This is a genomic window from Methanohalophilus sp. WG1-DM (assembly GCF_004104135.1).
Lineage (GTDB): Archaea > Halobacteriota > Methanosarcinia > Methanosarcinales > Methanosarcinaceae > Methanohalophilus > Methanohalophilus euhalobius.
On the sequence record NZ_RRBA01000009.1, the window covers coordinates 1 to 57671 of the forward strand.

A 57671-nucleotide genomic window follows, 5' to 3' on the forward strand; every position below is an offset into this window, starting at 1 on the left:
GGCGGCTTCGAATTTGTCACCGATGATCTTCATACCCACAGACAGACCATCATTGATGATCTCGAAAGGAGTTAAACCTGCATCCAGGGCTTCCTGGACAAGGGGGCCAATACCATTGATGTCCTGATTGACAATCGCATCTCTGAGTTTATCATACATTTCCTGTTTTCCCATTAAATCACCTTGTTTATATCTTGTAGATAACCGGCGTGTCCTTAAAGGAAACTATTTGCCAGCTAACGACTACTAAGAGTCTGATTATTTATTTTATATAAACGTTTTTAGCATCGAACATAACTATTTATACTTAAAAACGCAACCAAAAGGCATGGCAAAAAAAGAAATGTATCCTATTAAAGAAAAGATGAGCATGGAAAGCCTAGAAAAAAGGATAAGATACATAGAATATCTTACAAAAGTTTTGACCCGATTGTACTTCATAAGATATCGATACAAAGGTTTTTCAGTGGAAGAATCTGCAAAAAAAACAGGCGTCACAAAAAGGGTTGGTTATATATGGCAAAGAAGATGGAATCGGGATGGATATCCCGGATTATTTCCCAGATATGGAGGTGGCAGACCTTCAAAACTCAGTGAAGAACAGAAGTACGAACTGAAAAATATACTTCGGGAAAAAAAGAAATGGAAAACTTCTGATGTACAGGCAATTATAAAAGAAAAATTTAATGTGGATTATTCATCAAAACAAGTAAAAGTGATTATTGATTCTTTATCGTAATAGTATACGAAGTTACGTAATATACAGAATAACATTAATCAAAAAGTAGGATTTACTGACTAGGTCAAATTAAAGACATACTATAATAACCTATTAAAGTTCTCTAAATTGTACTTTATTCAATATGATAGCAATAAATAGGAAGAGGAAATTTTTAAAATAACTTTTTACCTATTCATAAGTCATATTCATGAAACATGGAAGATAGAACCGACAGCGTTTTGAATAGAGGCTGTAATGCAATCGGAGTTGCTTTTGATGAGGCACCGCAAGAATTACTAGAGGCCTTTGACAAAGCAATTCTTACTATCAGCAAAGGCATGGCAAATTACAAAACCCTTTCATAAAGGAAATGGGCTCCATTGTTTACCTGCTACAAACAAAATGCGAAAGTGTTGCACAGGACATGGATCTTGAGAAAGGTTATTCGGTTGCCAAAGGCATGAGGTGAAGTTATGTGTGAACTAAAAGCAATTCTGGAAACGGGAGAAGGAAATAGAGATATTATTATGGAGTCAACTACACGTGTAATTGTGGAAGGAGACGAAATTGAACTTACAGGCATATTCGGTGAAAGAGAAAATGTCCAGGGTTCGATAAAGGAAATCAATTTCTCAAAGGGAGAGCTTATAATACTCGGAAATGATTAATGATCAAAACCGGGGGAATAGGAGCAAATCCCTTTAACTATATATAGCCGACATTACAGGGAGGTACATAAAATGACAGTCAAAGTTGCAATAAACGGTTACGGAACCATCGGAAAGAGAGTTGCAGACGCTGTAAGCGTCCAGGAAGACATGGAAATTATTGGAGTGGCAAAGACCCGCCCTAATTTTGAAGCTTTTATGGCAAAGAAAAAGGGATATGATGTGTTTGCACCTGAAGATCGGATTAAGGGGATGGAAAAGGCAAACCTTGAAGTTGAAGGTTCCATTGATGATATGCTTGAAAGGGCAGATGTCATTGTAGACTGTACACCCGGTGGAATTGGTGAAAAGAACAAGCCAATTTACGAAAAAGCAGGTGTCAAAGCTATCTGGCAGGGTGGGGAAGACCACGAACTTGCAGGTTGTTCATTCAATGCACAGAGCAATTATGAAGAAGCACTAGGAAGGGATTTTGTACGGGTGGTATCCTGTAATACGACCGGCCTCTGCAGGGTCATCAAACCTCTTGATGACGAGTTTGGAGTAAACAAAGCAAGAGTGACCCTGATGAGAAGGGCTGCTGACCCGGCGGATATCAAGAAAGGACCGATCAATGCTATTGTCCCCAATCCCATAAAACTGCCGTCCCATCACGGGCCGGATGTCAAAACCGTCCTCCCCGACATCGATATCGCTACTACAGCTGTGAAACTTCCTACTACACTTATGCACCTGCACACTATCAACATGGAACTGAATAGCGAATGTACGGCGGAAGAAGTAGAAGCGTTACTGGCCAAACAATCCCGTGTGCGTTTTGTCGGACAGGGCATAACTTCCACGGCTGAGGTAATGGAAATGGCTCGTGATATGAACCGCCCAAGGTCTGACATGTGGGAAAACTGTGTATGGAACGAATCTATCACGATATATGAAGGAGAACTATACTTCTTCCAGGGAATCCACCAGGAATCAGATGTGATTCCCGAAAATGTCGATGCAATACGTGCTGTGATGGAAGTTGAAAAGGACGGAACAAAGTCCGTAGCAAAAACTAACAAAGCAATGGGTATCTAATACCCATCTTTTTTATGCAATCGATACAAAGTCTCCTTGAAGTTTGCAATCATGCTTCAAAAGAGGCTAACGAGTCTATAAAGGACCTTGTCGGAAAAAGAAAAGCATACAAATCCGTCTACATGGGAGCGGATGGAACTCGTACAAGGCTGATCGATGACAGGGCTGAAAAGGCAATTTTTGAAGTGTTGAAAAGTTATGGCAATTGCCGCATCCTCAGCGAAGAGTATGGGGAATACATTCCTGATAAAAAACCTGAAATCACTTTTGTAATCGACCCTCTTGACGGCACATATAATGCAGCCCACGGAATCCCGTTTTATTCAACTTCCATTGCTGTTGGCAATGCGGACCTTTCTTCAATCTACTTTGGATATGTTAAAAATCTCTGCACAGGTGATATCTACCATGCATATAAGGGTGAAGGAGCATATCTAAATGGCAATCCAATAAATACATCCAACAGAAAACTATTAAAAAATTTCAGTGTCAGTCTTTACGGTTACCGTAACAATGTAGAAAATACCCTGGAGCTTTCCAGAAAAGTAAGAAGGGTTCGAATACTGGGAAGTGTGGCTCTGGAACTCTGCTATGTTGCCTGCGGTAAACTTGATGCTTTTGTAGATATCAGGAATTCACTGAGACTGATTGATGTTGCTGCAGGAAAACTTATCCTTGAAGAAACAAATGGAAAGGTAACCAACGGAAAAGGTACAGAGTTACATCTTCAGGATAGTGTTGTAAACAGGCTTTCCATGATAGCATCAAACGGACATGCCCACAGGGACATACTCAATTTTGTGGGGAGAAAAGATGAAAGTAAATAAAATTGGTATAACCTCTAAATATGATAGTCCGCAAGCCCTGGAAATGGTTGAGACTATTGTGAAAAGGTTCACTTCACAAATTAAAATTTTTCTGGATGAGGGGTCCTTTGACATGCTTAATCTTCCTGAAACAGAACGAATGCCTGTGGAAAAAATGAAAGAAGCAGGTGCCAACCTGATGATTTCAATCGGAGGAGACGGAACTGTTCTGCGCAGCATATCCAGGATGGATGATCCACTACCACTTCTGGGAATTAACATGGGCATGCTGGGTTTCCTTGTGGATGTGATGCCTGAAGAGGCAATTCCTACAATCGAGAATGTGCTGGAAGGATTCGAATATACCGAACGTTGTCGTATTGCAGTCAATCTCAACGGTGAAGAGTTACCCTGTGCCACAAATGAAGTTGTACTGACCACAGCCAGACCTGCCAAGATACTAACATTCCGGGTAACGGTTGACGGATGTATGATAGAAGAGTTCAGATCTGACGGAGTAGTGATCGCAACCCCCACAGGATCCACAGCTTATGCTATGAGTGCCGGCGGACCTATTCTGGATCCCAGGGTCAATGCTACCCTCATAGTACCTCTTGCCCCATTCAAACTTTCAGCCCGCCCCTGGGTGGTACCTTCTGACAGACCCATAAAGGTCGAAATAACTATTCCGGAAAAGGAAGCTGCTGTTGTTATCGATGGACAGCATACTTACACAATGAAAAAAGATGATACCATTTGTCTTACAAAAGCAAAAAATCCTGCTCGTTTTGTAGTGACTGAACGTAGTGGATTCTATGAAAAAGTACAGTCAAAACTTCGATGATACAAACACATATCTTTAAATATAAAAGTAAAGATAGGACCGGATAGCGATAACATGGCTCCAAATAAAGAATATTCCAGAAATGAAATGATGGATTTTATTGATATCGAACCTCTGGATATAAAAATATGTGATGTGACCCTCAGGGACGGTGAACAAACTCCCGGTGTTGCATTTACCAAAGAAGAGAAAATGGACCTGGCAAGTGAACTGGATGCAATTGGTGTCGAGATTATTGAAGCCGGATTTCCTGTCGTTTCTTCTTCTGAAAAAGAAACCATGAAGGAAATTAGCAATATGGGGCTGAATGCAAAAACGTGTTGCCTGGCCCGGTCCATCATAGGGGATGTAGATGCTGCTATTGATTGTGATGCCGATATAGTGAGCATTTTCATAGCTCTTTCAGACCTTCACCTGAAACACAAATATCACCGCTCCTGCAGCGATGTACTGGGTTGCTCAATGGAAGCAGTAGAATATGCAAAAGACCATGGACTTAAAGTCAGGTTTGCCGCAGAGGATGCAACGCGTACACCCATACCCACCCTGCAACATGCATTCCAGGAAGCAGAAAAATACAATGTTGATTATGTGAGCATCGCTGATACTATAGGAATATTGAATCCTTCAACTACCAAATACATGGTTGAAAAGATAAAAGAAAAGGTACATACACCCATATGCATTCACTGTCACAATGATATCGGACTTGCCACTGCAAATACTTTAGCAGCAGCTGAGGCAGGAGCAAAGCAACTCCATACCACCGTAAATGGTATCGGAGAAAGAGCAGGAAACGCTCCTCTTGAAGAAGTACTTGTAGCCCTTCGTGTACAGTACGGAATCGAAAACTACGATACCACACATCTTAATGGTCTTGCAAGAAAAGTTGAAGATTATTCCGGTCTGACAACTCCCGTGAATAAGGCTATTGTGGGCAAACATGCCTTCACGCATGAATCCGGGATACACGTCATGGCAATTCTGGAAGAGCCGCGGACTTACGAACTCTTTTCCCCGGAAATGGTGGGTGGGATCCGAAACCTTGTAGTCGGTAAGCATACAGGACTGAAGGCCTTAAAAGGAATAATTAAGGACATGGGATATTCCCTTGAACACGAAGAATTATGTGCATTAATGGAGAAAATAAAGAATTGTACAGAAATCAAAGGTGGAATTACAAGGCCACATCTGGAAGAAATGATCGATGATATCAGATCCTGTAAAAGAGATGATGATATTTAAGACATCTCTTCTTCAGGTATCGAAACCCCTCCTGTATTCAAAATTACAACATAGTCAGAAGAATTCCTAAGGGCAGTTGAAAATCCAGGTTCTACACCAAAGATTATAGTTTCTTTGCCGTGTTCATTTGCTTTATTCAATAAGGGTTTAAAATCAGCATCTCTTGTCACAAGTGCAAGAGTATCGATATTGGGATTATGAACAAGATCCATTCCCTCAACAGCAAGCCTTACATCCACATCGCTTGAACAAATAACAGGTTCGAAACCATTGTTTTCCACGGCTTCTACAAGTTTATTAGAAGCGTACTGATTAAGGAAAACACGTCCTATCTTGACATTACCGTACTCTTTCAATACATCCCTTATTTCTTCTAAGTTTACATCAAATTCCTTTCTCAGAACATTGGGACCATCTACAAGAAGTCCAATACTCCGTCGCCCTATTTCCTTTTTAGTACTCAGATATTTGACTATAGAATTAAATCCGGTTTTTACATTCTGCATATTGCCTCTTATTGCAGGTATAAACATTATAACAATAAATATGTGCAACCACAGTATCAACAACAATTAACCATAATTACTATTAATGATTATAATAACAACTAAGGACCTGCAAACCTTATAATCTTTCAGCAAGCAACCATTCGTTTACATTCTTTTTGGAATATGAATCATCCACAAGTACGAAATAGTTTTTGTACCTCCTTCCTTCTTTCTTTCTCCTGTACATAATTTCTCCCCTGTATAAGAGAAATTTATTGAAAATATCCTCAAATTGCATTCTTTCGTCATTTGTCAACTCAATGATAGATTGACCATCACGGTACCAGTTATACACCCTTAAAACAAATACTTCTCTTATTCTTTTTAATCCTTCGGCCTGTTCAAAAGAGTCAAAGTATAAAGTCTTTCTAATTTCAGGTGACCAGGCTGCAATTTTTTTTTCCATGTCAATAAATTGCACGGGAATTTCTTCCCCTTCACGTGGCCTGGGATACAGTAAAGAAAGATGCCTTATAGAGCCCAATCTCACCACCGCCTGTATAAGGAACCCCGGGAAACCTTTAGGTTCTTCTTAAGTCTGCGCCCCACAATGATGCCGACAAAAACTCCGCTCAAGTGAGCTGCATGTGCTATCATATCGCCGGAAATATTCACGTACATGAAAGATAAGTCCACTATCACAAAGAGTATTAGAGCAGATTTGATAGTCATTGGGAAGAAAAAGACATATACGGGCAGATTTGGTTCAAGAATGGCAAGGGCTGCAAAAACACCCATTATTGCCCCACTGGCCCCGACCATCGGGTAACTGGTAGAGGTCGTTGCGATGAAACCTAAAGCTGCAACTATCCCGGAAATAAAATACAGGTAAATAAACATTGAATTGCCAATGCGCCTCTCCAGTATCCTGCCAAAGAAATAGAGAACAAGCATATTGAAGAACAGGTGACCAAGACTTGCATGGAGAAACATATGAGAAATCAAAGTCCAGGGCCTGGATAGAATATTACCCGGTTCAAGCTGGAATAAAGTGTAATATGGTTGGCCCAGCAGGAGCTCCAGGAAAAATGAAAATATACATATAATTATTATGGCCATTGAGGGGCTAGAATAAAAGGAGCGTTTAGTCCTGTTAAATGCACTCCCGGCCGCACCTTTTGCAGCATTTTTGGTAGCTTCTTTAAAAAAATCCTTCACAATTTGATCTGTACCGGAAGTACTGCGTCCTCTGGTACCACTACTTCCAGCTGCACTTTGTGCAGAGCTGAAACGAGTCCCATCGCCCAGGCCTTCACAGCCATGTCTTTCAGGAAGACGATGATCAGAACAAAATGTTTTCCCACAGTAGCGGCATGTATACATCACTGGCTCTTTCTTACCGCATATCCAGCATTGGTTATCCAAAATATCCTCCTACCTAAACACATATGCAAAAGTAAATAAATCTATTTCCATAATCAGAAAGCAGGTTGAATTAACAGCGCAAACAAATAAAAAGAATTATCTATTATAATCATGATAAATACCGGAAAGACTTATATACTGAATCTACATTAGTTATGACACAGTCCACTACTGTATAAACTATTAACTTTTTATCAAACTATAACACTCCCATCAAAGCTATACAATTTATAGCGATGGGACACCCAGGAGGACAATACATAGATGAGTGAACTTAAAACAGGGACATTCTCTGTCAGCGACCTGGAAAACGTCCAGATCAACATCGGAAGCATTGTAGGTGCTATCGAAAAAACCGCCGCTGAAGAAGGAGAAGTCGGCCTTACTGTAAAACCCAACATCTCCGGACTGAGGGATTGGGACTATAAACTTCTTGAAAGATACAACCCGGTCTATACACCTATGTGTGACCAGTGTTGTTATTGTACATTCGGTACCTGTGACCTTACCGGGAACAAGGAAGGAGCATGTGGTATCAACATGGAAGGCCATAATGCCAGAGAATTCATGCTGCGTGTGATTACAGGAGCATCAGCTCACTCCGGTCACGGAAGACACCTACTCCACCACCTGATAGACAAGTATGGAGCAGATTATCCGCTTAAAGTTGGACAAACAAATATAATTGCTCCCAATGTCCAGATGGTTACAGGCAAAAAACCTGAAACTCTCGGTGATCTGGAAGGCGCCCTGAGTTATGTGGAGGAACAACTGGTCCAGCTTCTTGCGTGTGTCCATGTAGGACAGGAAGGAGAGGCAATCGATTTCGAATCCAAGGCGATGCATGGTGGTATGCTCGATCATGTAGGAATGGAAGTTTCCGATATCGCACAGATTTCCTGTCTGGAAATGCCAAAAGCGGATGAAAACGCGCCCCTATCAGAAATTGGTATGGGAACAATTGACTCCGAAAAACCTGTCCTGCTGGTAATCGGTCATAACGTTGCCGGAGTAACCAACATTATAGACTATATGGAAGACCATGACCTGACCGACAAAATGGAGCTTTGTGGTCTGTGCTGTACCGCTCTGGACATGACAAGATACAGGACCGAGGGAGGAGACGTACCAAAGGCCAAGGTTGTCGGAACCCTTGCCAAAGAACTCAAGATGATACGTTCCGGTGTTCCTGACGTTATTGTTGTCGATGAACAGTGTGTACGCGCCGACGTGCTAAGGGAAGCACGGAAACTTATGATGCCTGTCATCACAACCAATGATAAAATCATGTATGGACTGCCTGACAGGTCCGAAGATGATATAGAGGATATCATCGATGATCTCAAATCCGGCAGGGATGATGGTGCCCTGATACTTGACTTTGAAAAACTCGGTGAAGTTGCCCCCAGACTTACACAGGAAATGTCAAAAATTCGCAAGGAAAAAGGTGTCGTATCCCTACCTACCGAAGAAGAGTTCAACGAACTTACCTCCAGATGTGTACATTGCCTTGCATGTGAACTCGAATGCCCAACTAACCTGCCAATCAGTGATGCCATGACCGCTGCTGAAGAAGGTGACCTCGGGCCATTCGAAATACTCCATGACAAATGTGTAGCCTGTGGCAGATGTGAACAGGCATGTCCAAAGGATATACCTGTCCTCAATGTAATTGAAAAGGCATCCCAGAGAGTAATCCGGGAGGAAAGGGGCAAAGTTCGTGTCGGACGTGGCCAGATAAGTGACCCTGAGATCCGTGAAGAAGGCGTCAATCTTGTTATGGGTACCACACCCGGTATCATAGCAATGGTCGGATGTTCAAACTATCCGGATGGAACAAAAGACCTGTATCGGATAGCCGATGAAATGTTGAGGCGTAACTATATTGTCCTGATGTCGGGATGTTCTGCAATGGATCTTGGCATGTACCAGAACGATGACGGAGAGACCCTTTACGAGAAATATCCGGCAAAGTTCCAGAAAGGAAATCTCATCAACGTGGGCTCATGTGTTTCCAATTCCCATATCACAGCTGCTACCATAAAAGTTGCCGCAATCTTTGCGCAACGTAACATTACAGGAAACTACGAAGAGATCGCCGATTATATCCTGAATCGTGTTGGAGCGGTTGGCGTAGCATGGGGAGCATATTCCCAGAAAGCATCTTCAATTGGAACCGGCTGCAACAGGCTTGGAATTCCTGTAATCCTTGGTCCTCACGGTTCAAAATACCGCAGAGCACTCATAGGCAAACCCTATGAAGAAGATAAATGGAAGGTCCTGGATGCAAGAAACGGGGAAACAATGGATATCCCGCCAGCTCCGGAGTTCTTGCTGACAACCGCAGAAACCATTGATGAAATGATGCCTATGCTTGCCAAGAACTGTATCCGTCCAAGTGACAACAACATGGGAAGAATGATCAAACTGACTCATTACATTGAGCTCAGTGAAAAATACCTGGGAATAATGCCTGATGACTGGTACAAGTATGTAAGGAATGAAACAGACTTGCCACTTGCAAGACGTGAAGAATTCCTCAAGAAACTTGAGCAGGAATACGGATGGGATATCGATTGGAATAAAAAGAAGATTGTATCCGGACCCACCAGTAAACTGGATGTATCGGCCCAACCCACCAATGTGGAAAGATTGTGCAAGGAGGCTTAAAAATGGCTGATGTTTCAAAAAACCTGAAGGTCTATACAACATATGGGCCTAAATCTGCTAGGGGTACAAAGCCAGCTATTGTAGCAAAAATGATCGAAAAAGCTAAAAGGCCTCTTTTCGTTGTTGGCTCGGAGGTCCTGGAGGAAAAACTCCTTGCCCGTGCACAAGCCATAGCAAAGAAGGGTATCCCTGTAGCTGCTACCGGGCATTCCATAAAAGGATTTATCGATGAAGAGGGAGTGGATGCAAAATATATCAACATTCATTTCCTTGGTACTTTTCTCTGTGACCCCAAATGGGCCGGATTGGATGATAACGGATGTTATGATCTGATAATCCTGCTTGGACATAAAAAATATTATATTAATCAGGTCCTTTCAGCACTGAAGAATTTTTCAGATCTGAATACAATTAATATAGGAAAACATTATACCCAAAATGCTACCTTGTCTTTTGGTAATGTTACACCTGAAGTACATCTGGAAGCACTGGACGAACTTATTGATAACCTTTGAATTTTAAAGAAGGAGGATATTAACAATGGCTGAAGATTTTCCTTTTGAAATTTCTCCAATGTTTGAAGGAGAAAGAATCAGAAAAAATGATATGTACGTGGAACTTTCAGGTCCCAAATCCATTGGTTTTGAACTTGTAAAGGCAGCTGAGATGGATGATGTGGTAGACGGCAAGTTTAACATGATCGGTCCGGACATCCAGGATATGGAAGAGGGAGGAAGATACCCTTTTGCCATGATATACAAGATTGCCGGGGAACTTGTTGAAGAAGACCTTGAATCCATTGTGGAAAGAAGAAACCACGATTTCCAGAATTATATACAGGGGCTTATGCACCTGAACCAGCGTTATGATGTGTGGGTTCGTTTAAGCAAAGAGGCTGTGGAAAAAGGTGTTACCTCCTTTGAATCTATTGCTCAGGCAATAATGATGCTTTTCAAGAACGAACTCCCGTTCATAGAGAAGGTGGAAGCTACCTATATCACGGACAAGGACGAGATTGAAAAACTCATGGACGAGGCAAAAGCCAAATACAAGGCCAGGGATGACAGGACCCGTAATCTTCACGATGAGGATGTTGATACGTTCTATGGATGTACTCTCTGTCAATCTTTTGCACCGTCCAATGTATGTGTAATAACCCCGGACAGGATATCCCTCTGTGGTGCTATCAACTGGTTTGACGGCAGGGCAGCCGCCAAGGTCGATCCTGAAGGGCCCCAATTCGCAATACCTAAAGGGGATGTAATAGATGAAGAATCCGGTGAGTATACCGGTGTAAACGAGACTGCAAAATCCCTGTCAAGCGGGGAATATGATCGTATAAAACTTCACTCATTCTTGGACCATCCACACACATCCTGCGGATGCTTTGAAGTTGTAGGTTTCTATATACCCGAGGTTGACGGTATCGGATGGGTAGACAGGGATTTTACAGGAGCTGCACCAAACGGACTCCCCTTCTCCACGATGGCCGGGCAGACAGGAGGAGGAAAACAGATCAGTGGATTTTTGGGAATTGGTATCAACTACTTCCGTTCTCCCAAGTTCATCCAAGCTGACGGTGGATGGGAACGTGTGGTCTGGATGCCAAAACATCTCAAAGACCGTGTATCTGACGATATACCGGATGACATTGCAGACAAGATTGCTACTGAAGAAGACGTATCAGATCTGGAAACACTCAGGAACTTCCTGGAAGAAAAGAACCATCCAATTGTCAATAGATGGGAAAAGGAAGAAGAGGAGGAGGCTACAGAGGAAGAAGAAACTCCACAACAAGCCGCTCCCGCCATGCAGATGCCTGCCTCAATGCCAATGAATATGCCAGCCATGCCAACTTCCGGAAGTGGTGGTGTAAAGATCATTCTCAAAAATGCAAAGGTATCTGTTGATAAGGTAATCATTAAGAAGAACGAGTAATAGAGAGGTTTCTCTGTGACAAAAATCATTGCGATTACAGGTAAAGGCGGCACCGGGAAGACGGCCATAACGACCCTTCTGCTGCGCCATCTGACAAAAAGTGATAAGGTTGTCCTGGCAATCGATGCTGATCCGGATACCAATCTCCCGGAAACCCTGGGATGTGAGGCAGACCGTACCATCGGTGACATCAAGGAATACATGATGAATGAACGAGACAACATGCCACCAGATATCAACAAGGAATCGATATTCGAATCCAGGATATACGAGACACTCAACGAGTTACCTGACTATGACCTGCTGGTTATGGGAAGGCCCGAAGGATCAGGTTGTTACTGCTATGTAAACAATCTGCTGCGGGGGATAATGGACCGCCTGACCGAAAACTATGACGTGGTTATCATGGATATGGAAGCAGGTCTTGAACACTTCAGCAGGAAGACTATCAGGAATATAGATGATCTCCTGGTGGTTACCGATGGTTCCCGCAGAGGAATGGGGACTGCCGAGAGAATCAGTGAACTTGTGCATGAGCTGGAAACAGATGTGCGCAATATCCATGTGGTCGCAAATAAAGTCACAGAAGACAATAAAGAACAGATCCAGAAAACTGCGAATGAACTTGGCCTGAAATTAATAGGCCTTGTTCCAACGGATGAAAGTATTGCAGAGAGAGATCTTGCAGGGGAAGCTCTCTATGACCTTCCCGAAGATTCGAAAGCCGTTATCGAAGTTGAAAGAATCGCAGTAAAACTTGGATTATAATAAATAATCAGATGGTGGAAGTGGAATGTCAGATAAACTCAAACTTTCAGACCTTAATAATATCTTAAAAGACCTCGATGTGGAATCCCTGGAAGGGGTTACTATTGAAGGTGACATAGAACTTGATATACAGGGAGGCGGGGGAATGAATCCGGCTATGGCTTATGCCCTTGGCCATGAAGCCGCCCAGATCTCCCTTCATGTGGCAAACATCGCCAGAATGCTGGGCTATCCTGTAGACCAACTCTTTGCACAGTGTCTTGGAGCCGGAGGAGAAGCTGCAGCATTACAGACAGAACCTGCAATAGAGGAACTGTTGCAGGCTAAATTCGATGTTGCCAGAAGTAGCGAATGGAATACACCTATCCAGGAAGTAACCCTCGGTGCAACTTCCGCAGACGGAGGAAGCCGTGACCACACAATAACCCTGGGTGGCGAAAAGGCAATGCCATTCTATTTTGATGCAGAAATGCCCAACCGTAATTATGTCACAATGGATGTCTTTGACATGCCTATCTCAATGGCAAAGGCTGTCAAATCCAATTACGAAGACGTTATGGGGGACCCTGCAGAATGGGCTAAAAAAGTTGTCAATGAGTATAATGCGGATATGGTTACAATTCACCTGATTTCTACAGATCCTTTAATCAATGATACTCCTGCAAAAGAAGCTGCAAAGGTAGTAGAGGATGTATTACAGGCAGTTGATGTGCCTATCGTAATCGGTGGTTCAGGAAATCCACAGAAAGACCCTGAAGTACTTGAAAAAGCCGCAGAGGTTGCCGAAGGAGAATGTGCCCTGCTTGCATCCGCAAGTCTAAACCTGGATTATGAAAGGGTTGCAAAGGCGGCAACGGATTACGGTCATGCAGTCCTTTCCTGGACCCAGCTTGAAATCAATGCTCAGAAAGAACTCAACCGTAAACTAATGAAGCAGTGTAATGTCCCACGTGAAAGCATTGTGATGGATCCAACAACAGCAGCCCTGGGATATGGTCTTGACTATGCTTACAGTAACATGGAAAGGGTACGATTATCCGCCCTTATGGGTGACGATGAACTTAACTTCCCGATATCCTCCGGTACCACAAATGCCTGGGGCGCACGTGAATCCTGGATGAAACAATCACCCCTTAAGGAAGATTCTGACTGGGGACCCAGGGAATACAGGGGACCCATCTGGGAGATCGTTACAGGACTGTCCCTTGCCCTTGCAGGCAATGACCTGTTCATGATGATGCACCCAACATCCGTACAGGTGCTCAAAGAGATTACACAGACTCTCTATGGCAATATTGAAGCAAAGAACCCGGACATCACCAACTGGATCACTGCGGAGGTATAATATGAAGATAAACAGCCCCCTTGATGCTTACAAATACCTGCCGGGAACAAACTGTGGCAGGTGTGGTGAAGATACATGTATGGCCTTTGCCTCACACCTTATCGACCGTTCCAAAAGTGGCGAAGACTGTCTGCCCATGGTAGAGGAAGACAAGTATGCAAAGAAACTCGAGGAACTGGAAAAACTGCTTGCCCCGGAAATCAGGGAAGTTACCATTGGCACTGGTGAAAAATCAGTCACCATTGGTGGAGATGATGTCCTTTTCCGTCATAAATTGACCTTCTTCAATAAGACAGCCTATGCATACGATATCACCGACACTATGGATGATAAGGAACTTGAGGAAAGAATCAATACTATCCAGACTTTCAAGAAATTCTATGTGGGAGAATTCCTCAACCTTGATATGGTAGCGGTACGGTGTGTATCCGGCAAACCCGAAACTTTTGCAGATACTGTGAAAAAGGTAATCGGACTTACAGAATTACCACTTGTACTCTGTTCTTTTGATCCGGCAGTATTAAAAGCCGCCCTGGAAGTAGCAGCAGACAAAAAGCCACTAATGTATGCAGCCAACCAGGAGAACTGGAAAGAAGTTGCCGGCCTTGCAAAGGAATACGAGGTGCCTGTAACCCTGTTCGCACCGAATGATCTGGACTTGCTCAAGTCAATGGCAAAGACATTTGCAGAAATGGGACGAGAGAACCTTGTGCTTGACCCGGGAACCTTCCCCACAGGCAAGGAAATGAAGACAACGTTCGAAAATTTCCTGAAGATCAGAAGAGCAGGTATAGATGGGGATGGCGAAGTTGCCTATCCCATAATGGCCGTTCCCCTGACTGCCTGGATGGCCTACGATGATGATGTCAGTGCATCCTACTGGGAAACTGTGGTAGCCTCCGTACTCACTGTTAAGTACGGCGACATCATGATCATGCACAGCATAGAGCCTTATGCATTGCTGCCTGAAGTGCACCTGAGAGATACCATTTATACGGATCCAAGAAAGCCTGTAACTGTTGATCCGGGTGTATGGGAAGTAGGTTCACCTACTGCTGATTCACCAGTTATAGTTACCACAAACTTTGCCCTCACCTACTATACAGTTGAGAGTGATATTTCTTCCAACAAGATAGACTGCTACATTGTGGTGGCAGACACCGAGGGTATCGGTGTGGAAGCCGCTGTTGCCGGTGGACAGCTGACCGCAGACAAGATCAAGAAGACTCTGGAAAATGCCAAGTTTGATCTTAAGGAAAAGACAAACTACAACACCGTCATCCTGCCCGGCCTGTCCGCACGTCTGCAGGGAGATGTCGAGGACAAGGTGGGTTCAAGGGTACTCATTGGACCGGCAGATTCCGGCAGGCTTCCAGGATGGCTGGAGAAAAACTGGCCACCACAGGATAAATAAACTAAAAAAGCATCCGTTAAATACGGGTGCTTCAATTCTTTTTTTGCACCAAATTTATTAGTGCTGAAGATAGATGTATCACCCATGAAAAGCAAAGTCTTTTTTGTAGACCTGAAAGTGCGCAGAGATTGTGAAAATACAATTCAGAAGATCAAAAGATTGTATGATACAGCAGGTTTTGACAGAATCATCGATGAAGGCGATTTCACTGCCATTAAAATGCATTTCGGGGAAAAGGGCAATGAAGGCTTCATAAGTCCGGTCAACGTCAGACAGGTTGTGGATAAGATCCATTCTTCGGGTGCAAAGGCCTATCTTACCGATACCAACACCCTGTACTCAGGATACCGCCACAATGCTGTAGACCACCTTACAACGGCAATTGAACATGGATTTGGCTATGAAGTCACCAGGGCACCACTGATAATTGCAGACGGGCTGTTGGGCAACGGGTTCCGACAGATACCAATAAAGGGGAGACATTTTGACAGTGTTAAAATCGCATCCGAACTGCTTGACTGCCAGAGTATGATCGTAATGTCCCATTTCAAGGGCCATGAGCTTGCAGGTTTTGGAGGGGCGATCAAAAACCTGGCAATGGGCGGAGGTTCAGTAGCCGGGAAAATGGAGCAGCATGGAGGGCTTCATCCGGAAATTGATGCAGAACGATGTAACGGATGCGCAACCTGTGTGGAAGTATGCCCCTGCGATGCAATGGAGATTAATAGCGACAATATATCCACTATCGATGACGACAAGTGTATAGGCTGTGGAGAATGTATGACAGTATGCCCGGTCGAGGCGATTGATTTCAATTATGCCGATATACCCGACTTCATGGAAATGATAACCGAATATGCCCTGGGCACCGTTGCCGGCAGGCAGGAAAAAATAGGCTACATGAATTTCCTTGTCCGCATCACACCCGACTGTGATTGCGTGCCCTGGAGCGATGTATCGCTGGTACCGGATATAGGCATCCTGGCATCCACAGATCCGGTGGCTATTGACCAGGCAAGCCTGGACCTCGTAAACGAACAACAGGGTTTTACTGCATCCAAACTTGAAGAAAATATTGAACCCGGCAAAGACAAGTTCAAAGGTGTCTGGAAAAACAGCGCAGGAGATATCCAGTTAAGTTACGGTGAAGAAATAGGCCTTGGAAACCGGGATTATGAGCTGATCAGGATTTGACTCAAAACTAATAGCAGAAGTTTGTAAGTCTTGATGATAATATTATTATTCTATGGATATCCTATAATGCAGCAAACAGCCTTATGAGTAAATTGCAGATTAATTGGTGAACATCACAGTTCCCAAAAACAAAATTCACTATCATTAAAAATATCAATAAAAATTCGGGACATATCTGATTGCCCGACAGATAACGGACGATACAAAATGAGTTACAAGATCGCAATAATGGGTGCTACCGGTGCGGTAGGCAGAGAAATTATCGAAGTATTGAGTAACAGGAAGTTCCCGGTAGAAGAATTGAAACTCTACGCATCACAGAGGAGCGCCGGCAAGGTAATGGAGACCCCTTTCGGAAAAATTACCATCGAAGATGCGGACACGGCAGATTACTCCGAACTTGACATTGCCTTTTTTGCAATAAGCGGCTCGTGGAGTAAGGCTAATGCCAAGAAAGCAACCGATGCAGGATGCTATGTGATTGATAACAGCAGTGCATACAGGTATGATGACAACGTGCCTCTTGTGGTTCCGGAAATCAATACTCATGCTATCGGGGATTCAAAGCTGATTGCAAACCCCAACTGTACAACCGCAATCGCAGCCATCCCCCTTTATGCCCTCCATAAAGAGTATGGTCTGGAGAAGGTCATTATCAGCACCTACCAGGCAACCAGCGGTGCAGGAGCCGCCGGGATGAATGAACTGATCAATGAGACAAGGAACTATCTTGAAGATAAAGAGGTATACCATCAGGCCTTTGTCCATCCTATTGTTTTCAACACTATCCCCCATATTGACAGTTTTCAGGAAAACGATTACACCCGTGAGGAGATGAAAGTCGTCTGGGAAACCCACAAGATATTTGAGGAACCCGATATCCCAATCAGCTGCACCTGTGTGAGAATCCCGACTCTCAGGGTTCACGGGGAAAGCATTGTTGTCGAAACTGAAAAACCAATTTCCCCGGATGAAGCCAAAAAACTGCTGGCATCGGTCGAAGGTGTTGAGTTGAAGGATGATATCGAGAACAATGTGTACCCGATGCCCCTGACAGCCACCCAGAAATACGATGTGGAAGTTGGCAGGATCAGGCAGAACATCGTGTTCGGAGACCACGGCCTGGAATTCTTTGTCTGCGGTGACCAGATCCTCAAGGGCGCCGCCCTTAATGCAGTACAGATTGCCGAAAAACTTTAAGTAGACTGATTTTGTGTAAAAGGAAACCTGAAAGGCCTTTTTTTTTACATATCAGCAGAAATTAAAAAAAGTGGATATCCTGTGATTTAAGGATATCCTTATCTGCTCTTTTTGTCTTCGTTTCCTTACATCTGTCTCCTTCTGAAACCAATATACATGGCACCAACTGCTGCGAGTACCAGCACGGTTCCAACAATATCAGCACTTGAGAAGGATGAGCCGCCGGAGTTATCGTTCCGCGGGTTTTCCTTGGTCATCTCATACCCTTCCACATAATCACTGCTGGATTCTGCTGACTCGGATGTTGGTTCCTGTGCGGATTCACCATAACCCCCATCCGAAGTGCTGGTGGTCTGGTTTGAGGCTGTACCCGTGGTTGAAGCATTCACAACCTTTGCACTGCCTACACCTCCACTGCTGCTGGAAGAACTTTCGGAATCAGACGGGTTTTCGGATGATCCGATTGCAGCTTCCAGTTGCTCCTTGTATTTGTCCATCGTTTCCTGATCAACAACATCAGCACCTGGGACAGACATAATTCCATCTACATAATCGTCCAGCAAAGGGTTTCCACAGGTATGATGACAGCATGCAGCACCATTTTCAGCAACTGATTCTACATACTCTCTAACAAGGGTTTCCTTTACTTCATCGGATGGTTCCCAGTAACCTTTCCTTACGGCTTCAATCATTCTTCCGGAAATCGATTGATAGGCTTCAGGGCTGTTTTGCTGGAACCATTGTTTCATTTCAGGGTCATTGACAAATGTCTCATAGGTTCGTTTCCAGTCACTATCACGTACAAGTTCTGGGTTTGTAACCTCCCAACCCCACATGTGACCTACAAATTTTGACATCATTCTGCTGCCAGAATATCCGGAAGTTTTCATTCCTTCAATCCATTCCTGATTGAAATACCTAGAGCGCATATTTTTATGCAGGTATTCATCCATGGGAACCATTCCACTTATGTCTCTGTTGCGGGTATCTGATACATACATATCAGGAGTGCTGCCTGAAACGTATCTGGTGGCTAAATTCAACCCACCGAAGTACTGGTAGAAGTCATCATTATCCAGTGTATCGTATAGGTTGGATGAGTCAGAGTGCACGGATGCATCCACATTCATCAAATTTCCTTTCAGCAATTCTGTGGATTTTTTACTCCATACATCATTTCCATAGGCGTAACCCATATTATTGATGTATAACTCAGCAATTTTTTTCTCATTTTCCCATGTACCACTTGCCTCAACAGCATTGGCGACTCCAATTTCATAGGTTCCTGCTTTTACAGCAAAACACCGCATTTTGGCGATTTTCTCAGCCTTTTCTTCACTGTATCCGTCATCGATTAATCTTTGTATTATATTCTGTGTGTTTTGTTTGACATGATTTGTGTAGTTAACAGAAGATGCGTTGTTTGCCATCTGTACAGCACTGTCGACCATTTTTATTTTTCCAGGGAAGGCATCACGCATTCCTGCAGTTGCGTATACAATATCTATCCGAGGTCTTCCTGGATCATCGCCATAACTTGGCCCTAGTTCATTTTCAGGTATTAGTTCAAGTCCATTGACATATCCGTTATCATCCCATGTGGGTTTTACACCAAGTAAATAGAGGATTTCAGCTTCCAGAGTACCGTGGTCTCGTATGAATTCTACACCAAACCTTGAGAATGAAACTTTTCTTGGATATTCACCGTGATTTTCGTAATAATCCTTGAGTAAATCCTGTGCGAGTTTTTTACCTAATTCCCATGTAGCTTCTGATGGATAGAGTTCTGGATTCACTCCATAGAAATTACGACCGGTTGGTACTGAATTTGTATTTTGTATCGGGTCTGTACCTGGACCGGGTGGTATATAACCTGCATTCAGCGCAGATAAGATATTGTCCATCTCCTGTGACGAATCAAGGAGATTTTGTTTATAATCAAGACCTTTTTCAAGCTCTGAAGTGATAGTAGCATTACTATTACTATATATCATATTCTGGGCTTCGGACGGGTCAGTATTGTTGGTAACCACTTCCCATACAAGTTTCCTTGGTCTTGTATCATTTAACGGTATCCCGAGTGGATATTTTGTCTTATTGGTATAAAACGCTCCTCTGAGATTTTCTTTGAAATCGTTACCCATCATCGCACTGACCATAGCAGTCAGCTCATCATTTTCTGGATCAGTACTGTTCTGTGGAGGGGTTTCTCCCAGAACATGCAGTCCATAGGGTATATTTTCTTCAGAGATTTCTTCCAGATACCCGTGTAATTCATTTCTTGCAAATGTGTAAAATGCAGAATCATTGTTACGGAAGTTTTCAAGGGTGCTTTTGTTTAAACCCAAATCCTCATCAAGGTCAAGTTCTATCATTTGATCTATAATCTTGTTCCTGTAACTGTCCTTGACTTCATCTGAAATTGTAGCAGGGCTGTAGTATGTCTGTAGATTCCTTGAAAGATTGTTCATTTTTCCATGAAGACCGCCGTGTTCCAAAGTCGGTGTGAGATGGTCAATGATAAGAGCGTTTCCTCGGTATTCGGCTGTTAACCCTTCACCGACATTTGCTACAATGTATGGATATATATTTGGTAAATCCTGAAGCATTAGGGGTGCCCAGTCGTCTTTACGGTCCATTCCATAGGCAGGTCCCGGCAACCATTCATGTGTGCCGTGGGTACCCATATGTATAATCGCATCAGCGTTCCATTCTTTATTCAACCATAGATAAAACGCAATGTACTGGTGTGTAGGTGGTGTACTGGTACTGTGATACATTGCCTCGTCATTCTGTGTGAACCCTCTGGGAGGTTGTGGCATCAGCCAAACATCACCAAATTGCACTGAAGGTATCACAATGTATTTACCAGTTCCATTTTCCCATATCATAGGGCTCTTATTAACGGGCACATCTTCCTTCCAGGGAGCACCCCATGATGATATCACTTCTTCCTGTTTGTCTTTAGGTACAGTGCTGTTGAACCACTGATGATAAGTTTCTATAGGAATGAGCTGGAGTCCCCATTCAGTACGGTTGTTCACCATTTCATCCAGAACACCTGGTGCCCATGACCCCGCGTTTATACCCTGTTTTTGAACTTTTTCCAGAAGCTCGGTGGAATTGTTGGGTACATTTTCTATATCATAACCGCTCTGGTTCATCCTGTTAAGAAGGTTAACCATACTTGACATGGTGTTAAGATAACTGGCACCTATGTTGTCTTTACCCGGTGGATAATTGTAATAGATAGCAGCGACTTTTTTATCCTGATTATCTTCAAGTTTCAAATCTGCCCATTTAATAGCCCGGTTGGATATCCAGTCGATTTGATGTGGTATAGGTTTATACATTTCTTTTCCATCTTCGTTAGTAATATACCCTATTTTTATATAATCAAAAATACCATCAAGACTGGGAAGAACGGTTTTGCGTGCAGAATCCTGATTGGTGAATCCACGGTTTGCATCTGCCGGGTCAGTAGAGTTTTTGGCTACTATTCCTTTGAGCACAGGTACATTGAGTCGTTTGAGTTCTTCGATACCTTTTTCTGGATTATTAACGTTTAATCTGAAAGATTTAAGCGATATTACACATTGTACTAGTGGATCTCCGCTTTCGTCACAGTAGTAATCAGTGATATTATTAAAAGTCCTGAACCCTGCAATCACATTACAACCTTTACTTTCAAGGTCATCAATTAAAGCGCTGATTGTACCTGTTTTCCCTTCTAAATAGGTTGACTTGTGCATCCACAGACCAATTGTGGGTTTACTTTTGTTGTAAACATGATGAGTCCCTGTATCATTTTTATACCATTTCAGATATTTAGATGTATTATTGAAACTATAAGTATCTGCATCAGGATGAAGAAGTCCTGATTCAGGAATAATAATCGGGTCTTCATAGGTCCAGTTTTGTGTTAGATTGGTTTTATTACCATGCTCTTTAGCCAGGTATATCAACAGGTTATCAGTATTTTTGAGAGGAATTCCAGATGTACCCTTGTTATTGAAATATTGAGTAAATTTGGCATATGCAGAAGTGTTGTTATTGGTTATGGGAGAATAATCAAAATAGTCAGGTGTACCATAGGATCCTGTGTCAAAGAATACTGTTCCATTGTCACTTAGCTGTTTGAGAGTTTCATTCCTCGAGTCAAATATACTACCTGTTAGCATATGAGTGAAGATAACATCCGAATTAGTCAAATTTGCCTCTAACAACTGGTCACTTGGACCCCAAGTAGAAGTATTATATGCCGGAATATTCTTGAAGTTTATACTTTCATTGTATGGATTGGTTTCATTAGCTACTGTTAAAGCGCTTGAACCAATACCAATATAGGTTATATTGACCTGACTTTCATTATTTTCCTCTGCCGATACCGCCGGCACTGCCACTGCCAGCAAAATCAATATACTTAAAACTAATATACTCATCTTTGCATGTTGCATATTATCGCCTCGATAGTATGCAGCACATCCCGACCCAAAAGCCCGCCAGCCGACAGGTCGGGATGGCACCACAATATTTTCAATTTAAATCTATCTACAATTCCCCTTTACATATAATCAATAAACTTGTTTTGATATAGCAAAAAAATAAAACGGGTCATCCTCCCGATTCGTTCTTTCCCTCGGGCACATAAACCACCCGGCCATCTGCCAGCTGGTAGGCCGTACCCAGCGCCTCACCTGTCCCGCCTCCGATCTGTTCGGTCATGTTCAGTACTTCGATTTCCTGTCCCTCTTTGGTAATAATCTGCATGTCTTCTTGCCCCGGATTCTTGACAATGGTTACATCATCCGTGGGAGACAGCAGTTCCGGCAGCTGGACGGACATCACCAGAGCCACCAGCAGGGCCACGGAGAAAACCATGGCTATATCGAATAGGTTGGCCACGCCTGTCAAGGGATTCTCTTCATCTCCTTCATAAAGCAAACCGCTTCGCCTGTATTTGCGTTTTCTCACGCTTCATCCTCCATACAATCCAGAAGATAGTTAATATCTGCCATATCCTGCCAGTACCAGCGTTTACGCACAAGGGTCAGGACATACCCGACGATTCCGGCAAACAGACCGAGTACCGTTGTCGCAAAAGCCACCATCAGATTATGTGCAAGTTGTAAGATGTTGCCTTCTGCAAGACCTATCAAAGCCGGACCGAGGGGGATAAGAGTCCCCATCAAACCCAACATCGGGGAAACAGTGGAAAGGATCTTGGTATACTCCAGATTTTTGGTCATCCTGACTTCATACTCCTCGGAAAGCCAGTCGATAGATGTGGCAGCACTGCTGCCAAGATGGGCAGCAGCATCCCGGGCAAATGACATTACAAGGGAATTTTGCTTTAGTTCTCCCAGATGTGAAGCAGCAGAATCAAAATCGGAGGATTTCACGGAATCCTGCACCCTTTTCCCCACATCCTCAAGCTGAGTGACATTGCGATGTCTCTTTGAATACTCGGAAATGAATTCGCCGATCAGGGCCAGAGATGATACAACTGCTAACAAAAGCAGTATAATAACAGGATACAATAGTGACGAAGAAACTGTATACATTATCTGGAATAAAGAAGAATCTATTGCCATTTTTTATTATCACTCCTTAAATTAATGCTGGGTTTTGATACGATTAAGTGCAAAACCCATCGAGATAAGAATTGCAAAGCCGATGAATGGAATAATATCAAAATCCGGACCGCTGAAATCAGGCAGACCCATCTGTTTTGCGTGCATGTAGGCAGGGGCAATTACTGCACCCATCAGATAGAACAGGCCCAAGAACGTCATGGCATTGCCAAGGGTTGTTGGATCCTTTTTAAGCCTCCTGACAACCAGGGAAGAAGAAATGATGGAAGCAAAAAAGATGACACCGACCCCAAGTCCCAGAAGCGCACTGCTGATCTCAACGGTATTGGAAAGCAGCATGATTGACATAAAAAGGGCAGCAAGGCATACCGGACAGGGCAGGGAGATTACAAGGAAAGTCTTATGGGATACATCCACCCCGCAATTCCATTTTTTGGATGTGTATATTCCCACGCCCAAAAGCAAGAGAGCCATTATCACATGCAAACCCATTCCCAATTGGGAAGCATTCAGCAGGTAGGATATATCGATATAATTCAGAATTACACCTATTATTACTGATAATACAAAATACATCCCTGCAATTGTTAACAGCTGTCTGCGATCAATAGTCGAACATCCACATCCCACTCCGGCCTTAACTGCAAACACAGCTATTGCCAGAAGGATCCCTACAACCGTTAAATATACTGCACTCATTGATATACAACCACCATTATCGGGAAGGTGAAATTTACTTCAAGTCTTTATTATGCCTTCTATGGGCCAATAATTAATTCACCTGACCTGTTTACAAATCAAATACACTTGCTATATCGAATATATCCATATCATATAAAGGAAAGTTTTAGAATAACATGTGTAACCCATTTGGGTAACATAGATTGGAAAAAGAAACTGGTCTTGAGGCAATTAATATAAAAATGGATTATCAAGGACGTATTGAAACAGAAATCCCAACAATATGTCCAAAAGACTAATATACAACACAATATCAAATGCAGCGTCTAATGAAAGAACTCATATGCCCTAAATGTGGCAATCCTACTCACAATCTTTATGAAAATGTGTGCAAGAACTGTTTTTTAAAGCAGTTTAAACTTGCCGAATTAGACCCGGTCATAAGCACCCAGATCTGTGCCAGATGTGGCTCCAAGTACGAAAGGGGGCAGTGGACAGATACAAAACACGATACAAATACAGTACTTGAGAAAGTTGAAAGCGAACTGTTGCTTCATGAAAATGCAGACATAATTGAACTTGGATTTGAACCTCAAAAACTGACTCCCTACCAGTATATTGTTAATATTTACATTCAGGCAGAAATCTACGGCATGCCTCTGGAAGAAAAACTTACAACTGAGGTCCGTGTCCAGCGCAGTGTCTGTGATGCATGCAGCAGGATAGCTGCCGGTTACTATGAAGGAATCATCCAGCTTAGGGCAAGTAACAGGAATCCTACAGATGAAGAAAAGAAAAAATGTGACCACCTGGTCCGCGATACCCTGAGCAGGATGGAGAAAAAAGGGGACAGACTGGCTTTTATTTCAAACATGTCTTCATCAAAGGAAGGGACAGATTACTATATTGGCTCATCCGGAGCCTGCAGGCAGATCTGTAAAATTATAACATCCAAACTTGGAGGAGAACATCAGGAATCCCCGTCCCTGTTCAGCCAGCGAGATGGTAAGGAGCTCTATCGAGTATCATATGCCGTACGCCTGCCAAAATATGTTCCCGGAAATATTCTCTATTTTAATAATCAGGTATTGCAAATAAAAAATTGTGATAAAAAAGCCAAATGTATAGACCTGCAAACCGGCAAGAAAGTTATTGCATCCATAGAAGATATCGAAAAGGCCGAATTCCTGGGTGTATACAATGATTCAATACTGGCTGTGCTGGTGGCAATTGAAGACAATGCCATAATGGTCCTTGATCCCACAAACTACCAGACAGTGACCCTCAAAAAACCCTTTTTCCTGACTGCCAGAGAGGGAGAGGAAATTCCGGTACTTAAAACCGAATATGGAATAATACCCATCCCCGAAGAGATAGAAGCATGAAAAATATCCTGATAATCGGGTACAGCAGCAGGAATATTGCCTGTTCTGCCATGGATGCAGGATATAATGTATATGCAATTGATGCTTTTTGTGACCGGGATCTGGAATATAATACCTGCAAATGCCATGCTTTGATGGAAGAAGACATCCATAAAGTGGATCGGGAAGAAATTGTCCGGATAATGGATAATTTCGAAACGGATTTTGACGGAGTAGTCCTGGGTTCGGGGTTTGAAAATCTTGAGAGGGAAATCTTTGACTGCCCAGTCCTGAATAATTCTGTGAGACAAATGAGAACTGTATCGGATAAAAAATGTTTTGCAGAAGAATTACAAAAACTTGGGATCCCCCATCCTGAAACCCACGTAGCTACTAATCCGCCTCAAATAAACACCCCTATGATACTCAAACCAGCAATCGGGGGCGGAGGAATTTTCAATAAAATAGTAACCAGTGCAGATGAACTGGAATATCAGATTGACAATATATGCAAAGCCGGAAATTTCAAACCGGATGAACTTATTCTGCAGGAAGTCATACCCGGCACTGCAGCAAGTGTTTCCATGATAAGTGATGGAAAACAGGCTACTACAATTGCTGTTAATGAGCAACTTATTGGAATTGCCTGGCTTACTAACATGCCGTTTGCCTATTGTGGAAATATCACTCCCATGCAGACAGCCCATGAAAAGGAAATGATTGAAATCTGCAAAAAATTATGTAAACACTTCGAACTGAAAGGCTCCAATGGAATGGATTTCATAATTACAGAGAAGGGGCCATTGATACTGGAAATAAATGCCAGGTTCCAGGGAAGCCTGGATAGTGTGGAAATTGCAACAGGAATCAATCTGTTTCAGGCTCATGTAGATGCATTTAAGGGGATGTTGCCAGAAAAACCGAAATACCAGCGGTGGGGTGGGAGAACTATACTGTATGCTTCTGAAAAACCGGTTACTGTCCGCAAACAAATATCTGAAGTCTTTGGAAGGGGGCGTTTTGCAGACATCCCGAAATCCGGATATGAGGCATTCCCGGATGAGCCGGTTGTTTCTATACTGGCAGAGGGTAATTCCAGAAGCGATGTAATTGGATATATGAAAGAACAGGCGAAAATGCTGCATAAGATAATGTAATGCAACCCCATAACTATAAATAGCATGAAAGGTAGAAAGCGTAAACTCTACTTATTACTAATTCCTTTCCATGAGGCGATCAATTGATAGATTTAAATGACCCTGTAGTACGAGGATACCTGATACAGCTGCTTGGAGAAGAAGGAATCACAATGATTGAGAATATGCCCGAAGGTGAAGTCACCGACGAGGAAATAGCAGAAGCTACGGGTGTGTTATTGAATATTGTTCGAAGAAACCTATTCATAATGAACGAGAATAAACTTGCTGTATGTCGCCGGGAAAGGGATTCAAGCAGCGGCTGGTTGACATACCTCTGGCAACTTGACATGGATGACATAGATACCCAGCTGACAAAAGAGAAGAAAAAACTCGTTAAGAACCTTCAGGCACGTCTGGATTTTGAAGAGGATAACGTATTTTATGTCTGCCCGGAAGGATGCATAAGGATTCTGTTCAACAATGCAGCTGAGTGCCATTTTCTTTGTCCGGTATGTGGTGAAGACCTGACCTTCCAGGAAAATACGGAAATGGTTGAGACACTAAAAGAAAGACTTACTGCCCTGCAGGAAAGTTGAGCAATGATCTCTTACAGGGATGCAATACTGCTACTCAAAAACGAAGGGTGTTCTGAAAAAGTAATCCAGCACTGCATTGAAGTATCAAGGGCATCCGAAGAGATTGCAGAAAGGCTTCAAAGAAGGGGCTACGATGTTGATATAGAACTCGTCAGAATCGGCGGGCTTTTACATGATATCGGAAGAGGTACCACACACGGCATTATGCATGCAGATGCTGGTAGCCGGCGTGCTACTGAACTGGGCCTTGACGAAAAACTAATAGATATTATAAGGAACCATATTGGTGCAGGTATCCCTAAAGATGAAGCAAAAGAAATGGGACTTCCACCACAGGATTATATGCCCCTCTCCATGGAAGAGAAAATAGTTGCTCATGCGGATAACCTTGTGAAAGGAACAAAACGCATATCCACAGAGGAGCGCATCAACCTTATGAAGAAAAAAGGTATCGGGAAAAAGGCCATCGAAAGAGTTCGTGCCCTTGCAGAAGAACTTGGAATTTGGCAACTTTAAATTTTATGGGATGCAGGAAAGCAATGATCTTATCTGGAAACTCTGCAACACTTTCTCCTGATCATAACTAAATCCATAAGAGAAGATATCTCTTTTGCCCTCTCAAACCTTTCACCTGGCATCTTTGCAAGCACAGTTTTTAGTTTAGCATTCCCAACATCAATACCCATACCCAGTATAAATTCAACGCCATATCTTGACGTAGTGTCACCAACAGAAAGAACACTATCCAGTGTATCATGATCCATAAGACATATAGATTTCAGTCCCACTTCAGAAGCTTCCTTAACCAGTCCGTCAGGTGAAAGTGTACCCCTCGGAATAGAAAGAATGTGTATGCATGTCAATAATCTTATTTTGCCCCTTATAGAATCAAATATACCCGGACCTCAGATAAACTCATAATCCATATATAATTTATGCCAGAATTGTATATATAAGACGTTTAATATATACTTAATATTCATTGGCTTTGTAGAAATACTCATGAGAATACAAATGTAACCACATAGTATAGATTTTCTACAAAGCCAATTTTTTAGAAACTCATAAATAGTGTTTAAACCGAATTATACTGCTGCATAAGGGAAATACAACGAAGGTATTTGATTATGGCAATGTCGAAAAAAGATATAGACAGAAAAAAAGGTGCAAAGAGAGAAAAACTGGCAAAACTGGAAGAATTAGCAGCCAGCGGCAACAAAGATGCCAAAAAGAAACTTGCCAAGGAAAAAAGGAAAGGAAAATAACTTCCTTTCACTTTTTTGACGTATGATTATTAATTTACAATCCATCCTTCAAAGAGTTTGCCGCCGTGCTTATACTCCCGAGCCCGGAAGTATATTGCGTTATACGTAGAGCTTATATGACTTCTTTTTTTGTTGCTCCTTTATTCATTGCCCCTATTACAAGGCCCTGTACCCCATTGATCGCACCGGCAGCGGCACCAAGGGACCTTGCAATGAGAAATTTGTATTTCATCGGGACGCTGCCATCTGAAAGTGCTGTCTGACGGGTGTTCTCCAGCAGAGCGAAGAATTCCGGGTCTGCACTTTTTTATTACTTCAAGTGGTTTTTCGGAAATTTTGTAGATATCTCCATAGTATTCACATGTAGTTTCACTTATGCTACCTGACTCATCCTTGCTGTTGGATTCGAATATTTTTACGTAAAGACTTCAGTATCACAATACCGGCATAGCTTTGAGTTTGCAGAAATCATTCACCTATAAGCTTTCGTGTAATCTCTGCCACATGCCGACCCTGGAAACGTGCAATTCCAAGCTCATTCTCGCTCGGATGCCTAGTATCAGGCCCGTTGCCCGCAATAGTTGAAGCTCCATAAGGACTGCCACCTGATATTTCATCAAGGGTTGTTTGTCTTACCTCTGAATAAGGAACACCCACAATCACCATCCCGTGATGCAGTAAAGTTGTGTGGAAGCTGAGTATGGTCGATTCCTGACCCCCATGCTGGGTAGCACTGGATGTGAAGACACTGCCAACTTTACCGATAAGTGCACCTTGCGCCCAGATACTGCCAGTGCTGTCAAGGAATGTTCGCATCTGGGCAGTCATCATCCCATAGCGAGTCGGAGTCCCGAAGATGATAGCATCAGCTTCCACAAGATTGTCTATACTTACAACAGGTATATGCCCGAAACTCTTTTTGGACACTAACGCCCCCATTTTCTCCAGAATCTCAGGACTAAGAGTCTCCGCTACCTGATAAATTCCGACTTCCGCACCTTCTACTTCCCGGGCACCCTCGGCAATTGCTTCCGCAATCCTGTAAACGTGCCCGTAGAGACTGTAAAATACAATGTTTATTTTCATTGTCCCCACTACCTTGGCTTCTATTTCCATAACAATATGTAACCTATGGTAGATTCATTTTAAATGACAAATAAGTTTTGGTTCTGTTAATATTTTCATAAGAGAACAAATGTAACCACTGATTTCACAGAGGAAATTTTAAGTGTTTTCTCCTTTCCTTATTCCATGAAGCCACAATTTTCCTGTATTTTGCCACAATCAGTCCTCCTATATACCAAACACTCAATACAATACAACAATGAATGAGGGGGTCTGTAGAAAACCTTCCCTTTAAATTCCACTAGTACATTATCATTTTTATAAGAAGTCCCCAATGTGATTGTGGCTATAAAAAGCACAATGGAGATGAATGTGTTTTGTTACAGATTGAGAACTGGAACTCCCATTAAATCTGTGACTTTATGGTATGCGGTCGAGAAATGAGAAATGAATTTGCTGAAGACATCTATCATTACAGAAAGCTGGTAGAGACGATGTTTTCTGTTTTAAAAAGGAGATATGGGGAAGAACTGAAGGCAACAAAATACAGAAATCAGGTGAAAGTGGTCAAGTTCAAATTATTAAGTTATAATAGAGACAGGACAACTTCTATTTCAGTAATTATTCAAATGAGGAATTATACTTTTTTAATATCTTCGACCATCAGGTCATAATCATCAAAGCCTTTTTCCACGACTACAATTACACAAATCAGGACACCCAGCACAGTAGTTACAAAAATCGCTACCATTATGGTTATCTGGTATTTGATAGCCAGTATGGGATCCACTCCCCCCAATATCTGACCGGTCATCATGCCCGGCAGGAATACTATACCCATAGTTGCCATGTTGGCAAGAGTTGGTTTGAGAGAAGATAGCATACTCCTTTGCATGTAGGGAAATAAGGCTTCTTTCTTGGATGCACCAACACAAAGCCTGTACAGGTAACGTTGTTCATTGTTCTTTACATCTTGATAAAAATCATTCAATGCAACAATATTTGCACGCAATGAGTTGCCCATAAGCATACCTGCAATGGGTATGAGATAGCGAGCCTCAAAGATATCATCAAGTTTTATGATAAAACCGGTAAAATAAAACAGAACCAGTATGTTTGCAATGGAAAAAAGGATTAGCATTGTGGGAAGAAAAGGTCCTGTCTTGAAATCCGTTCCTTCGAGTATGGTATATGTTGCAAAGAACAGCATTACAAATACCCATAAAACGTTAATAAGCGGGTTATTAATATCAAAAACTACGGTAAGCAGAAGCCCTGTCAGGAATAACTGGAAAGACATCCGCGATACGATAATGACACTTTTCTTTATGATACCCAATTTGAAATAATAACTTACCAGAAAAGGAAGAATAAGCAACAAGGCGCAGAATATGAATCCGGAGGGTCCAATATTTTGAATTAAGTTAATTTCTGCCATCTATGCACCTCATTTGTTCGGAATATCCACAACACGCAAACCTTCTCTTTCCCACTGGGGATCGTGTGAAATGACAACTACTGTTAATGAAGGGTCATTGACAAAATAGTCAACTACCTTTGATTTTAATGAAGAATCGAGGGAAGAAGTCGGTTCATCAAGCAAAAATACATTTCTTTCCAGAAGTAGAGACAAAATGAGTATAATACGTTGTTTTTCCCCTCCAGAGAGAGATTTGAATTCTTTTTTGAGAATGGAATCATCAAGTTCAAACCATTCAAGCAATCTTTGGATTTTTTCAAAATCCAAAGTAAACCCAACGGCATTATAGGAGAATATAGTGTCAAAGAACTCGTTTACACTATCTCTTCCAACATCAACATCCTGGGGAACATAGGCTATTTTTGTACGCACAACAGAAACAGAATTACCATTAACCGGCAAATTATCAAAATAAACATTACCACCTGAAGGGTACATCAATCCCAGTAAACACAGGAAAAGGGTGGATTTACCGGTCCCGGATTTCCCCCGGATTAGAACTTTTTCACCTTCCTTTATTGTAAGATTGAAATTCTCCAGAACCCTCTGATGCGAATGAATAATGCTAAGGTCCCTGTATTCAATAATATTTTTATCCATATACACCAACAGATTCCCATATAGCAGAAAGTAGAAAAGTAAACACCATATTTATGGTTTGTTATACATAAAATATATACTCATAATTGGCATATACATAATCAACCTCAAATAATTAATTGATCCTGTATATGCTTATTCTTGAGCGTATTGAAAAGAACATACAACTTGCACATTACCAATTTTATCCAGTATGGCCTGTAGCCAATTCAAATTTCATGTAAAGGAAGTATCATATTAAAATAAATATTCCTTTGCCGAAAGGTGAACAGAAGCGGATAAAAATCTACTCCTGCCTCCCTGGCCTTTTGATATGCCCCGTAGAATTGTGGGTCCATTAGCCGGTTAGGGGAAAAATATTTTGCATCAGGCCTGAAAACCAGAAATAGAACCGCTGCATTGTCCCCGTTTTTCTTTGCCAGTATAAGTTCATCAAGGTGACGTTTGCCCCTTATTGTAGGAGCATCGGGAAAAAGGGCTACTTCATCCCTAACAAGGGTACACCCTTTAATCTCTACCCAGATACGTTTGTCCCCTTTGAAAACAAGAAAATCCAGTCTGCTGTCACCAAGTTTTTGCTCAGGCAAAATTGAATCCACCCGCCCCAGGGGACTAATGTCAGGACACGATAATACCCACTCAGCAATCTTGCGATGATATGCAGAATTTACAAGTATCCATTCAGCATCCTTTTTTGCAGCAATGAGGTCCCATTTTGTTTTACGATGGGGATTTGTCGCCTTTTTCAGTAGTAACCCGTTTCCCCTGTAAAGCAGATCAACCAGCCTTCCGGGGTCATGAACATGGACAGCCACATTTTGCTTACCAGATGACAGAATATCTACAATCGCAACAAATCGGTTGGGACGGCTAATGAAGACGGCTTCAGCATCCCATCCAATATGCATTACCCGTTTTTCTGATTCAGCCATATACATACCAATAATCTGACATCCTTTTAATCATGAGCCAGCAGTCCACCGAGAACTGCTCCAATAATACCAATTATGCCGGTATGCAACATAATCAGGACGAACATGCCTGCACCCAGTCCTGTAACAATTGCCATCAAACCCGGTATATTGTGAAAAAGGGAACCCACAAAGCCTGCCAGAATAAAACCGGGAATCACCATCAATATGAACATTAATGTGCCTACTAAGAAGCCATCCCATGCAGAACGCACCTCGGAATAGGCTCCTGCAAAGCCACCTATAAATGGAGAAAGCATGTTTACAAACGGAACTAAATAAAGTACAAATGTAACTATCAAGCCTATAACGGCACCTTTGATCAAACCCATTTTTCGCCTCCATCAATATAAGCCCATATCAACCATAATTAATTTAAATATTCCTATACAGAAGTCTCAAAGAGAGTGGATATGAACCAAAACGAACAATTTCAGGCCAATCTAGCAGATGCGAGAATCTTGTTCAGGGAAGAAGATGCAGTAATAAGAATAAAAGAACTTCCCACAATGATAATCGGGGATTTGCATGGAGACCTTGAAGCCCTGAACATGGTAATTTCAATTAAAGAAGAGTTAGAACCTGCAAATATAATATTCCTGGGAGATTATGTAGACCGGGGAAGAAATTCTGCAGAAGTCCTTTCAAGATTATTGAAATTAAAGATTGCCTCACCGAAAAATGTCTTCCTCCTGAGAGGGAATCATGAAACAAAGCAGATGAACGAGAAAAGGGGATTCTTTGATGAGCTGAAAGATAGTGAGCTGTTCAATTTTGCTAATATCGTGTTTGAAGAAATGCCTGTAGCAGCTGTAATAAATAAAAAAATATTCTGTGTCCACGGCGGTATCGAGGATATCAGAAAAACAACAACGATCACAAAACAAGATTCATTTAATTATCTCTGGAATGACCCCTCAGAGATACCGGGCCTGAACTTCTCCATAAGAGGAAGAAGCATACGGACCTTTGGCCCCGATATTGTGGAAGGATTCCTGCGCCTTAATGACCTCCAAATGATTATTCGTGCCCATAGTTCACTGGATACAGGATATAAATGGTGGTTTGGAAATAAATTGCTATCAATACATTCCACGCTGAATAAGCATGGGACACCCGTAAAGGGTGCTGTATGCCTTATAAAAAAGGATCAACTGGACATATACACATATGGAAAAACGGGAGATGGTGCAAGGATTATTGACAAAACCAGGCATGATCTTTGATTGTAAAATACCCTGGCATCCGAAAAAGTCCTAATTATATTAGACAGACATCCCAAATATGCAAAAAAGGAAATGGAATTATACAAAGTATTCGCCGTTAACATTTAAATAGTAGAACAACCCTCATTTTATAGTGGGACAGATTAGCAAGTCTGCCCGGCCCCCGCACAGTCCGGGAGCAAATATCATACAACCACCTTTGTTGATTCTGGCCGGCACGAAACCGGCCGGATCACAAGCTTTTTTGAACAAACAATATGTATTATTAATGAATAATATAGCCTGAATGAAAGACTTCAGACTCCATATTTATCATGCCCGTCAATGTGATCCCAAAAAGTGCACAGGCAAAAGACTCAAAAAATTTGATCTGGTCCGACTGCATGAAAAAATACATTCACTCCCAAAGGGATCCATCTTACTGGACCCACTGGCAGAAAAAGCCCTTTCGCCTGCAGACAGTGAGATTTCAAACATTATTGTCCTTGATTGTTCCTGGAATACCGTGGAAGAAAATTTTCCTAAACTGTTGCGCCGCAAGTTACAGCATCGTGCGCTGCCCTTTCTACTAGCTTCAAATCCGGTGAATTTTGGCAAACCTTTTAAGTTAAATTCTGTCGAAGCTTTTGCCGCAGCTTTGTATATTTTGGGAAATAAAGAGCAGGCAGAAAACATTCTGTCAAAGTTTAGATGGGGACATACTTTTCTGGAACTTAACAGACAACCTCTGGAAGATTATAGTAAAGCGAACAATAGTGAGGACATTATACAAATCCAAAATGAATACATCTGAGTAGGAGGTAAAATATGGAGATACAAATTGGAGTTATCGGGGCCGGGTCCTGCGACAGTGAAATCGACAGCCTTGCAGAAGAGGTGGGAAGAGAGATTGCAAAAAGGGGAGCATACCTTCTTTGTGGTGGCATGGAAGGTGTTATGGAAGCTGCCTGCAGGGGATGTAAAAAAGAAGGTGGCAAAACTGTTGGAATACTTCCCGGGTCTTCTGCAAAACAAGCAAACCCTTATGTTGACATCGCCATAGTAACGGACATGGGACACGCAAGAAATGCAATCATTGCGGCTTCATGCGATGCGGCTATAGCAGTTGGTGGGGAATATGGTACATTATCAGAGATTGCATTGTCTATTAAAAACGGCAAACCAGCCATCAGACTTTGTTCAAAGTGGGATATTGAAGGAACAATCCCTGCCCATTCGGCAAAAGAAGCGGTAGATATGGTATTCAAAAAAATAAATTGAGACTACATTATTGATATTTGCTGAAAGATACATTTATATGCAATGACTCTTTTGACAGAAATATTTATAGAAAATAGAAAAAACAACTTATAACGTGATCCTCAATGCATCTGATAATAGCCGAAAAACAAATTGCAGCAAGACGAATTGCATCTATTCTCAGTCCAAAAAAGCCGCAGAAAAAAAGGATTAGCGGTATTGACTCCTATGAGTTTGGGAACGATGAGAAAACCATAGTTATCGGGCTTAGCGGACATATAGTCCAGCTCGATTTCCCTCCCGCATACAATAACTGGCAGAAGGTTGAAGCAAAAGAACTCGTAGACGCCGAACTTATTATTACACCTACCCACGCAAAAATTGTGAGCGCCCTGAAAAAACTCGGTAAAAAGGCAACAAAGGTTACTATTGCCACTGACTACGACAGGGAAGGTGAACTTATTGGTGTTGAAGCTCTCAATATCGTAAAAGGAGTAAACGAAAACATCGAGTATGAAAGGGCAGTATACAGTGCAATCACACCTGCAGCTATCAAGGAAGCATTCGAAAACACTACAAAAATCGATTTCAATCTCGCAGATGCAGGACATTCCAGACAGGTAATTGATCTGGTATGGGGTGCCAGTCTCACACGTTTTATTTCCCTGGCCTCCAGAAGACTTGGAAAGCAATTCCTATCGGTCGGACGTGTACAATCACCAACCCTTGCCCTTATTGTGGACAGGGAAAAAGAGAGAGAGGTTTTTGTACCTGCGCCTTACTGGGAAATATATGTAGACCTGGTTAAAAACGGAGAAAATTTCAAGATCAGGCATAAGAAAACCCGCTTCTGGGAAAAGGAAGAAGCAGACAGGGTATTTGGAGTTATTGGTGATGAAGCACTGGTTTCCTCCCTGGAAACTTCCACTAAAGAAGACAAGACACCCATGCCGTTCAATACAACCGAATTCATAAGGGCTGCCAACTCGATTGGATTTACCCCGGCCAATGCCATGAGAATAGCAGAATCCCTCTATACCAACGGTTATATTTCATACCCCAGAACCGACAATACTGTCTATCCCTCAACAATTGACCTGAGAGAACAGATAGAAATGTTCTCTAAAGGCCATTTCAGTGAATATGCAAAAAAACTGTTGGCAAAAAAAGAGCTCAAACCCACAAAGGGAAAGAAAGAAACTACAGACCATCCGCCAATCTTTCCTGCATCAGTTGCGAAGAAATCCCAGCTTAAGGAAGATGAATGGAAAGTGTATGAACTTGTAGTCAGGCGGTTCTTTGCCACTTTTGCCGAAAATGCAGAATGGGAAACCATGAAGGTCAGTTTTGACATCAATGAAGAGGAATTCAGGGCAAATGGTTCCCGGCTTGTAAAGCCAGGATGGAGATGGTATTACCCATACAATGCTCCGGAAGATCGATTGTTCCCTGCTTTGGAAGAAGGGGAGATACTTCCTGTTAATGATAAAGAAATGCTTGATAAGGAAACGAACCCCCCGGGCAGATATGGTCAGGGAAGACTCATCAAAATGATGGAAGACATGGCGCTGGGAACAAAAGCCACACGTCATGAAATTATAAGCAAACTTTACTCAAGAGCATACGTGCATGGCAATCCCCTCCAGCCTACCCAGACTGCATATGCGGTGGTAGAAGGGCTGGAAAATTATGCCCCCACAATTACCAGACCAGACATGACCAGTACTCTCGAAGAAGACATGGACCGCATTGCAGAGGGTAATATATCTGAAGAAAAGGTACTGCAGCAATCCAGGGACATGCTGAAAGATGTCTTTAAGGAACTGGAAGAGAACCGTGAGAAAATATCCGAATCCCTCAGGGAAGGCCTGAGAAAAGATAAGATCATAGGCAAATGTCCGGATTGTGGTTGTGACCTGATCGTACGCCGCTCACGCCGGGGGTCAAGATTTATCGGATGCGAAGGATACCCTGACTGCACATTTTCCCTGCCCCTTCCAAAAAGCGGACATATACTTGTTACCGACAAGACATGTGACAAACACAGCCTGTACCACATAAAAGTAAAGGGGCAGAAGAAAAGAGCATGGGATCTGGGGTGTCCTTATTGTAACTACCTTGAATGGAAAGAAGAACAAAAGAAAGAAAAAGCTGCAACTCCGCGACCGGAAAAGATCAGTGATATTCCGGGTATCGGGAAAGTTACCGAAGAAAAACTAAATTCTGCAGGCATTTCAACTGTCGATGAACTTGAAAATTCAGATGCAAACGAAATTTCAAAAACTACAAATATACCTCTGGGTAAAATAATCCGATGGCAGGAAGCAGTTGCATATTAAGAGGGAGAAAACTATGCGTATTGATTTTAAAGGGGGTTGCAGGGAGGTAGGGCGATCTGCAATTCTGGTGAATGAAGAGATTCTGATAGATTACGGCATCAAGCCGGGAGACCGACCCGACTATCCAGTTGATGGTATTTTTCCGAAAAGCATTTTTGTTTCCCACGGCCATCTTGACCATTGCGGAGCGGTTCCCAACCTCATGGACCTGAGTCCAGAGGTGTACATGACACATATGACCTCCAGGTTTACTGAAATCCTGGGCAGGGACACACTCAAAATATCAGAAAGAAGAGGATTACCAGAACCGTATGATGAAGGAGATTTGCAGAAACTTTCCCAGATTACAAGAAGAAAGCACTTTGGAGAAGAGGTCAGGACAAACGACTATCTTGCCAGGATATATAGTGCAGGGCACATACCGGGTGCATCATCGATATACCTCGAGGACAATAAAGGGGAAAGCCTGCTTTATACCGGTGATATAAGTACCAGTGATTCCAGGCTTGTATCAAAAGCTGACACATTGCCTGATGTAGATGTATTGATTACAGAAAGCACATACTTTGGAGAAGACCACCCACCCCGAAAGGAAACCGAGAAAGCATTTATTGAGTCTGTTATTGATACAATTGATATCGGTGGTACGGTCATTATCCCTGCTTTTGCCATTGGACGGACACAGGAAATTATGATGTTACTCCATTCAGAAAAGATTCCCTGTTTTGTGGATGGCATGGGAGTGGCAATGACAGATGAGATGCTGAATCATCCAGAATACCTAAAATATCCAAAAAAACTGGAAAAGGCATTTGGTTTTGCTACTACTGTAAAAGGAAACAAGAGAAATAGAATTCCTCTGGAAGGTTCGGTCATAGTAACAACTGCGGGAATGCTTAATGGAGGCCCTGTACTCTATTATCTGGATAAGAAAGCTGACGATCCGAAAACAAAAGTAATGCTTACAGGATATCAGGTCGAAGGAACAAACGGCAGACTTGCTCTTGACAGTGGTTTTCTCGAAATAAATGACCGAATACAACATCTGAGGTGCAAACTGGAGCAATACGATTTTTCGGCCCATTGCGGGGATAAAGAGTTGAAAGAACTTGTAAGGGACTTTTGCGACAGGGGAACTGAAACCGTGTACACAATGCACGGGGATGATGCGGAGGGGTTCGCACAATGGATAATGGATGAAATCGGTGTTGAGGCCTATGCTCCTGCAACCGGTGAAACCCTTATGACCCGATGAAATCATTCCTGACTGACCTGAGGTCATCCAGAGTATTAATATTTTGGAGGCATGCAAGGAGTGGATCCATTTTTTCTATTTCCGCTATGTCCACTTCAACCATGTCATTCATTTCAAATACGGGTGACAGAATGAAATACCTGTTATCCCGTATCGACTTTTCAATGAGGGGAATCAGCAGGCAAACCCTGTAAACTGCACAGAGAGGCTCATAACTGTCATTTTTTCTTTTTATGAGAGCGCAATTATGGCCTTTTGCTTTTGAGAAGAGCAACTCAACTATTTTCGGGTCAGGAAAAGGCATATCACAGGCTGTGACAAAAATATATTCATAGGAGGCAGCTTTCAATCCTGCCAATATGCCCGCAAGGGGACCTACCCCTTCATACTCGTCAAAAGCCGTTGGTAATTCTCCCGTAACTGGAGCAAGTAAATCATATTGGTGTTTATCCCGCAGGGATATTATTATTTCATCCACAAGCGGCTCAAGTGTGCTGATTATCCGACTGATTACAGGCATCCCTTCTATCTCTATCAGGGCCTTTTCTTTATAACCAAAACGTTTTCCTTTTCCTCCTGCAAGTATCAGGGCCGAACGTGGCATAGTGCCAACAATCCCGACATTAAATATTACACTTTCGCACAATATCCGAAACAATTAAAGACCAGTATTATCAATCCGTTATGCATGGAACAAAATCCTGAAAAAAAAGAAGTAGCAGAAATGGCGAGGATCGTATTAGCAGCAGCCAGAACTGCTCCAAAGGGTAAAGGAATTGATGATATAGTAACTGCCCTGGCCGATAGAAAAGATATGGAAGATATCGCAACCGAGATGGAAAATATCGCTGATGAAAAGAGTGATGGATTCCAGTTCCTGAAAAGGGATGCAGCAAATGTCAGGCAGGCGGATGCCTTTATAGCTATAGGAGTCAAGCATGCCGAGCCGCTTAAATTGAACTGTGCTGCCTGCGGCTTTGCAACATGTGCAGAAATGAAAGCTCAAAAAAGAATAGAAGGAGATTATGCGGGTCCTAACTGTGCTTTCAAGAACATAGATCTGGGAATTGCTATTGGATCTGCTGTGGCTAAAGCAAAAGACCTGTGCATAGATAACCGCATAATGTACTCGGCAGGAAACGCTGCACGTTCACTGGGTTTGGTTGAAGCGGATGTCGTTATGGGAATTCCATTAAGCGTTTCAGGAAAAAGCCCTTTCTTTGACAGGAAATGGCCCTGAATATCAGGTTATACCGCGACGGCGCTCACTGCGATACTGATCCACAAGAGATTTTAATTTCTCTTCCTCTTTTTCCTTTTTCCAGTGATCAGCTTTGCCAAACCAGTTTTCAATTGCAATTTTCAAAGTTTTAGGAGATACAACTGCAAAATCACCCTCTTTTTGTATATCCAGATCTTCAAGTACAGGAATACTTTCTTCAAAAAATACCTCTTTTGCCGCGTAAGATATTCCTGCAGGTACGATCAGCGCTTTTGGAGAATAAGATGCAAGCAGGCCAGCAGTTGAAGCACTACCCCCACTGGGGTCCTGGAAATAAACAACATCCCCTTTTTTAAGGCCATACACATCTGCTACGTTCAAGATGGATTCGCGGCTAAAAGAAGAAATGACTTTTACAGGAATGCCTTCACCCCTGCTTTCCATCTTTTTGATACTTTTAAGGCGTTTTACCTGAGCCTTAGAATCATGAAGCCTCTTATTCAGACGTTTGATATCCCTTTTAAGGTTCGCAATTTTCTTATTACGAATTGAAATCTCTTTTTCCTTCTGCAGTTTAATGCGTTCAGTTTCACGCATTTGCCGGATTTTTGATTCCAGGTTGGAGATTGTACTATCCCTTGACCTACGTTGATCAATGAGCTCTTTCACATATTCCTGTAATTCAGCAATCTCCGAATCCCTGCGTTTGAGCTTTTCTGTCATTTTACGATAGGTTTGATCATCAATACCATCAGAAAGAGAGCCAGAAGTTTCTGCTGCACTTTTTTGGGCCTTCGATGGTTGCTTCTTTTCCTTCAAAGAACTAATGGCCTCTTCTATGGATGAACCTTTGATGACTTCGACTTTTATTTTATCGATATCCATGTAAGGAGGAGACTTACTTTCAATCTTCAGGAAAAGCTGTCTGTATTTTTTATAAGCTGATATGGCAGCGGAAAGGGAATCCCTTTCATGGTCATTGGAATAGCCATGGGGTTTAGCCAGTTCAATCTTTTCATCCGATGGAATGGGACCACCGGGGGAATAACTGACAGCACTGAAACTACGCCTGATTTTTTCCACTGCTGCAGGCATCGGGTATACATCGGTCGCCACTATTGCAGGTTTGCCGTATTCAGAAATAAGTTTCACCACTTCATCATGGGAAATACCCCGATAACTGGCGCAATGTAGAACATCACCTTCAAGAGAAAGTATGGAGAGGCCAACAGTCGTGCCCGGATCAACACCCACAATAGTAGGCCTGCGTTCTTTGCTTTTCAAAGGTATATACTGTATCTTATCCCTCACAAAACTCCTGACATTTACCTGCACATCCGAACCGGATGAGGGATGGATGGGTACATCGCACTTGCGTGCATTAACGGTAAATTCACACCTGACATATCCTCCAAAGCCCTTGACGACTTTGCTTGTGTAATTGAAGTTGCGCTCCTTTGCCGCTCCTTTAAGTATCGATTCAATCTCACGGCTTTTGACTTTTACAGCCCCGTGAACCTTACGACAATAACGATTCTGACTCCAACCTCCCCTGCCAAGAGAACGTGCCCTGCTTACCTTTATTTTTGTTTTATCCTCAAAAAGGGATACTTCCACCCCTACTCCCATTTCAGCCAGTCTTGCACAGGCTTCTGCTTCATCCCCGGGATCACGGGGATTTATTGAAATATCATACTTGTGGGCAAGAAAGGGCAGGGAAACCTGCTTCAATCCACCTGTGACCTGTACGAGTTTCACACCAGAAGGGAGTTTTTCCAGGAAATGAATCAATTCCTTCTTATCTTTTGCCAGTTCATAGATATTATCTACAGCTATTATCATTGGATGATCATCTTTTATCATCCTGAAAATACGATGCATTTTCAACATCGAATGCCTGTAAACCGAACCGTCTTTCAGAATAGCAACTGCATAACGTGGAACCTGACCGGAACGCGGCGACCCCCCGGCAACGTCTATACCATAAATGGCATTTGATGTCATTATCTGTATTTTTGTTTGTATTAATCTTTAATATTATCGGTACTGGATACTATCTGTCCATATAATGCGTCGACATCTCTTTTCAGATTATATTTTTTCTTGAAATGAGCAGCTATGTTCGAAATATCACGCATTAGGAGCTCCTCTGCATGAGGATGAGACGGAGTTACATACTGAGGCCAATCGATAATCTGCACACCTTTGGGATTGACAAAAATATTGTACTCACTCAGATCGGCATGAATTACATTATGGCAATAGATATTTTCGACCTGCTCCATTATCATATCAAAAAAGATTTCGGGATCTTCCAGTCTGACCTTGAACAAAAGTTCTCCTTTGGCAGGTTCCATTACTATAGCATGCCTGTTACTGTCGATGGGTTTGGGAATGCTGATATCAGGATACAGACGGGAAATTACTTCGTACTCACGTCCTGCTGCAAGTCGGGCGGCATATATCCAGGAAAAATGTTCCCTATTAACCAGGTGTCCACGCAACCTTTTAACATCCTTGAAACTGGTGCGCCCTTCCCTGTGGAATTTTACTATCACTGTTTCCGGATCACCGATGGGCAATTCAGGTTCTTTCATACCCTCATGAACAACCGATTCCTTGCCCACACCGATTTCATCCCCAAGGGCACAGATACTACCCCGTTTTACCAGTGCATTGATAGCCAGAGCATCATAACCATTGAAATACAGCCTGTAGCCTTCATAGGGTTGTGTTGTTGCCACAACAAGCTCTTTTTCGATCAATTCACCTAACAAATAGGCCAGGTTCTGCTGGTCGATACGTGTGTATTTCACAAGTTCATCAAAAGGTACCCATTCATGATCTTGCATGCCTACTTCAATACCTGTAAGAATACGAAAGTCCCTGGAGGTTATATCAGGAAATAACCTGAGTACATCGGCAATCATTGTATCACAAAACAAAAAATAATTAAGTGTGCCTTTTTCTGGCTTCTTCCACTTCATCTATTATGTCAGGGTATTCCCTGAAAACAGAAAGGATATCCAGAGCTGCCACAAGATCCACAACCCCTAGTGCACCGACAATTTCTCCATCAGGGGTATTTATTGGAGTTACTGCAACCGCCTTTCCTTTGTATACACCTTCTTTGGGGACTGTACGGATGGTGGTCTTTTCCTCCAGAACTTTTTCAAGTATAGGACCTGTGTAATCCCGATCTACAACTTCCCCTTTTTCCATTCGGATACCTTTACCATTGACACTGCGAATGGTAGTCGGAATACCCAGAAGAAAGTGAACCGCAGATGCAATTGGCTCCAGGTCCTCTGCAGTAGAGTCTTTACATATTTTCAAGCATATCATAATTCCACCTTACATACCAATAAGACTTCAAAAAATATAATACTTATCGAAAACAACCAAAGAAAACATCCTTAGATGCCTTCGATGTACTTAAAAGCAGAATAAGCCGCAATGGCTCCATCCGAGGCTGCAGTGATTACCTGGTAAAGGGGAGATTGTCTGCAATCCCCGGCGGCAAATATGCCTCTGACGGACGTTGTCATCGATTCATCAGTGATTATGAACCCTTTATTGTTCTTTTTAACATTAACAAAATCGGTATTGGGATTGAAGCCTATATAAATAAAAGCACCGTTTACAGGAAGTTTTTTTGTCTCTTCAGTAATTACATTATGTACCTGCAGGGATTCAACAACATCTTTTCCTTCTATTGCATCCACAGCACTATCCCAAACAAATTCAATATTTGGGCGGTCAAACGCCCTGTCCTGAAGAATAGAGGATGCTCTCAATTTATCGCGACGATGAATTAAGTACACTTTTGAAGCAATATCTGAAAGGAATATAGCATCTGTAACAGCCGATTCCCCTCCACCGATCACTGCTACTTCTTTGCCGGAAAAAAATGGACCGTCACAGGTAGCACAGTAAGAAACACCCCTACCCAGGAATTCCTTTTCACCCGGTACATCCAGTTCCCGGGGAGAAGAACCCGTTGCAACAATGAGTGATTTACTTTTTAGTTCTTCCTCACTGGAAGAAACAATAAAGTCATCACCTTCTTCAGCCACGGATTTGATTTCCATGACCTTAGAGGTGACCCCGGCTTTTTCTGCATGGTCCAGGAATTTTTCCATCAGTTCCATTCCACCGATCGAGGGAAACCCTGTATAGTTTTCGATCGTTTTTGCAGTGCTTATCAAACCACTCATGCTGTCCTTATCAACAAGCAAAGTATCCAGTCCATATCTGACTGCATAGATTGCAGCCGTAACTCCTGCGGGTCCGGCACCCAGAATTATTAAATCATACATCAATATCCCGACATTTAAAGATTACTTGATACTTTCAAGAGCTTCATCTTTGGAAGGAATACCTATAAAGGCCACCTCTCCATCGATCACAGTCGTTGGCACAGCCATCACAGAATATTCCTGAGCTATCTTTTGCCCCTCATCAGATTCTACATCGATCTCTTCATATTCAAAATCATGTTCCTCTTTGAGGTCTCTCCAGATCTTTTCAGCCTTTGGACAATTGTGACACCAGCTTGCATATAAAAGAATTACTTTTGTCATATAATCCCTCTTAATTTATTCACTGATTAAGGTTGGTTTCAGAATATATCAATTTAATTGAGGTTTAATGAATTTTCAGATATCAAGGAAGAGTTATAGCAGCTGATTATCTCCATTAATAGAACGGAATTTTATTTCAAAGCAAAGAAGACACTGGCAATGATAGATCGTATGCCCTGACAATAAATTTAAATGTGATGACATTAATGTACATACAAATACATCAAAGTACATAGGTGTCCAGATGCATCCGAAGATCGAACAAATAATCCAAAAATCAAAAGAAAGGGCAGACGCACTTTCTGAAAGTAACACATACACCAGACATAATGATATAAGGGATATTTTCGAATCAATCGGGCTTGCCCGTAGCAGAGGACACATACCCATAATTGCCGAAGTAAAACCTGCTTCACCAACAGGAAAATTTGCTGATGTAAACCCGGAAATGGCCTCACAAATTGCCTGTGACATGGAAAATGCGGGAGCTGTAGCCTTATCTGTCCTTACGGAACCCTGTTACTTTGAGGGAAGTATAGAAAACCTTGAAAGTGCAAGGAAACATACTTCCATACCTGTTTTGCGCAAAGATTTTATTGTGGACAAAAATCAGATGTATCAAGCCAACAGTGATGTTATATTGCTGATTGCAGGGATATTGGGTAAAAGGCTACCGGAATTCATAGAAATCGCCCGGAGAAGGAACATCGAGCCTCTTGTAGAAGTACACAATAAAAAAGAGCTTGATTATGCACTTGAATGTGACACAATCCTCATAGGGCTAAATAACCGCAGTTTTGAAACCCTTGAAATCGATCTGGAAACAGCTGAAAAACTCATTCCCCTCGTGAAAGAACATGACCGTAAATACAACCAGCAACACCTGATAATAGGGGAAAGTGGAGTCAAGAGCACAGATGATGCGGCAAGGATGATCAAGGCAGGGGCTGACGCTTTGCTTGTTGGAACCTACCTTATGGAAGGCAATCTTAAAGAAAAAATGAAACAACTTATTGAAGCAAATAAGAATCAGGAGATAGTATGAACCATTATTATGGAGACTACGGTGGACAATACGTACCGGAAATATTGATGCCGCCACTTCAAGAACTTGAAGAAGCGTATGAGCAATACAAGGCAGACCCGGAGTTTACCTCCCAGCTTAATGACTACCTTGAAAATTATGCCGGAAGAAGTACGCCCCTATATTATGCAAAGAACATGAGTGCTAAATACGGCATAAAAATCTACCTCAAGCGGGAAGACCTCGTACATGGAGGAGCACATAAACTCAACAATACCCTGGGACAGGCCCTTCTTGCAAAATTCATGGGCAAAAAAAGGTTAATCGCAGAGACAGGAGCCGGCCAGCACGGCACCGCAACTGCCATGGTGGGAGCAAAACTGGGATTTGAAACCATGGTATACATGGGATCAAAAGATGTAAAGAGACAGCTTCCAAATGTCTACCGTATGAAACTGATGGGTACTGAGGTAGTATCAGTTGATACCGGTTCAAAGACAATGAAAGATGCAATAAATGAAGCATTAAGGGACTGGGTAACAAATGTCGGGGATACACACTACCTCATTGGATCGGTAGTCGGCCCACACCCGTTCCCGAAGATTGTGAGGGATTTCCAGAGTGTTATCGGCAGGGAAGTAAAGGAGCAAGTCATGAAAGTGGAGGGAAGATACCCGGATTCTATCGTGGCCTGTGCAGGCGGCGGAAGTAATGCAATGGGTATTTTCTACCCCTTCCTGGATGATGAAGTGAATCTTTTTGCAGTAGAAGCAGGCGGTGAAAAACTCAGGGAAGACGATAAAATCGCCTATCATTCAGCATCCCTGGCAACAGGGAAGGAAGGTATACTGCATGGTGCCAGAACTAAGGTCCTGCAGAACAGGGATGGACAGATACTGGAATCCACATCAGTAGCAGCCGGCCTGGATTATGCAGGCGTGGGACCCGAACTTGCCCGGCTCTCAGAAACCGGCCGGGTGAAACCCTGTTATATAACTGACATGGAAGCCCTTGAGGCATTCCATGAGCTTAGCAGGCTGGAAGGAATAATCCCTGCACTGGAATCTGCACATGCCATTGCATATGTAAGGAAAATGGCAGATCATGGCATACTGGGTGATACAGTAGTTATAAATCTCTCCGGAAGGGGCGATAAAGATCTCCAGACTATTATGGATATGGAGGAGTGAATATGCGCATCAGTCAAAAATTTGAAGAACTTAAGGACAAAAATGAAAAAGCACTGATCGCCTATGTCTGTGCAGGGGACCCCGATCCGGATACCACACCTTCTATTGTAAATGCGCTTGTTGAAGCCGGCGCGGATATAATAGAACTGGGTCTGCCTTTCTCCGATCCTGTAGCAGACGGGCCAACCATACAGGCCGCAACCTGCCGTGCAATTGAGGCCGGCATGAACACAGAGAGCTATTTTGAGATGATAAAAGGCCTGGAAGTAAATGTTCCTCTCATTTGTATGACCTATTACAACCTCATATATCGCCAGGGTAGTGAAAATTTCGTGAAGAAGTGCGCTGATGCGGGAATTTCAGGATTGATTATACCCGATCTGCCATTGCATGAAGCAGATGAACTGATCGAGATATGCAAAGAGGAAGGAATTGATAATATATTTCTTGTCGCACCAAATACAAGCGATCAGAGACTGGATGCAATTAGCAGCAAAAGTTCGGGTTTTATATATATAGTATCCAAACTAGGGGTTACCGGAGAAGGAAAAAACATCTCGTCCAATGTAGCAGGCCTTCTGGATAAAATCAATTCAGACCTTCCAAAAGCCGTAGGTTTTGGAATATCAAACAGAAAACATGTAGAAGAAATGGTCGCTGCAGGAGCTGATGCGGTAATCGTGGGTTCTGCCTTTGTAAATATAATAGCCAGCAAAGATAATGTAATATCCCGCTTAAAGGAAATAACAAAGGATTTGAAAGAAGGATGCAGATAAGCTTTTAACTGAAGATCTGATCAACAAACCAGCGAGGATCGAATTTTTTCAGATCCTCGTATTCCTGCCCCAGTCCGAGGAAAACAATAGGTTTACCTGTTATGTATGCAATGGAAATCGCAGCCCCGCCTTTTGAATCAGCATCTGTTTTTGTAAGGATAGAACCATCAACTGGCACTGCCTCGTTGAACTGTTCAGCCCTTTCGACTGCATCATTACCTGCAACCGCCTCATCTACAAAAAGCACAAGGTCCGGAGGACTTACACGGCATATCTTCTGGAGCTGTGCCATCAGATTTACATTGGTATGCATCCTGCCGGCAGTATCAGACAAAACCACATCACTACCATGGGCTTTTGCATACTGTACGGCATCATAAACAACAGCTGCAGGGTCGCCCCCTTCCTGATGTTTAATCAGTTTTACTCCGATGCGCTCAGCATGTACAGCGATCTGGTCAATCGCCCCTGCACGGAATGTATCCCCTGCCGCAATTACAACAGACTTATTCATGCTTTTAAGGCGATGAGCAATCTTGGCAATAGAAGTTGTCTTACCTGTTCCGTTAATACCAACAAAAACGATATTGACAGGCTTCTCATGACTATCAATGAATTCATCAAAATCGAATACATTAGCAGACATGACATCATTAATCGACTTTTTCAATGCATCTTCTACGATCCTGCCTGTGTTGCTACCTATCTTTTTACGGCTGCCTACAAGTTCTTTTTTTACATCAGTAACAATCTTTTCAGAAACCGAAATTGCAATATCACTTTCCAGAAGAGACATTTCCAATTCCCAGAGGATATCTTCGACGTCCGCTTCATCAAGGATAAACTCACGTTCAAAAACCAAAGCTTTGGCTTTATGTGCAAACCCTGTTTTATTTTCATCCTTAGTTCCAGTTACAGCCTCTTTTTCCTGAAAACCAGTCTCTTCTACAGCTTCAGGCTCAGTAGCGGATGATTCTTCCACAGGAGTGGCTTTATCTTCAATTTTGGAACTGAAATTTTGCTTAAATCCCGAAAGTTTGTTCTTAAGCTTATTAAACAAGGTTATGCTCCATAAAAATTATTGCTGTGGCTGCTGTTGTTTTGCCATAGACTCAATGGACTGGATGCGCTGATTGATCTGTTCAAGGTTCTGGTTCATCTGTTCCAGTACCTTCTGCAGATCATCTTTGCGCTTATTAAGAGTGATTATAGCTCCATCAACATCCTTTTCTACACTAATCCCGGCACCGACCTCAACAACAACTTTGTTGTCATTGGCTATATTTGCATTTACAAAAGAACCTGCACCTATAGGAACAAGGGTATCGGGATTTTTGGAAAATGATTGGAGATCCTCAAGAGTCGTTATTGCCCGCCCACAGTCATCAATGGACATCTGCAACATATTTGTCTGCTGCTGTATGGTCTGGGCACGTTTCTGGAGCTCCCTGTGCTGAAGGGCCAGGTTCTGGATATTCTGCTGACCTTCTTCTGCCATATAATCATGCCTCTTCGACACTGTCTATCTTTATCAAGTAGCGCTTGATACCGTTCTTGCTTCCAAAAAGGGAATAAACTTTCTCAACTGCGTTCTTTTCATTCTGGCTTTCCACATTTTTTGTGAATTTTTCCCAGATATGACCCGCTTTGAATGTGCCTTTTACAACAAAGTCGCTCATAAAATCACCCGCATAATATGTTAAATCAATCAAACATCAATGCATCTTCAATTCTTCCAAGTTCATGACCTGTGGTTTCCGAACCTGCAACATATCCAGAAGAATTAGCAAGCACACCGGAACCTACTACCTGGGATCCGTAATTTACAGTACCTATTTCCACATTAAGTCCAAAAAGATTCTCAAGAATGGAAACTTCTTCCTGTTTTATCATTGGATGGGCAAGCAATCCATGATTGGTAACCACACCCGCCATTCCCACAGTTTTGATACCGGCAATCGTGCCTCTTCTGACATCAACTGAAAGAGTCTTTTCGATTATCTCAATTGCTTTGTCAGAGATATCCGGATGGACAAGAGCTGCTGAATCATTGGCAAGCACTATGTTTCCTATTGCCGATAGATTATCTGGAACCTCTGCTACTGGAAGGTCTATTTTTTTAGGAAGGGGACCTGAGCCTTTCGGCACAAGGAATCCTGAGGAATTCCCTTTTGAGAGGGAACCCACGACTACACTCCCATTTACAAGAGTGGAAACTACTTCCACCTCAAGTATATCTTCCAGCATACCAGATGTCTTATCGTTCGTACCCGGAGGCACAAGGGCGAAATCCTCTGTACAGGTTGCAAATACCCCTATTACGGGATTTTCATATATGTTTAGGGTTCGGATCATAAATTATTTCGAACTTGGAATTGTATCGGCATTCAAATTATGCCAATTCTGCCTGAACCTCACCATCTTCGAACATTGCTGCCCGTATCCGGATTGAGGAAGGTGGCTTCTCGGCTCCGCGATTCCAGACCAATTCATTGATACTGCTATCAATTTTGACCTGTTCAGGAGACGCCCTCATGTGCCTGACCAGGTATTTCTTTACCAGGGTCATCGCACGAGTTGTACGTTTCCATTTAGGGGCCAGTTTTGCATCCCTGAGCGGAATGGTATAAACCTGTTCTTTTACGATATCATCTACCATTGCCATTACCTCATTTCACTTTAAGGCTGTTCCTTCTCCAGTGCCTTCTCTTGGGATGACTGACAACCTTTCTGTTTGACTTGATAATTGCCCATGTAGGAACCCTCTGGTTCTGGACGTGGGCCTTTGCCAATCTCATTTTCTGTCCTTTCGTGTTATGGCTCACTTGTCTCACCTGATCCACGTTGCTCTCAAATTTATATTTATAAATCAATTAATGATATAAAATTTTAATTGGTAGCCTTTTCCTTAATTTTCCTCAACACTCTCGATTGAACGTGTTCGGGAAATATGGAAAGGACCTTTTCATCATCATATTCCTGTCGAATCAAATACCTTAATTCAGTTTCATAATCCGCCTTGGAAATTCTGTCACTCAATCCTTCTTCAACTTCAAGATGTTCACAAACCATTAAATCAACCGCAGCACGGCCAAATCCTTGCAGAGGGGACGCACAATGCACCCCATACCGATCCTCAATGCTGCGTAGTCTGGATATATCCATCCTGGGCACCCGGTCATCACGTCTTATCCCATCAACGATCATATCAACACTACCACTTGCCGCTATTTTTTCAAGGGCATGTGAGTGAATGTGATTAATCGCATTTTTTGGGAAATTGTCTTCAACTGCCATCTCAAGGGCTTCATCCAAAACTGAACGCTCAAGTTCTACAACCGAATGATCAAAACCCAATTCATCAGCCACTTTACATGCAATATTTCCTACATCGACGAGGGAAAAAGTGCACGTTACAAGTTCAACGTCAAAATATGGTTCCAGTAAAATGGCGGATAGGGCACTATCCTTCCCGCCACTAAACATCACCCTTGCTTTCATATCTGATTACAGTCTTGTGATCTTGGGGTCATGTTTTTTGGGTTGCATCCGGGTAAGCAAGGCTTTCATTTTCTCATCGTCGATGGTGGATTGCAACCGGCCACTCTGAGCTAGTCCCACAATCTGGGATTCGACCTGTTCTGCCAGTTCTTTGCGAGACATTTTCAACCTTGTAAGGCGTTCCCTTGCATCGGGTGTCGTGACCTGGCGAAGGACAGCATGAATCTTTGCTTCCCTTTCTGCCTGTGCCTGTTCCTGCTGGTATGCAGCCTGTGGATTGTTGTCTTGCTGGGCGGCTTGCTGCCTCTGCATTTCTTCAAGCCTTTTCCTGCGGATTGCTTCGAGATCATCTGCCATGGTATAAAACCCCTTTTAAGGAAGACTGGCTTTATTAGCCAACCCGGATTAATTACATTTAATATTTTTGCATCTCGGGAATTTCAGAAACCAGTTCCTTCTTGATTTCATTAGCTGTATTGTCAAGCAAAGACTTTCCTGCTGGAGATGCAACCCTACCTGCCTTCTGTTTCTTTACAAAACCGGCATCTTCAAGCTGTTGGGCTATTGTACGGGCAACTGCACCGCTACCCTTTGCTTTCTTTGCAGGGGTTACACGCTTTGCTTTCTTTCCTCCGTATATGGAACGAAGCCTCTGTATACCTACCGGACCGTCAGTATATATCCTTCTGAGGACCGCAGCACAGCGAGTATACCACCAGTCATCTTCCACTGGAGGAAGTTCTCTGTGTGCACCGGTCTTCACATAGGCTGCCCATTCCGGAGGTTGGATCTTCTCATTTTCTTTAAGTTTCTCTGCTGTCTTTTTGATAATATCATTAGCAGGGACATCATATGCTGTAGTCATTCTATCCTCCTTCAAATAAAGATAGCATCAGGCATAACGTTTACGACTGACATTCACTTTGAAACGCGTCTGTATATGCACTGGAATAAGACTCTTAAATCTACCGGTTCATATATATGGTTTTTGGATCGAAAGCGTTGCAAACCTTCATTTCATGAAAGTTTGTTCCCTTCCCGGCCCCACAGAGATATATTTGACCGGGATTCCCATCAATTCTTCAAGGCGTTCGACATATTTCCGGGCTTTTTTGGGCAGGTCCTCATAACCAGATACAGAGGTTAAATCTGTATCCCAGCCTTCCATATCTTCATAAACAGGCACACATCTTGCAAGTTTTGAAGTATCTTCCGGCGGATAATCAATTACGTTTCCATCCAATTCATAGCCAACACCTATTTTTACAGGGTCAAGACCTGTCAGTACATCCAATTTTGTAAGAGCTAAGGAAGTATAACCATTAAGGTAGACTGACTTTTTGGCAAGAGGCATATCAAACCAGCCACACCGCCTTGATCTGCCTGTAGTGGTACCAAATTCATGGCCTACATCATGCAGGTGCTGGCCTGCGTCACCTTTCTGTTCAGTAGGAAGCGGACCTGCTCCCACACGTGTAATATAAGATTTAACGATGGCAAGTACTTCATTCACACGAGTCGGACCGACACCAAGATTGGCACATGCGGATCCCGCAATGGTACTTGAAGAAGTTACAAATTTTTGAGTGCCGTGAATTACATCCAGATGACTACCCTGTGCCCCTTCAGCAAGTACATTTTTACCTTCATCCAGCGCAGTATTAATCTCATAGGAAACATCGGCAAGATAAGGAGCTAGTTCCCTGCCCAGGGAAATATACCTGTCCACAAGAGAACTTTCAGTTACAATGGAAGGATCACCACCCATTGCCTTAATTTCCCCTTCCTTCTGGGAAGCAAGATCTGAAAGACGTTGCATAAGGCGTTCTTCATCGATCAGGTCGGAAAAATGAACTTCATCCCTTGCAATTTTATCGATATAGGCAAATCCAATACCTCTTTTAGTGGTACCGATCTTTTCCGAACGGGTAGCTTCTTTGAGACCATCAAGTTCTATGTGATAAGGCATGATTATGCTTGTCTTGGCATCAATACCCAGTTTTTCAGCAGATACTTTTACACCGGCCTCTTCCAGCATCCGTATCTCTTCTACCATAACTTCCGGATTCAGGACCGTTCCCGGTCCAATGAGCACCCGGCTGTCAAGAAGAAAACCAGAGGGGATTAGATGTAACTTATATACCTCGTCCTTAACCTTGACAGTGTGACCTGCATTATCGCCGCCTTGAAACCTGGCAACAATGTCATAGTCACCTGCCATCAGGTCTACTACCTTGCCTTTACCCTCATCACCGAATTGGGCACCGGTAATAATCGTGAACATGGTTGACAGGATTGTATTATATCCATAATAATGTTTTGTCTGGGAAGCCATGTAATAGAAAATGTATAAATGCAGAACAAAAGCAAATCAATCCTTTTAAGAAGATTTATAATCAAAAAATACAATCTATGTACCACATGTATGTATATATTGCAATTGCAGCATATTTCGTGGTATTATTCCTGACATTGCGGGACATAAGAATCTATCGCCGCACTCGTTTCGAATCATATCGAAAAGGAGCTATGAAAGGAATTGCCGCATCCACAATCGTACTGATAGGAGCTGTTATCACACCCCTAAATCCAAATATAGGGCTATTATTCGTGCTGATTGGCATGTTCCTGAATAAAAAAGGTACGAGGGAAAAAGTGTTCAATGATGCAACTGCAACCGAAAGAATGCTGGGTAAAACCGACCTGCAGCAATGAATTTATAACACACTGCAATATCCAAAAGTTATAAATACCTAAAGCTGGTTCAAAAAAGAAGAATTAACTACTACCTATCCAACTATATGGAGTTATCAATTATGGGAAATATTAGACAAAACAATATTAAGAACATAACCTCACGTCTGCTTACCAAACATGGAAATGTATTCACATCTAATTTTGATGATAACAAGAACCTTGTTGCAAAATACACCACAATCGAAAGTAAAGTAATCAGAAACCGTGTTGCAGGCTATGTGACAAGAAAGATCAATCACAAGGGATACGAGTAAAACCGGAGCTGGTTTTTTATGTTTGAAGGAGTTCTACCGGCTCTTATAACCCCATTCACAAAAGACAATACCATTGACATCAGTGGTCTTAAACAAAACATAAGATACGCTGAAGAAGGAGGTGTCAGCGGAGTTGTGGCTTGTGGAACAACAGGCGAATCCGCCACCCTTTCTACGGTTGAACACAAAAAAGTGATCAATACGGCGGTGGAATGTGCCAATGTGCCGGTGATTGCGGGTACCGGATCAAATAATACAGTTGAAGCTGTAGAACTTACAAAACATGCTGCTGACGCCGGAGCAGGGGGAACTCTAATTATATCCCCATATTACAATAAACCCAATAATGCAGGACTGATCCGTCACTTCACTGCAGTAGCAGAAGCAGCAGACATCCCCATCATATTATACAATGTGCCTTCCAGAACCGGACAGGATATCCCACTGGAAGTAATTGTCGAGCTTGCCAGGATTGACAATATCGTTGCGATCAAAGAAGCAAGTGGAAGTATTTCCAAAATCTCAGAAATAATCGAAAACACAGTGGATGAAGACTTCAGCGTTATTTGCGGGGAGGATGGACTTACCTATCCTATAATCGCCCTGGGTGGAGTAGGAGTAATTTCAGTTGTCGCAAATGTAGTTCCAGATATAATGTCCGAGATGGTAGAAGCTGCCCTTAAAGGCGATATGGCAACTGCCAGGAAAAAACATTATGAACTTGCACCCCTCATACGTGCCCTGTTTACTGAAACCAATCCTATACCTGTCAAATGTGCAATGGAAATGATAGGTATGCCCGCGGGTCCGCTGAGAGCACCACTGGCGCCTATCCTGCCGGAAAATGAAAGGATACTGGAAGAAGCATTAAAAGGAATCGGGTGTCTCAAATGATACGGGCAGGAGTAATCGGAGCCTCCGGGAAAATGGGTGGCCTGATAATACAGAACATCGCCAGAAGCGAAGGTATTGAACTGTCCTCTGCATATGACCTGAATAAGATCGGTGAAGATGCAGGAGATGTGGCAGGTGCAGGCAGCCTCGGCGTTTCTATTGCCAGCGTAGAAGATCTTGGAGAAGTCCTCAAGGAAAGTAAAACCAATGTCCTGATTGATTTTACCATTGCAGCAGCAACTGCTTCCAATGCACCAATCGTCGCCGCAAGCGGTGTTAATCTTATTATCGGGACTACTGGTTTTAGCGAAGAGCAAAAGGAAGCAATCGAAGAGAGTATCCTAAAAAACGGTGTATCAGCCGTTATTGCTCCAAATTATGCGGTTGGAGTCAATGTATTTTTCAAGATTATTGAGGAAGCGGCCAAATACCTTCCCGATTACGACATAGAGGTTATTGAAGCACACCATAACCGGAAACAGGACGCACCCAGTGGAACTGCAATGAGGGCTGCAGAGGTTATCGGTAAAGCTGTTGGGCGTGAAGAATACATATTTGGCCGCCAGGGCAACGCACCTCGTAAAAATGAGATTGGTATTCATGCAATCCGTGGAGGAGATATTGCCGGTGACCACACGATTCTTTTTGCCGGAGAAGGCGAAAGGATTGAAATTAAACACCAGGCGCATTCTCGCGATGCATTCGCCGCAGGTGCTGTAAAAGCCGCAATTTGGTTAAAAGATAAAAAATCCGGCATTTATTCCATGGAAGATATCCTGGGACTATAAATTAAAGGAGATGATCTGCAATATTTTCACAGATCACTCTTTCACAATAACCACAGCGTAATTCGATTTTGCCTTCCCGGGTATTCACATCAAATTTAGATTCTATGGGTTCATTGCTGTTGGAAATGCAATTTGGATTGATACATTTTACAACACCTTCTACATGCGAGGGGATACCCACCTGATTCTTTTCCTGCACATCATAATCCCGGATTATATTGATGGTGGCACCAGGAGAAATGAGAGATATTTTATCCACTTCACTGCTCACAAGTTCACGTCCTTCTATCTTGACCACATCTTTTTTTCCATATGAACTGGGCGCATTAATCAGGATACTGACAATTCCCCAGGAAGTGCCGGTTATACCCAGAATCTTGAGAACATTGAGAGCCTGACCGGCTGTAATATGGTCAATGACTGTGCCTGAACATATGGGTTGAACACGAATTTCTTTTTTTGCTACCTCACTCATTCAAACACCCCCATAACAAGACAAAGCAAAGCCATCCTTATTGGAACACCATAAAATGATTGGTCGAAGTATGAAGCATGGGGAGTCTCGTCCACTCGAGGGGTGATTTCATTGGTCCGGGGAAGAGGGTGCATAATCCGCAGGTTTTCCTTTGCATTTTTCAATACTTCCGGTGTAATCTGGAGGCGATTAGCGACTTTCTGATATTCTGCCGGATCAGGAAAACGTTCTTTCTGTATCCGCGTCATATAAAGTACCTCCACATACTGTATGGCATCTTCAATGGAATCAGCCTCTATTACTTTAATATTTTTCTTTTTAAGATCCTCTATAATCTCTGAAGGCATTGAAAGTTCCGGTGGGGACACCAGGGTTATCTCGGCACCATAAAAGGAAAGGGCATAGCAAAGCGAATGTACAGTTCTGCCATATTTGAGATCGCCTGCAAGAGCTATTTTTAAGCCTTCAAGATGGCTTTCGCGCTTGATAGTGTAGAGATCGAGAAAGGTCTGTGTAGGATGATGGCCAGCACCATCGCCTGCATTGAGTATAGGCACTGTCGAAAATTCCGAAGCCAGCCGAGCAGCACCTTCCATAGGATGGCGAAGGACAATGGCATTACTGTAACCAGCTACAACCCTAATGGTATCTGCAAGGGTTTCACCCTTTGCAACAGAACTTGCATCAACCGAACCGAGACTTAACACTTCTCCCCCAAGTCTCATCATGGCAGCCTCAAAAGACATCCTTGTACGGGTACTGGGCTCAAAGAACAGGACACCAAGCACCTTGCCTTTTAAGAGATTGGAACTTGACTTGGACCTGGCAATTGGTTCCATTTCTTCGGCGACTTCCAGAACATGGTCAATCATATCACGTGTGAATTCCTTCATAGAAATGATATGCATATGCTCAAATGACATCAAAATACAGCTCCTTGCAGATTAAAGCTTTAGGGATTAGTTTCATAATAATCAACCGCAGGCGTTTTTTATTCCTATGCGATTATTTGCGGATAGCGTATAAACTTATTGCCAATTACTATGTTCTTTTATAATTGACTCTTTCCGATGACCTCATGATATAGTGCTCAAGGCAGCATCAAAGATTAATCTGGAAAACTTTATAGTGGTTCACTTCTATCCTTCAGCCTGGAGAAATCATAATCGATAATTACAAATAAGAATTAGCAGGGTGATCCTATTAAAACCATAATTCAGCTTGCTCTTGATATACTGGAGATCGATAGAGCTGTGCAGATTGCAAAGGAAGCAGTTGAGGGAGGTATCGACTGGATAGAAATCGGAACTCCCTTCATAAAAAGTGAGGGCATGGACGCCATTCGTACTCTCAGAGAAAACTTTCCTGAACACACCATCGTGGCAGATATGAAAATTGCAGATACCGGCAGCCTTGAAGTTGAAATGGCTGCAAAAGCCGGTGCAGATATTGTTATGGTTATGGCAACAGCCGATGATTCAACGATTAAAGATGCGCTCCAGGCTGCGCAAAAATATGGAGTTCGGCTCATGGCAGATCTCATTAGCACCCCAAAACCTGTTCAAAGGGCTGTAGAATTGGACAGGATAG

Annotated in this window: 67 protein-coding genes and 1 pseudogene (1 of these 68 running past the window's edge); 35 read left to right on the forward strand and 33 right to left on the reverse strand. The window is 42.6% G+C overall.

What is annotated here, in order from left to right; all coding sequences use genetic code 11:
• Positions 1-174: B12-binding domain-containing protein (locus CI957_RS06920; protein WP_206631052.1), on the reverse strand; the 174-nt coding region annotated here is incomplete at its 3' end.
• 154 nt (positions 175-328) lie between these two features.
• On the opposite strand from CI957_RS06920, the gene CI957_RS06925 reads away from it, so the two are divergent.
• The 7 genes from CI957_RS06925 to CI957_RS06955 all read left to right on the forward strand — a co-directional run bounded on the left by CI957_RS06925 (position 329) and on the right by CI957_RS06955 (position 5361).
• Complete coding sequence (locus CI957_RS06925) at positions 329-739, forward strand: helix-turn-helix domain-containing protein (protein WP_128754539.1); 411 nt, start codon at positions 329-331, stop codon at positions 737-739.
• A 197-nt stretch (positions 740-936) separates the two neighbouring features.
• Complete coding sequence (locus CI957_RS06930; RefSeq protein ID WP_128754540.1) at positions 937-1086, forward strand: ARMT1-like domain-containing protein; 150 nt, start codon at positions 937-939, stop codon at positions 1084-1086.
• Between the two features lie 108 nt (positions 1087-1194).
• Positions 1195-1389, forward strand: coding sequence for a CooT family nickel-binding protein (locus tag CI957_RS06935; protein WP_128754541.1), 195 nt, complete (start codon positions 1195-1197; stop codon positions 1387-1389).
• 72 nt (positions 1390-1461) lie between these two features.
• The gene (locus tag CI957_RS06940) at positions 1462-2466 is read left to right on the forward strand and encodes a type II glyceraldehyde-3-phosphate dehydrogenase (protein ID WP_096711254.1); all 1005 of its coding nucleotides are present in this window, start codon (positions 1462-1464) and stop codon (positions 2464-2466) included.
• A gap of 14 nt (positions 2467-2480) precedes the next feature.
• A complete protein-coding gene (locus CI957_RS06945; protein ID WP_096711253.1) occupies positions 2481-3293 on the forward strand; it encodes a bifunctional fructose-bisphosphatase/inositol-phosphate phosphatase in 813 nt (270 codons plus the stop codon).
• The gene (locus CI957_RS06950) at positions 3280-4116 is read left to right on the forward strand and encodes an NAD(+)/NADH kinase (protein WP_128754542.1); all 837 of its coding nucleotides are present in this window, start codon (positions 3280-3282) and stop codon (positions 4114-4116) included. The genes CI957_RS06945 and CI957_RS06950 overlap by 14 nt, the downstream gene beginning before the upstream one ends.
• Before the next feature lie 54 nt (positions 4117-4170).
• Complete coding sequence (locus CI957_RS06955) at positions 4171-5361, forward strand: homocitrate synthase family protein (protein ID WP_128754543.1); 1191 nt, start codon at positions 4171-4173, stop codon at positions 5359-5361.
• Here CI957_RS06955 and CI957_RS06960 read toward each other — a convergent pair.
• The 3 genes from CI957_RS06960 to CI957_RS06970 all read right to left on the reverse strand — a co-directional run bounded on the left by CI957_RS06960 (position 5358) and on the right by CI957_RS06970 (position 7274).
• Positions 5358-5867 (reverse strand): TIGR00288 family NYN domain-containing protein, encoded by a 510-nt coding sequence (locus CI957_RS06960; protein ID WP_096711602.1) that lies wholly within the window; start codon positions 5865-5867, stop codon positions 5358-5360. The two genes, CI957_RS06955 and CI957_RS06960, sit on opposite strands and share 4 nt — an antisense overlap.
• A 118-nt stretch (positions 5868-5985) precedes the next feature.
• Positions 5986-6393, reverse strand: coding sequence for a hypothetical protein (locus tag CI957_RS06965; RefSeq protein ID WP_096711250.1), 408 nt, complete (start codon positions 6391-6393; stop codon positions 5986-5988).
• A 2-nt stretch (positions 6394-6395) separates the two neighbouring features.
• Positions 6396-7274, reverse strand: a complete 879-nt coding sequence (locus tag CI957_RS06970) for a rhomboid family intramembrane serine protease (RefSeq protein ID WP_128754544.1) — start codon at positions 7272-7274, stop codon at positions 6396-6398.
• Between the two features lie 264 nt (positions 7275-7538).
• On the opposite strand from CI957_RS06970, the gene cdhA reads away from it, so the two are divergent.
• From cdhA to CI957_RS07010, 8 genes are all read left to right on the forward strand, one after another.
• Positions 7539-9944: a CO dehydrogenase/acetyl-CoA synthase complex subunit alpha gene (gene cdhA, locus CI957_RS06975; RefSeq protein ID WP_128754545.1), complete on the forward strand. Its 2406-nt coding sequence runs from the start codon at positions 7539-7541 to the stop codon at positions 9942-9944.
• Positions 9945-9946: 2 nt separating this feature from the next.
• Positions 9947-10459 (forward strand): CO dehydrogenase/acetyl-CoA synthase complex subunit epsilon, encoded by a 513-nt coding sequence (gene cdhB / locus CI957_RS06980; RefSeq protein ID WP_128754546.1) that lies wholly within the window; start codon positions 9947-9949, stop codon positions 10457-10459.
• Positions 10460-10484: 25 nt separating this feature from the next.
• Positions 10485-11882, forward strand: coding sequence for a CO dehydrogenase/CO-methylating acetyl-CoA synthase complex subunit beta (gene cdhC / locus CI957_RS06985; protein ID WP_096711246.1), 1398 nt, complete (start codon positions 10485-10487; stop codon positions 11880-11882).
• 15 nt (positions 11883-11897) lie between these two features.
• On the forward strand, positions 11898-12650 hold the full coding sequence (locus tag CI957_RS06990; RefSeq protein ID WP_096711245.1) for an AAA family ATPase: 753 nt from the start codon (positions 11898-11900) through the stop codon (positions 12648-12650).
• A gap of 25 nt (positions 12651-12675) precedes the next feature.
• The gene (gene cdhD, locus CI957_RS06995) at positions 12676-13995 is read left to right on the forward strand and encodes a CO dehydrogenase/acetyl-CoA synthase subunit delta (RefSeq protein WP_096711244.1); all 1320 of its coding nucleotides are present in this window, start codon (positions 12676-12678) and stop codon (positions 13993-13995) included.
• Between the two features lies 1 nt (position 13996).
• Positions 13997-15409 (forward strand): acetyl-CoA decarbonylase/synthase complex subunit gamma, encoded by a 1413-nt coding sequence (gene acsC / locus CI957_RS07000; protein WP_105460147.1) that lies wholly within the window; start codon positions 13997-13999, stop codon positions 15407-15409.
• An 84-nt stretch (positions 15410-15493) separates the two neighbouring features.
• Complete coding sequence (locus tag CI957_RS07005) at positions 15494-16603, forward strand: DUF362 domain-containing protein (protein WP_096711242.1); 1110 nt, start codon at positions 15494-15496, stop codon at positions 16601-16603.
• 207 nt (positions 16604-16810) lie between these two features.
• Positions 16811-17803, forward strand: a complete 993-nt coding sequence (locus CI957_RS07010; RefSeq protein ID WP_128754547.1) for an aspartate-semialdehyde dehydrogenase — start codon at positions 16811-16813, stop codon at positions 17801-17803.
• A gap of 125 nt (positions 17804-17928) precedes the next feature.
• On the opposite strand, the gene CI957_RS07015 is transcribed toward CI957_RS07010, so the two are convergent.
• The 4 genes from CI957_RS07015 to CI957_RS07030 form a co-directional block, all read right to left on the reverse strand.
• The gene (locus CI957_RS07015) at positions 17929-22260 is read right to left on the reverse strand and encodes a cobaltochelatase subunit CobN (protein WP_128754570.1); all 4332 of its coding nucleotides are present in this window, start codon (positions 22258-22260) and stop codon (positions 17929-17931) included.
• Positions 22261-22417: 157 nt separating this feature from the next.
• The gene (locus CI957_RS07020; protein ID WP_128754548.1) at positions 22418-22777 is read right to left on the reverse strand and encodes a DUF2149 domain-containing protein; all 360 of its coding nucleotides are present in this window, start codon (positions 22775-22777) and stop codon (positions 22418-22420) included.
• A complete protein-coding gene (locus tag CI957_RS07025) occupies positions 22774-23397 on the reverse strand; it encodes a MotA/TolQ/ExbB proton channel family protein (protein ID WP_128754549.1) in 624 nt (207 codons plus the stop codon). Before CI957_RS07025 ends, CI957_RS07020 begins: the two co-directional genes overlap by 4 nt.
• Before the next feature lie 21 nt (positions 23398-23418).
• On the reverse strand, positions 23419-24096 hold the full coding sequence (locus CI957_RS07030) for a DUF2162 domain-containing protein (protein WP_128754550.1): 678 nt from the start codon (positions 24094-24096) through the stop codon (positions 23419-23421).
• 311 nt (positions 24097-24407) lie between these two features.
• On the opposite strand from CI957_RS07030, the gene CI957_RS07035 reads away from it, so the two are divergent.
• From CI957_RS07035 to CI957_RS07050, 4 genes are all read left to right on the forward strand, one after another.
• Entirely contained in the window at positions 24408-25463 is a 1056-nt protein-coding gene (locus CI957_RS07035; RefSeq protein WP_164909053.1) for a 60S ribosomal export protein NMD3, read from the forward strand.
• Positions 25460-26599: an ATP-grasp domain-containing protein gene (locus CI957_RS07040; RefSeq protein ID WP_096711641.1), complete on the forward strand. Its 1140-nt coding sequence runs from the start codon at positions 25460-25462 to the stop codon at positions 26597-26599. Before CI957_RS07035 ends, CI957_RS07040 begins: the two co-directional genes overlap by 4 nt.
• An 83-nt stretch (positions 26600-26682) precedes the next feature.
• Complete coding sequence (locus CI957_RS07045) at positions 26683-27177, forward strand: transcription factor (RefSeq protein WP_096711642.1); 495 nt, start codon at positions 26683-26685, stop codon at positions 27175-27177.
• 3 nt (positions 27178-27180) lie between these two features.
• Positions 27181-27693: a TIGR00295 family protein gene (locus CI957_RS07050; protein ID WP_096711643.1), complete on the forward strand. Its 513-nt coding sequence runs from the start codon at positions 27181-27183 to the stop codon at positions 27691-27693.
• A 29-nt stretch (positions 27694-27722) separates the two neighbouring features.
• On the opposite strand, the gene CI957_RS07055 is transcribed toward CI957_RS07050, so the two are convergent.
• Entirely contained in the window at positions 27723-28040 is a 318-nt protein-coding gene (locus CI957_RS07055; protein ID WP_096711644.1) for a PHP domain-containing protein, read from the reverse strand.
• Positions 28041-28304: 264 nt separating this feature from the next.
• Between CI957_RS07055 and CI957_RS10645 the strand changes: the two genes are divergently transcribed.
• On the forward strand, positions 28305-28442 hold the full coding sequence (locus CI957_RS10645) for a hypothetical protein (RefSeq protein WP_164909054.1): 138 nt from the start codon (positions 28305-28307) through the stop codon (positions 28440-28442).
• A gap of 112 nt (positions 28443-28554) precedes the next feature.
• On the opposite strand, the gene CI957_RS07060 is transcribed toward CI957_RS10645, so the two are convergent.
• Entirely contained in the window at positions 28555-28722 is a 168-nt protein-coding gene (locus CI957_RS07060) for a hypothetical protein (RefSeq protein WP_375363017.1), read from the reverse strand.
• 188 nt (positions 28723-28910) lie between these two features.
• On the reverse strand, positions 28911-29528 hold the full coding sequence (gene wrbA, locus CI957_RS07065; protein ID WP_105460215.1) for an NAD(P)H:quinone oxidoreductase: 618 nt from the start codon (positions 29526-29528) through the stop codon (positions 28911-28913).
• A gap of 413 nt (positions 29529-29941) precedes the next feature.
• Between wrbA and CI957_RS07070 the strand changes: the two are divergent.
• Positions 29942-30181, forward strand: a pseudogene (locus tag CI957_RS07070) (IS5/IS1182 family transposase); the annotation flags it as partial.
• Here CI957_RS07070 and CI957_RS07075 read toward each other — a convergent pair.
• The 4 genes from CI957_RS07075 to CI957_RS07090 form a co-directional block, all read right to left on the reverse strand.
• Entirely contained in the window at positions 30145-30945 is an 801-nt protein-coding gene (locus CI957_RS07075; protein WP_128754552.1) for an ABC transporter permease, read from the reverse strand. The pseudogene CI957_RS07070 and the gene CI957_RS07075 sit on opposite strands and share 37 nt — an antisense overlap.
• Before the next feature lie 9 nt (positions 30946-30954).
• Positions 30955-31587 (reverse strand): ATP-binding cassette domain-containing protein, encoded by a 633-nt coding sequence (locus CI957_RS07080; RefSeq protein WP_128754553.1) that lies wholly within the window; start codon positions 31585-31587, stop codon positions 30955-30957.
• Positions 31588-31796: 209 nt separating this feature from the next.
• Positions 31797-32519 carry a DNA/RNA nuclease SfsA gene (sfsA, locus tag CI957_RS07085; protein ID WP_128754554.1) on the reverse strand — a complete coding sequence of 241 codons (723 nt, stop codon included), beginning with the start codon at positions 32517-32519 and terminating at the stop codon, positions 31797-31799.
• Positions 32520-32545: 26 nt separating this feature from the next.
• A complete protein-coding gene (locus CI957_RS07090) occupies positions 32546-32890 on the reverse strand; it encodes a DUF5518 domain-containing protein (RefSeq protein WP_096711647.1) in 345 nt (114 codons plus the stop codon).
• 81 nt (positions 32891-32971) lie between these two features.
• Here CI957_RS07090 and CI957_RS07095 point away from each other — a divergent pair, with 81 nt between their 5' ends.
• From CI957_RS07095 to CI957_RS07115, 5 genes are all read left to right on the forward strand, one after another.
• The gene (locus CI957_RS07095; RefSeq protein WP_096711648.1) at positions 32972-33784 is read left to right on the forward strand and encodes a metallophosphoesterase; all 813 of its coding nucleotides are present in this window, start codon (positions 32972-32974) and stop codon (positions 33782-33784) included.
• A 286-nt stretch (positions 33785-34070) separates the two neighbouring features.
• Positions 34071-34577, forward strand: coding sequence for a DUF367 family protein (locus CI957_RS07100; protein WP_128754555.1), 507 nt, complete (start codon positions 34071-34073; stop codon positions 34575-34577).
• 14 nt (positions 34578-34591) lie between these two features.
• Positions 34592-35044, forward strand: coding sequence for a TIGR00725 family protein (locus tag CI957_RS07105; RefSeq protein WP_096711650.1), 453 nt, complete (start codon positions 34592-34594; stop codon positions 35042-35044).
• Between the two features lie 104 nt (positions 35045-35148).
• Positions 35149-37362 carry a DNA topoisomerase I gene (locus CI957_RS07110; protein WP_096711651.1) on the forward strand — a complete coding sequence of 738 codons (2214 nt, stop codon included), beginning with the start codon at positions 35149-35151 and terminating at the stop codon, positions 37360-37362.
• A gap of 13 nt (positions 37363-37375) precedes the next feature.
• Entirely contained in the window at positions 37376-38617 is a 1242-nt protein-coding gene (locus CI957_RS07115; RefSeq protein ID WP_105460214.1) for an MBL fold metallo-hydrolase, read from the forward strand.
• Here the strand turns inward: CI957_RS07115 and CI957_RS07120 are convergent.
• The gene (locus CI957_RS07120; RefSeq protein WP_096711652.1) at positions 38604-39263 is read right to left on the reverse strand and encodes a molybdenum cofactor guanylyltransferase; all 660 of its coding nucleotides are present in this window, start codon (positions 39261-39263) and stop codon (positions 38604-38606) included. The genes CI957_RS07115 and CI957_RS07120 overlap by 14 nt on opposite strands.
• Positions 39264-39305: 42 nt before the next feature.
• Here CI957_RS07120 and CI957_RS07125 point away from each other — a divergent pair, with 42 nt between their 5' ends.
• Positions 39306-39857 (forward strand): ferredoxin domain-containing protein, encoded by a 552-nt coding sequence (locus CI957_RS07125; RefSeq protein ID WP_128754556.1) that lies wholly within the window; start codon positions 39306-39308, stop codon positions 39855-39857.
• A 3-nt stretch (positions 39858-39860) separates the two neighbouring features.
• Here the strand turns inward: CI957_RS07125 and CI957_RS07130 are convergent, their stop codons facing one another.
• From CI957_RS07130 to CI957_RS07150, 5 genes are all read right to left on the reverse strand, one after another.
• Positions 39861-41843, reverse strand: a complete 1983-nt coding sequence (locus tag CI957_RS07130) for a DUF460 domain-containing protein (protein ID WP_128754557.1) — start codon at positions 41841-41843, stop codon at positions 39861-39863.
• A gap of 20 nt (positions 41844-41863) precedes the next feature.
• Entirely contained in the window at positions 41864-42769 is a 906-nt protein-coding gene (locus tag CI957_RS07135) for a serine/threonine-protein kinase RIO2 (RefSeq protein WP_128754558.1), read from the reverse strand.
• Between the two features lie 22 nt (positions 42770-42791).
• Positions 42792-43184, reverse strand: a complete 393-nt coding sequence (locus tag CI957_RS07140; protein ID WP_128754559.1) for a DUF2111 domain-containing protein — start codon at positions 43182-43184, stop codon at positions 42792-42794.
• Between the two features lie 71 nt (positions 43185-43255).
• Positions 43256-44158, reverse strand: a complete 903-nt coding sequence (gene trxB, locus CI957_RS07145; RefSeq protein ID WP_128754560.1) for a thioredoxin-disulfide reductase — start codon at positions 44156-44158, stop codon at positions 43256-43258.
• A gap of 21 nt (positions 44159-44179) precedes the next feature.
• Entirely contained in the window at positions 44180-44422 is a 243-nt protein-coding gene (locus tag CI957_RS07150) for a thioredoxin family protein (protein ID WP_096711658.1), read from the reverse strand.
• Positions 44423-44666: 244 nt separating this feature from the next.
• Between CI957_RS07150 and CI957_RS07155 the strand changes: the two genes are divergently transcribed.
• The 3 genes from CI957_RS07155 to trpA are packed head-to-tail and all read left to right on the forward strand — an operon-like array spanning position 44667 to position 47412.
• Positions 44667-45467, forward strand: coding sequence for an indole-3-glycerol-phosphate synthase (locus tag CI957_RS07155; RefSeq protein WP_105460127.1), 801 nt, complete (start codon positions 44667-44669; stop codon positions 45465-45467).
• On the forward strand, positions 45464-46636 hold the full coding sequence (gene trpB / locus CI957_RS07160) for a tryptophan synthase subunit beta (protein ID WP_096711660.1): 1173 nt from the start codon (positions 45464-45466) through the stop codon (positions 46634-46636). The genes CI957_RS07155 and trpB overlap by 4 nt, the downstream gene beginning before the upstream one ends.
• A 2-nt stretch (positions 46637-46638) precedes the next feature.
• Positions 46639-47412 carry a tryptophan synthase subunit alpha gene (gene trpA / locus CI957_RS07165; protein ID WP_096711661.1) on the forward strand — a complete coding sequence of 258 codons (774 nt, stop codon included), beginning with the start codon at positions 46639-46641 and terminating at the stop codon, positions 47410-47412.
• 4 nt (positions 47413-47416) lie between these two features.
• On the opposite strand, the gene ftsY is transcribed toward trpA, so the two are convergent.
• From ftsY to CI957_RS07215, 10 genes are all read right to left on the reverse strand, one after another.
• A complete protein-coding gene (gene ftsY / locus CI957_RS07170) occupies positions 47417-48472 on the reverse strand; it encodes a signal recognition particle-docking protein FtsY (RefSeq protein ID WP_128754561.1) in 1056 nt (351 codons plus the stop codon).
• A gap of 18 nt (positions 48473-48490) precedes the next feature.
• Positions 48491-48910 (reverse strand): prefoldin subunit alpha, encoded by a 420-nt coding sequence (gene pfdA, locus CI957_RS07175; RefSeq protein ID WP_128754562.1) that lies wholly within the window; start codon positions 48908-48910, stop codon positions 48491-48493.
• A 4-nt stretch (positions 48911-48914) separates the two neighbouring features.
• Entirely contained in the window at positions 48915-49091 is a 177-nt protein-coding gene (gene rpl18a / locus CI957_RS07180; protein WP_013037654.1) for a 50S ribosomal protein L18Ae, read from the reverse strand.
• A 25-nt stretch (positions 49092-49116) separates the two neighbouring features.
• A complete protein-coding gene (locus CI957_RS07185; RefSeq protein ID WP_096711664.1) occupies positions 49117-49767 on the reverse strand; it encodes a translation initiation factor IF-6 in 651 nt (216 codons plus the stop codon).
• Between the two features lie 37 nt (positions 49768-49804).
• Entirely contained in the window at positions 49805-50071 is a 267-nt protein-coding gene (locus CI957_RS07190) for a 50S ribosomal protein L31e (RefSeq protein ID WP_096711907.1), read from the reverse strand.
• 10 nt (positions 50072-50081) lie between these two features.
• Positions 50082-50237: a 50S ribosomal protein L39e gene (locus tag CI957_RS07195; protein WP_048902271.1), complete on the reverse strand. Its 156-nt coding sequence runs from the start codon at positions 50235-50237 to the stop codon at positions 50082-50084.
• 64 nt (positions 50238-50301) lie between these two features.
• Positions 50302-50913, reverse strand: coding sequence for an alpha hydrolase (locus CI957_RS07200; protein WP_128754563.1), 612 nt, complete (start codon positions 50911-50913; stop codon positions 50302-50304).
• A 6-nt stretch (positions 50914-50919) separates the two neighbouring features.
• Positions 50920-51270 (reverse strand): DNA-binding protein, encoded by a 351-nt coding sequence (locus tag CI957_RS07205; protein ID WP_096711666.1) that lies wholly within the window; start codon positions 51268-51270, stop codon positions 50920-50922.
• A 58-nt stretch (positions 51271-51328) separates the two neighbouring features.
• A complete protein-coding gene (locus CI957_RS07210) occupies positions 51329-51778 on the reverse strand; it encodes a 30S ribosomal protein S19e (RefSeq protein ID WP_096711667.1) in 450 nt (149 codons plus the stop codon).
• A 147-nt stretch (positions 51779-51925) separates the two neighbouring features.
• Positions 51926-53197 (reverse strand): adenylosuccinate synthase, encoded by a 1272-nt coding sequence (locus tag CI957_RS07215; RefSeq protein WP_128754564.1) that lies wholly within the window; start codon positions 53195-53197, stop codon positions 51926-51928.
• 137 nt (positions 53198-53334) lie between these two features.
• Here CI957_RS07215 and CI957_RS07220 point away from each other — a divergent pair, with 137 nt between their 5' ends.
• The 4 genes from CI957_RS07220 (at position 53335) to dapB (ending at position 55606) form a co-directional block, all read left to right on the forward strand.
• Positions 53335-53628: a hypothetical protein gene (locus CI957_RS07220; RefSeq protein WP_105460122.1), complete on the forward strand. Its 294-nt coding sequence runs from the start codon at positions 53335-53337 to the stop codon at positions 53626-53628.
• A 101-nt stretch (positions 53629-53729) separates the two neighbouring features.
• The gene (locus CI957_RS07225) at positions 53730-53924 is read left to right on the forward strand and encodes a 30S ribosomal protein S17e (RefSeq protein WP_128754565.1); all 195 of its coding nucleotides are present in this window, start codon (positions 53730-53732) and stop codon (positions 53922-53924) included.
• Positions 53925-53942: 18 nt separating this feature from the next.
• Positions 53943-54818 carry a 4-hydroxy-tetrahydrodipicolinate synthase gene (dapA, locus tag CI957_RS07230; RefSeq protein WP_128754566.1) on the forward strand — a complete coding sequence of 292 codons (876 nt, stop codon included), beginning with the start codon at positions 53943-53945 and terminating at the stop codon, positions 54816-54818.
• Entirely contained in the window at positions 54815-55606 is a 792-nt protein-coding gene (dapB, locus tag CI957_RS07235) for a 4-hydroxy-tetrahydrodipicolinate reductase (RefSeq protein WP_128754567.1), read from the forward strand. The genes dapA and dapB overlap by 4 nt, the downstream gene beginning before the upstream one ends.
• Position 55607: 1 nt before the next feature.
• Here the strand turns inward: dapB and pyrI are convergent, their stop codons facing one another.
• A complete protein-coding gene (pyrI, locus tag CI957_RS07240) occupies positions 55608-56081 on the reverse strand; it encodes an aspartate carbamoyltransferase regulatory subunit (protein ID WP_096711670.1) in 474 nt (157 codons plus the stop codon).
• Complete coding sequence (gene pyrB / locus CI957_RS07245; protein ID WP_128754568.1) at positions 56078-57004, reverse strand: aspartate carbamoyltransferase; 927 nt, start codon at positions 57002-57004, stop codon at positions 56078-56080. Before pyrB ends, pyrI begins: the two co-directional genes overlap by 4 nt.
• A 291-nt stretch (positions 57005-57295) precedes the next feature.
• Between pyrB and hxlA the strand changes: the two genes are divergently transcribed.
• Positions 57296-57671, forward strand: partial view of a 3-hexulose-6-phosphate synthase gene (gene hxlA / locus CI957_RS07250; protein WP_342764919.1) — the 5' end (the start) only. It continues 896 nt past the right edge of the window; 376 of the gene's 1272 nt are visible here — the first part of the coding sequence; its start codon is at positions 57296-57298; the stop codon falls past the right edge of the window.

Coding starts and splice junctions, on each gene's coding strand:
- dapB (WP_128754567.1), top strand. CDS start 54,815: ATGATACGGGCAGGAGTAATCGGAGCCTCCGGGAAAATGGGTGGCCTG.
- CI957_RS06945 (WP_096711253.1), top strand. CDS start 2,481: ATGCAATCGATACAAAGTCTCCTTGAAGTTTGCAATCATGCTTCAAAA.
- cdhC (WP_096711246.1), top strand. CDS start 10,485: ATGGCTGAAGATTTTCCTTTTGAAATTTCTCCAATGTTTGAAGGAGAA.
- CI957_RS07005 (WP_096711242.1), top strand. CDS start 15,494: ATGAAAAGCAAAGTCTTTTTTGTAGACCTGAAAGTGCGCAGAGATTGT.
- CI957_RS07155 (WP_105460127.1), top strand. CDS start 44,667: ATGCATCCGAAGATCGAACAAATAATCCAAAAATCAAAAGAAAGGGCA.
- CI957_RS07220 (WP_105460122.1), top strand. CDS start 53,335: ATGTATGTATATATTGCAATTGCAGCATATTTCGTGGTATTATTCCTG.
- CI957_RS10645 (WP_164909054.1), top strand. CDS start 28,305: ATGGCAATGTCGAAAAAAGATATAGACAGAAAAAAAGGTGCAAAGAGA.
- CI957_RS07040 (WP_096711641.1), top strand. CDS start 25,460: ATGAAAAATATCCTGATAATCGGGTACAGCAGCAGGAATATTGCCTGT.
- rpl18a (WP_013037654.1), bottom strand. CDS start 49,091: ATGAGCGACTTTGTTGTAAAAGGCACATTCAAAGCGGGTCATATCTGG.
- CI957_RS07105 (WP_096711650.1), top strand. CDS start 34,592: ATGGAGATACAAATTGGAGTTATCGGGGCCGGGTCCTGCGACAGTGAA.
- CI957_RS07205 (WP_096711666.1), bottom strand. CDS start 51,270: ATGGCAGATGATCTCGAAGCAATCCGCAGGAAAAGGCTTGAAGAAATG.
- trxB (WP_128754560.1), bottom strand. CDS start 44,158: ATGTATGATTTAATAATTCTGGGTGCCGGACCCGCAGGAGTTACGGCT.
- CI957_RS06950 (WP_128754542.1), top strand. CDS start 3,280: ATGAAAGTAAATAAAATTGGTATAACCTCTAAATATGATAGTCCGCAA.
- CI957_RS07215 (WP_128754564.1), bottom strand. CDS start 53,197: ATGTTCACGATTATTACCGGTGCCCAATTCGGTGATGAGGGTAAAGGC.
- CI957_RS07010 (WP_128754547.1), top strand. CDS start 16,811: ATGAGTTACAAGATCGCAATAATGGGTGCTACCGGTGCGGTAGGCAGA.
- CI957_RS07095 (WP_096711648.1), top strand. CDS start 32,972: ATGAACCAAAACGAACAATTTCAGGCCAATCTAGCAGATGCGAGAATC.
- cdhA (WP_128754545.1), top strand. CDS start 7,539: ATGAGTGAACTTAAAACAGGGACATTCTCTGTCAGCGACCTGGAAAAC.
- CI957_RS07110 (WP_096711651.1), top strand. CDS start 35,149: ATGCATCTGATAATAGCCGAAAAACAAATTGCAGCAAGACGAATTGCA.
- dapA (WP_128754566.1), top strand. CDS start 53,943: ATGTTTGAAGGAGTTCTACCGGCTCTTATAACCCCATTCACAAAAGAC.
- CI957_RS07140 (WP_128754559.1), bottom strand. CDS start 43,184: ATGATATGCTTGAAAATATGTAAAGACTCTACTGCAGAGGACCTGGAG.
- pyrI (WP_096711670.1), bottom strand. CDS start 56,081: ATGAGTGAGGTAGCAAAAAAAGAAATTCGTGTTCAACCCATATGTTCA.
- trpA (WP_096711661.1), top strand. CDS start 46,639: ATGCGCATCAGTCAAAAATTTGAAGAACTTAAGGACAAAAATGAAAAA.
- CI957_RS07100 (WP_128754555.1), top strand. CDS start 34,071: ATGAAAGACTTCAGACTCCATATTTATCATGCCCGTCAATGTGATCCC.
- CI957_RS07130 (WP_128754557.1), bottom strand. CDS start 41,843: ATGACATCAAATGCCATTTATGGTATAGACGTTGCCGGGGGGTCGCCG.
- CI957_RS06940 (WP_096711254.1), top strand. CDS start 1,462: ATGACAGTCAAAGTTGCAATAAACGGTTACGGAACCATCGGAAAGAGA.
- CI957_RS06930 (WP_128754540.1), top strand. CDS start 937: ATGGAAGATAGAACCGACAGCGTTTTGAATAGAGGCTGTAATGCAATC.
- CI957_RS06935 (WP_128754541.1), top strand. CDS start 1,195: ATGTGTGAACTAAAAGCAATTCTGGAAACGGGAGAAGGAAATAGAGAT.
- CI957_RS07080 (WP_128754553.1), bottom strand. CDS start 31,587: ATGGATAAAAATATTATTGAATACAGGGACCTTAGCATTATTCATTCG.
- CI957_RS07135 (WP_128754558.1), bottom strand. CDS start 42,769: ATGATTGCCGATGTACTCAGGTTATTTCCTGATATAACCTCCAGGGAC.
- CI957_RS07190 (WP_096711907.1), bottom strand. CDS start 50,071: ATGGTAGATGATATCGTAAAAGAACAGGTTTATACCATTCCGCTCAGG.
- CI957_RS07030 (WP_128754550.1), bottom strand. CDS start 24,096: ATGAGTGCAGTATATTTAACGGTTGTAGGGATCCTTCTGGCAATAGCT.
- CI957_RS07225 (WP_128754565.1), top strand. CDS start 53,730: ATGGGAAATATTAGACAAAACAATATTAAGAACATAACCTCACGTCTG.
- CI957_RS07150 (WP_096711658.1), bottom strand. CDS start 44,422: ATGACAAAAGTAATTCTTTTATATGCAAGCTGGTGTCACAATTGTCCA.
- acsC (WP_105460147.1), top strand. CDS start 13,997: ATGAAGATAAACAGCCCCCTTGATGCTTACAAATACCTGCCGGGAACA.
- cdhB (WP_128754546.1), top strand. CDS start 9,947: ATGGCTGATGTTTCAAAAAACCTGAAGGTCTATACAACATATGGGCCT.
- CI957_RS07185 (WP_096711664.1), bottom strand. CDS start 49,767: ATGATCCGAACCCTAAACATATATGAAAATCCCGTAATAGGGGTATTT.
- CI957_RS07035 (WP_164909053.1), top strand. CDS start 24,408: ATGAAAGAACTCATATGCCCTAAATGTGGCAATCCTACTCACAATCTT.
- CI957_RS07210 (WP_096711667.1), bottom strand. CDS start 51,778: ATGACTACAGCATATGATGTCCCTGCTAATGATATTATCAAAAAGACA.
- trpB (WP_096711660.1), top strand. CDS start 45,464: ATGAACCATTATTATGGAGACTACGGTGGACAATACGTACCGGAAATA.
- pfdA (WP_128754562.1), bottom strand. CDS start 48,910: ATGGCAGAAGAAGGTCAGCAGAATATCCAGAACCTGGCCCTTCAGCAC.
- CI957_RS07050 (WP_096711643.1), top strand. CDS start 27,181: ATGATCTCTTACAGGGATGCAATACTGCTACTCAAAAACGAAGGGTGT.
- CI957_RS06925 (WP_128754539.1), top strand. CDS start 329: ATGGCAAAAAAAGAAATGTATCCTATTAAAGAAAAGATGAGCATGGAA.
- CI957_RS07075 (WP_128754552.1), bottom strand. CDS start 30,945: ATGGCAGAAATTAACTTAATTCAAAATATTGGACCCTCCGGATTCATA.
- CI957_RS07115 (WP_105460214.1), top strand. CDS start 37,376: ATGCGTATTGATTTTAAAGGGGGTTGCAGGGAGGTAGGGCGATCTGCA.
- CI957_RS06955 (WP_128754543.1), top strand. CDS start 4,171: ATGGCTCCAAATAAAGAATATTCCAGAAATGAAATGATGGATTTTATT.
- wrbA (WP_105460215.1), bottom strand. CDS start 29,528: ATGAAAATAAACATTGTATTTTACAGTCTCTACGGGCACGTTTACAGG.
- CI957_RS07090 (WP_096711647.1), bottom strand. CDS start 32,890: ATGGGTTTGATCAAAGGTGCCGTTATAGGCTTGATAGTTACATTTGTA.
- CI957_RS07015 (WP_128754570.1), bottom strand. CDS start 22,260: ATGCAACATGCAAAGATGAGTATATTAGTTTTAAGTATATTGATTTTG.
- sfsA (WP_128754554.1), bottom strand. CDS start 32,519: ATGGCTGAATCAGAAAAACGGGTAATGCATATTGGATGGGATGCTGAA.
- CI957_RS07200 (WP_128754563.1), bottom strand. CDS start 50,913: ATGAAAGCAAGGGTGATGTTTAGTGGCGGGAAGGATAGTGCCCTATCC.
- cdhD (WP_096711244.1), top strand. CDS start 12,676: ATGTCAGATAAACTCAAACTTTCAGACCTTAATAATATCTTAAAAGAC.
- CI957_RS07025 (WP_128754549.1), bottom strand. CDS start 23,397: ATGGCAATAGATTCTTCTTTATTCCAGATAATGTATACAGTTTCTTCG.
- pyrB (WP_128754568.1), bottom strand. CDS start 57,004: ATGTCATTTGAGCATATGCATATCATTTCTATGAAGGAATTCACACGT.
- CI957_RS07125 (WP_128754556.1), top strand. CDS start 39,306: ATGGAACAAAATCCTGAAAAAAAAGAAGTAGCAGAAATGGCGAGGATC.
- CI957_RS06960 (WP_096711602.1), bottom strand. CDS start 5,867: ATGCAGAATGTAAAAACCGGATTTAATTCTATAGTCAAATATCTGAGT.